The following is a 56643-nucleotide window of genomic DNA, read 5'->3' as shown; positions in this document are numbered from 1 at the left end:
ACCGGGATCCACTCGGCGCCGTACTCTTCGTCGGGCAGCGTGAAGGTCAGCGGCTCCTGGTGGGCGTTGAACATCACGAGGAACGAGTCGTCGAGGATCTGCTGGCCGCGTGGGTCCGGCTCGGGGATGGCCGAGCCGTTGAGGAAGATCATCAGCGACTTGGCGAGTCCGTTGCTCCAGGCCTCCTCGTCCATGTGCTGCGCCTCGGGCGTGAACCAGGCGATGTCCCCGAGCTCGCTCTCGCCGCCGTGGTCGGCGTTGCCGGCGAAGAACCGGCGGCGGCGGAACACCGGGTGCTCGCGGCGCAGCTTGACCAGCGACTGCGTGAAGACGAGCAGCTTCTGGTCGTCCTCGTCGAGGACCCACTGGATCCACGAGATGTCGTTGTCCTGGCAGTAGCCGTTGTTGTTGCCGCCCTGGGTGCGGCCGAGCTCGTCACCGTGGAGCATCATCGGCACGCCCTGGGAGAAGAGCAGCGTCGTGAGGAAGTTGCGCTGCTGGCGCAGCCGCAGGTCACGGATGACCGGGTCGGTGGTCGGACCCTCGACGCCGCAGTTCCACGACCGGTTGTGGCTCTCGCCGTCGTTGTTGCCCTCGCCGTTGGCCTCGTTGTGCTTGTCGTTGTAGGACACGAGGTCGCGCAGGGTGAAGCCGTCGTGGGCCGTCACGAAGTTGATCGAGGCGATCGGCTTGCGCCCTGAGTGCTCGTAGAGGTCGCTGGATCCCGTGAAACGAGAGGCGAACTCGCCGAGCGCGCCGCCCTCCCCCCGCCAGAAGTCGCGCACCGTGTCGCGGTACTTGCCGTTCCACTCGGTCCAGAGCGGGGGGAAGTTGCCCACCTGGTAGCCGCCCTCACCGACGTCCCACGGCTCGGCGATGAGCTTGACCTGGCTGACGACCGGGTCCTGCTGGATGAGGTCGAAGAAGGCCGAGAGCTTGTCGACCTCGTGGAACTGGCGGGCCAGTGTCGCGGCGAGGTCGAAGCGGAAGCCGTCGACGTGCATCTCGGTGACCCAGTAGCGGAGGGAGTCCATGATCAGCTGCAGCACGTGCGGGCTGCGCATGAGGAGGCTGTTGCCCGTGCCCGTGGTGTCGTAGTAGTGGCTGAGGTCGTTTCCGACGAGGCGGTAGTAGCTGTTGTTGTCGAGCCCGCGGAAGGCCAGCGTCGGGCCCATGTGGTTGCCCTCGGCCGTGTGGTTGTAGACGACGTCGAGGATGACCTCGATGTTGGCCGCGTGCAGCGCCTTGACCATGGCCTTGAACTCGAGCACCTGCTGGCCACGCTGCCCACCGGCGGCGTACTCGTTGTGCGGTGCGAGGAAGCCGATGGTGTTGTAACCCCAGTAGTTGGACAGGCCGCGGTCGACGAGCGGCGCGTCCTGGACGAACTGGTGCACGGGCATGAGCTCGATGGCGGTGATGCCGAGGTCGCTCAGGTGCTTGATCGTCGCCGGGTGCGCGATGCCGGCATACGTGCCGCGGATCTCCTCGGGGATCTCCGGGTGGAGCATCGTCAGCCCCTTGACGTGGGCCTCGTAGATGATGCTCTCGTGGTACTCGTGGCGCGGCGGACGGTCGTCGCCCCAGTCGAAGAACGGGTTGATGACGATGGAGTGCATCGTGTGGCGCACGTTGTCGTCCGTGTTGATCTTCGTCGTCGTCGCAGCCTTCGCGTCGCCGAAGGTGTACGAGTAGAGCGACTGGTCGTTCTCGGCCTGGCCCTCGATCGCCTTGGCGTACGGGTCGAGCAGGAACTTGCTCGGGTTGCAGCGGTGGCCGTTCGCGGGGTCGTAGGGTCCGTGGACGCGGAAGCCGTAGCGCTGCCCGGGCTGCACGTAGGGGACGTAGCCGTGCCACACGAAGCCGTCCGTCTCGGGCAGGTCGAAGCGCGTCTCGTTCAGGTCGTCGTCGAGCAGGCAGAGCTCGATGCGTTCGGCGACCTCGGAGAAGACGGCGAAGTTGACCCCCGAGCCGTCGTACGTCGCTCCGAGTGGGTAGGGCTTGCCCGGCCAGATCTCCATGGACCTTCTTCCGTCGTTCGGTCGCGGCAGTGCCGCGGCGCCACGGCGTGGCGACCTGCGGACGACGGTGGCCGCACAGCGCATTCTCTCCTGCCCGGGCCCGTCGAGCGCAAACGGCCGTATGCCGGTCGGCGCGCCGTGCCGCGACGCGCCCGTCGGGGCGGGTGGGGAAGGCGCTGCTCAGCTGGCGCGTCCCTGCTTCCAGTACCCCATGAAGGCGACCTGCGGACGGGGCATGCCTCCCTCGCCCACGAGGAGGCGTCGACAGGCCTTGACCGTGTCGGAGTCGCCGGCGACCCACGCGTACGTCTCCCTGACGTCCGCCCACCCCGGCTCGTTGCTCACCGTCGTGACGTCGGCGCCCGAGGAGCTGCGGGTCGGGGTCTCCCACACGTCGTCGTCGAGGTCGACGGCAGGGCCGAGGGCCGGCGCGTCCGCGAGGCCACGCTCGTGCGGGCACAGGTCCAGGCATGCGCGCAGCACGGCGAGTGTCTGCTCACCCCGGGGTCGGGCTCCCCGAGCGATCCAGTGAGGCTCGATCCCGGCCGGGAAGCGGACGTCGAGGAAGTCCGTGTCGTCGGGCACCTCCACGACGGCCACACCCCGGGTGCCCGCCGGTAGGGACTCGACGATCGAGGCGAGGGCGGGGAGGGCCGTCTCGTCGGCGACGAGGACGAGACGCCTCGCCGCCCCCGGGTCGAACTCGATCCCTCCGAAGTCGTGTTCGTGACCACGCCGCGGGGCGAGCAGGCCGATCTCGTCGCCGACGGCTGCACCCGCCGCCCACGTGCCGGCGGGACCGACAGCGGCGCCGGCCGCCTCGTGCGGACCGTGACCGTGCAGCACGAAGTCGACGACGAGCCGGCGGTCGGCCCCCTCCCCCTCGACGGCGCGGGCCGTGTAGGTGCGCAGGTGACCACGCTCCGCCTCGGGCAGCGCGAGCCACACGGCATACCACCCGTCGGGGTCGAGGAGCGCGCTCGGCGCGGGCCGCCCCGGCGACGGGATGAGCAGCTTGACGCGTTGGTCGAGCGTGGGCCCCGCGGGCCCGAGGTGCTCGAAACCGTTGCCGCCCAGACTGATTCGGACGAAGGACGGACTGAGTCGCTCGACCCGTCGGACGACGGCAGTGAGGAGCAGGACGGGGCTGACGGCGGTCGTGGTCACGAGGTGGCTCCGCACTGGTGGTGGGTGGAGGTGGGCACGACGAGCGGCGAGCCGGTGACGGGATCGGCGATGACGCGGCTGCCGAGGCCGAAGACCCGCGCCACGAACTCCTCGTCGACGAGGTCCGCCGGCGCGCCGCTGCCGACGAGACGGCCGTCGCGCAGGGCGAGGACGTGGTCGGCGTAGCGGGCCGCGAGGTTGAGGTCGTGCAGGACCATGACGACGGTCGTCCCCCGGCTGCGGTTGAGGTCGCGCAACAGGTCCAGGACGTCGATCTGGTGCGCGAGGTCGAGGTAGGTCGTGGGCTCGTCGAGGAGCACGACGTCGGTCTCCTGGGCCAGCGTCAGGGCGATCCACACGCGCTGTCGCTGGCCGCCGGACAGCTCGTCGACGGGTCGCTCGGCCAGCTCGAGGGTCCCGGTCGCGCGCATGGCCCGGGCGACGGCCTCGTCGTCGGCCTCCGACCACCGGCGGACGAGGGTGTGGTGCGGGTGTCGACCGCGACCGACGAGGTCGACGACGGTGATGCCCTCGGGGACCGGCGGGCTCTGCGGGAGGAGCGCGACGCGGCGGGCGAACTCCTTGGGCCGCAGCGACCAGACGTCGTCGCGGGCGCCGTCGGAGGCGAGGTGGATGCTGCCCTCGATGGGGTGCAACAGACGCGAGAGCCCGCGCAGGAGGGTCGACTTGCCGCAGCCGTTGGGCCCGACGACGACGGTGATCCTGCCGGCCGGCACGTCGAGGTCGAGGTGCTCCACGACCCGCCGACCGTCGTAGGAGAGCGTCAGGCCACGCGCGCGCACGGCGGTGCCGTCAGCGATGGGGGGCGCCAGGGTCGCGGAGGTCATGTCAGGCCTTTCCGGCTCGGTCCGCGGTGACGACGACCGCGAGCATGAGGGGTGCCCCGAGGGCGCCCGTGACGACGCCGACGGGGAGGTTTACGGCGGGGATGAGGTAGTCGCCGGCGAAGTCCGACAGCACGACGACGACGGCCCCGACGAGGGCGGCCGCCCACAGGGAGGGCCGGCCACCGCAGAGCCGGCGCGCGATCGGCCCCGCGAGGAAGGCGACGAACGCGATGGGCCCGGTCGCGCTCGTCGCGACGGCGGCGAGGGCCACCGCGACGACGAGCCCGAGACGAGCCCGACCTGCGGGCGCCCCGAGGGTCGTCGACAGCTCGTCGCCTAGCTCGGCGAGGCGCATCCACCGCGCGCACACGGCGAGCAGGGGCGCGAGCACGAGCACCGCGGCCGAGAGCAGCCCGATGACGGGCCACGTGGCACGCGCGAGGCTCCCGGTGAGCCAGACGAGGGCCGCCTGCGCGTCCTGGATCGAGGTGCGCGTCATGACGAACTGGATGACGCTCGACAGGAGGGCGGCGACGCCGATGCCGACGAGCACCATGCGCTGGCCGGCGAGCGTCGTCCCGCGGCCCACGGCATACATGAGCAGGCTGACGGCCACCGCCCCGAGCAGGGCTGCGGCCGGCAGCCAGAGGCCCTGCGCGTCGAGCAAGGTCAGGGCGATGACCGCTGCGGCGGACGCCCCGAGGCTGATGCCGATGATGTCGGGGCTCGCCAGCGGATTGCGCAAGGTGGTCTGGAACATCGCCCCTGCCGCCCCGAACGCCAGACCCGCGAGGAGCCCCAGCAGGGCACGCGGCAGCTTGGCCTCCATGACGATGAAGGAGGCGCCCGGCGCGTCGGGCGGCGTCTCGCCCCGGAGGATCAGCAGCAGGTCGGTGAGCGCGACGACGTAGTCGCCGAGGAGCACGCGGACGAGCACGGCGGCGAGCGCAGCCACCGCGAGGGCCGCGATGACGAGGTGCACCCGACGCGCCGGACGTCGCCGGGCCCGCACGACGCGGGCGAGGTCGTCGGACTCTTCCGCCGCCACGGCGCGCGGGTCGGCGACGGCACCGCTCGGGGTGAGCACGTCGGCGTTCACAGGCTCGCCATCCGTCCGCGGCGCACGAGCACGACGAAGAAGGGCACGCCGATGACGGCGGTCATGATGCCGGCCTGCACCTCGCTCGGCTGGGCCACGAGGCGCCCGACGGTGTCTGCGGCGAGCAGCAGCGTCGGCCCGGCCACGAGGCACACCGGGACGATCCGCCGGTGGTCGGGGCCGACGACGAAGCGGGCCACATGGGGCACGACGAGGCCGAGGAAGCCGATCGGCCCTGCGAGCGCCGTCGACGCGCCGCAGAGGACGGCGACACCGAGGGCGACGGCGGCGCGGGCGAGGACGACGTTCTCTCCGAGGCTGCGGGCGAGGTCGTCACCGAGGGCGAGGGCATTGAGCCGACGCACGGCGAGGAGGACGACGACGAGCCCCACGGCGAAGAAGGGCAGCACGGTGACGACGAGGTCGAGGCCACGCCCCCCGATGGTGCCGACCTGCCAGAAGCGGAAGGAGTCGAAGGACTGTCGGCTCGAGACGAGGACCCCCGACGACCAGCTCGCGAGGCCGGCCGAGACGGCTGCACCCGCGAGCGTGAGGCGCAGGGGCATCACGCCACCCCTGGCGAGCCCGGCGAGCGCGTGGACGAGGACGGCCGCGAGGCCTGCACCTGCCATCGCCCACCAGACGTAGCCGCTGAGCGAGCCGACGCCGAAGACCGAGATCGCCACGACGACGGCGAGTCCGGCGCCGGCGTTGACGCCGAGCAGGCCGGGGTCCGCGAGCGGGTTGCGGGTGAGCCCCTGCATCGCCGCGCCCGCGACGGCGAGGCCGGCGCCGACGAGGACGCCCACGACCGTCCTGGCGACCCTGGCCTCGACGATGCCGCGGTCGGCCATGCCGTCTCCGTCCCCCGTGAGCACCTGCAGGAGGTCGCCGAGAGGAATCGCCTTGGATCCGAGCGCGATCGACGTGACGACGGCCACGACGAGCAGGGCGAGCAGGAGGACTGCGAGCCCTGGGGGGCGGCGCCGCGCACTCCCGACTCCCCGGGCTCCCCCGGTCTCGCCGCCGGTCGACGACACCGGCCCCTCCCGTTCGAGGGTCGTGGGGGCACTCATCGGGCGGCGTCGGCCTTGTCGGCCGCGGCCGCCACGAGCGGCACGAACAGCTCGGTCATGTACGGGATGGACAGCGGCGTCGGCGAGCTCATCGTCAGGCCCACCTTCTGGTCCTTCGTCGCGACGAGCGCACCCGCCTTGATCGCGGGCACCTGGCCGACGAGCGGGTCCTTCGTCATGACGCCGACCTCGGAGTCCTCGGTGATGTAGGTGAGGAAGACGTCGGCCTCGAGCGTCGACGCCTGCTCGGCACTGACGGTCAGGTAGAACTCCGTGGAGCCTTGGGCCCGCTTCTCGACGAACGGCGCGTTCTTCATGCCGAGCTCGGTCAGCATCTGCGGGCGGAGGTCGCTCGGGGTGTAGAAGCCGATCTGCGAGAGGTCGGTCGGGGCGACGTAGCCGTAGATGAAGGTCTTGCCCGCGAGCTGCGGGTACGTCGCCCGGGCGCCTTCGAGCGCCCCGACGGTCTTCGCCTCGACGGCAGCTGCCTGCGTGGAGCGCCCGAGCGCCTTGCCGATCGTCTCCAGCGAGGTCTGCCACGGCGTGCCGTAGGCGACCTCCGGATAGGCGACGACGGGTGCGAGCTTGCTCAGCGTGTCGTACTCGTCCTTCGTGATGCCGGAGTTCGTCGCGAGGATGAGGTCGGGCGCCAGCCTGGCGATCTCCTCGACGGGGTTGCCGTCGGCGTCGTCGAAGCGGGTCGGCGCGGCGCCACCGAAGGTGGCCAGCTGTGCGTCGAACCAGTCCGTCGAGTGGTTCGCGTTGCCGCCCCAGGTGACCTTGGGGGCACCGACCGGGGCCACCCCGAGCGCTGCCACGTGGTCGGCGTCGGACCAGCCGAGCGTGACGACCCGCTGCGGCTCCTTCGTGATGGTGGCCGTGCCGAAGGCGTCCTTCAGGGTGACGGGGTATGCCGTCGGGTCGGCTCCCGGGGACCCGCCCCCTCCCGCTGCCGCTGCGGCAGGAGCCGGGTCGGAGCTGTCCCCGGGTCCGGTGGTGCAGCCGCCGAGGACGAGGGCCGAGGCGACGGCGGCGAGGAGGGCAGTGCGAAGGCGCGACACGGTGACGGTCTCTCTGTCGGGGACGGGTCCCAAGCCACCTCTGTCGGACACTCCCCGAGACAGCATTAGGTTAGGCTTACCTTAGTAAGCCTCACCTAACTTCTGTCAAACCCGTCCCGGCATGCCACCGGCCCCGTGCAGTCGCACGGGGCCGGACGGCAGATGCAGTCGTCGGATCGGCTTGCGGCGCAAGCGATCTCCTAGAGCGCGCCACCCAGGGTGACGCCACCATCGATCGTCAGCGTCTGACCGGTGACCCACGACGCGTCGCGACTCAGCAGGAAGCTGACGGCGCCGGCTACGTCCTCCGGCAGACCCAGACGCTTCATCGGGTAGGCACGGACGACCTTCTCCTCGCGCCCCTCGTAGAGCGCCTCGGCGAACTTCGTCTTGACGACGGCCGGCGCGACGGCATTGACCCGCACGTCGGGACCGAGCTCGTAGCCGAGCTCGGTCGTCAGGTGGATGAGTGCGGCCTTGGACACGCCGTACCAGCCGATGACGCCGCTCGCGCCCTGACCGGCGACGGAGGCGAGGTTGACGACGGACCCGGGGTGGGCCTCGTCGCCGAGCCCCGCCGCGACCGCCTTCTTGATCCACGAGAACGCCGCCACGACGTTGACGTCGAGCACCTTGCGCGCGATGTCGAGCCCGGAGTCGAGCATCGGCCCGTAGACGGGGTTGATACCGGTGTTGTTGACGAGCAGGTGGAGCCCGCCGAACGTCTCGCGCGCCGCTGCGATGACCTCGTCCTGGTGGGACTCGTCGGCCGCGTTGCCCGCGACGCCGAGGGCGTGATCCGGACCGCCGAGCCGCTCCACGGCCTCAGCGAGCGCCTCGGGCTTGCGCGCCGTGATGACCACCTTGGCCCCCTCGGCGACGAGGCGCTCGGCGATGCCGAGCCCGATCCCCCGACTGGCACCGGTGATGATCGCGACGGCGCCCTCGTGGCGCCTGCGGCCCACGTCGGCCGCCATCAGAAGCCGAGGTCCCGGCCGATGAGCTCCTTCATGATCTCGTTGGAGCCGGCCCAGATCTTCGTGACGCGGGCGTCGCGCCAGGCGCGGGCCACGCGGTACTCGTTCATGAAGCCGTAGCCGCCGTGCAGCTGGACGCAGTGGTCCAGCACGTCGTTCTGGACCTCGGAGCTCCACCACTTCGCCTTGGCGGCGTCGACGGCCGAGAGCTTGCCCTCGGCGTGGGCTGCGACGCAGTCGTCGACGTAGGCCTCGGCGACCTCGATCTTGGTCACCAGCTCGGCCATGAGGAACTTGTTGTGCTGGAAGGCGCCGATGGGCTGGCCGAAGGCCTTGCGGTCCTTGGCGTACTGGATCGTCTCCTCGAGGATCGCCTTGGCGTGGGCGACGTTGGAGACGGCGGCGCCGACGCGCTCCTGAGGGAGGCGCTGCATCATCGAGATGAAGCCCATGCCCTCGGGGCCGAGGCGGTTCTCGTCGGGGACGCGGACGTTCTCGAAGAAGAGCTCGGCCGTGTCGGACTCGTCCATGCCGACCTTGTCGAGCTTGCGGCCGTTCTCGAAGCCCTCCATGCCGCGCTCGACCATGAGCAGCGTGATGCCCTTGGCGCCCTTGGACGGGTCGGTACGCGCCGCCACGATGACGAGGTCGGCCTGGTAGCCGTTGGTGATGAACGTCTTGGAGCCGTTGAGGATCCACGAGTCACCGTCGCGGACGGCGGTCGTCTTGAGCGCGGCCAGGTCGGAGCCGCCGGAGGGCTCCGTCATGGCGATGGCGCAGATGAGCTCACCGCTCGCCATGCCGGGCAGCCAGCGCTGCTTCTGCTCCTCGGTGCCGAGGTCGACGATGTAGGGCGGGCACACGTCGGAGTGGATGCCGAAGCACGAGCTCGTCGCGGCGTTGAAGCGCGACATCTCCTCGGCCACCACGGCGTTGAAGCGGTAGTCGTCGACGCCGGCGCCGCCGAACTCCTCGGGGATGTCGAGGCCGAAGAAGCCCTGCTTGCCGGCCTCGAGCCAGATGTCGCGCGGGATCGACTTCCCCTCGATCATCTCCTCGGCGCGCGGGGCGAGCGTGCGGGCGACGAACTCGCGCGCGGAGGCGCGCATCGCCTCGTGGTCCTCGTCGTAGATGTTGCGGGGCATAACGTCCTCCATCGGGCGTGCTCACGGGTGCGACGCGCCGGTACCCGTCGGTAACTAAGCGCTTGCTTAGTTTCCCTCCCCTGCGGCATGCTGTCAACGTGCCGCAGCCCACCACGACCCCGCCGTCCCTCGGCGCCCGGACGACCGACCCCGATGCCTCGACGGTCGAGCGGCTGCTGCAGGCCGCGGCCCACGCGTTCGCCGACACAGGCTTCCACGCCACGACGACGCGCGACATCGCGTCCGGGGCCGGGCTCTCGCCCGCCGGGGTCTACGTCCACTTCGGCTCCAAGGAGGAGCTGCTCTTCGCCCTGAGCCGCAGCGGCCACGAGTCCGCGCTGCGCCTCATGCGCTCGGCCATCGCCGAGGGCTCGACGCCCTCCGAGCAGCTCGTCACGGTCATGGCACGCTTCACGGAGTGGCACGTCGAGCAGTACCAGGTGGCCCGCGTCGTGCAGTACGAACACCACCACCTGACCCCCGAGCACCACGCCGAGGTCCTCAAGCTGCGCAAGGAGATGGACTCGCTCGTGCGCGACGTCCTCGACCGCGGCGTCGCCGACGGCACGTTCTCCGTCGACGACAGCGCCGACACGGCTCTGGCGCTGCTCTCGATCGTCGTCGACGTGGCCCGCTGGTACTCCCCGACGATCCGACGCAGCCCCGCCGAGATCGGTGCGACGAACGCCGCCCTCGCGCTGCGGCTCGTGGGCGCCGGGCACTGAGCGCGTCCCCACCGTGACCTCGACGGTCGCCGGTCACTCGGTGCTCCAGGTCCCCGTGCCTGCGCTCGAGCCGTTCGTCCTGTCCCGCACGGCGCACTACGGCACCGACTACGTCTCCGCAGACCCGGACTTCGTCCACGCACACGTCACGGCGCTCGCGCCGTTCCTCGACCTCGGCGCCCTGACGCAGACAGCCCTCGACGTCATCGCCGAGATCGCAGCGAGGACGAAGCCGTTCGCGTTCACGCTCGAGACCGTCGACACGTTCCCCAACGGCATCGTCCACCTTCTGCCCGAGCCGTCGGCGCCCTTCGCCACCCTCACCTCACGGCTGTGGGACGCCTTCCCCCAGCACCCGCCGTATGCCGGTCGCTTCGGTGACGTGGGGCCGCACCTGACGCTCGACGCCCTCTCCGACGTGGTCACCGAGGACTCGACCCGGAGGCTCGCCGGGCCCCACCTCCCGGCTCGGTGCCGGGCCGAACGGCTCGACCTCGCATGGTACGAGCCGGGCGCCTGCAGGGTGCTCCGGTCCTGGCGCCTCGCGGGCGCCTGACCCCTCAGCTCGTCGTCGAGCCCAGCGCCGACGTCGGCGTCACGGGGACGGCGCCCTCCTCGGGTGCGGACGCGGGCGCTCCCGCATGGCCGAGGTCGATGGTCAGGCGGGGCAGGAAGAACTGGACCAACGGTCCGATCGTCACGGCATACAGCACGGTGCCGAGGCCCACGGGTCCGCCGAGCAGCCAGCCCACCGCGAGCACGACGAGCTCGATGGTGGTGCGGACGAGCCGGATCGACAGCCCGGTGCGCCGCGCGAAGCCCGTCATGAGCCCGTCGCGGGGGCCGGGACCGAGCTGGCTGCCGATGTAGAGGCCGCCGGCGACGCCGTTGAGCACGATGCCGGAGGTGAGGAGCAGCACCCGGGCCCACATCGCCTCCGGCGGCGCGATGAGGGCGAGGCCCGCGTCCGCGGCGATGCCGATGACGACGACGTTGGCCACGGTGCCGAGACCGGGCCACTGCCGCAGCGGAACCCAGAGCAGCAGGACGAGCGCACCGACGATGATCGTCACCTGCCCGAAGGTCAGCGACACGTGCGTGGCGATCCCGGCATGGAAGACGTCCCACGGGTCGAGGCCCAGCGTCGAGCGGATCATCATCGCCATGGAGACGCCGTAGAGCACGAGCCCCACGAGGAGCTGGATGATGCGGCGCGGGAGGCGACCGGCGCGCAGCTGCTGGCGCGGCGTGAGGTTGGCGAGGGGGACGTGACGTCTCATACCGTTCATGATGCCGCCCAGTGGACTGCCTTTTAAGGGCCAGTCATGCGACAGTGGACCGGTGCGCACCATCTCGGCCCGGTCACTGGCCTTGCTTCTCGGGTCCGGTCCTCTCCCCCGGCCGGCCTATCGCGGCCTCGCCGACGGCATCCGCCGGCTCGTCTCCGACGGTCGCCTCCTGGTCGGGACCCGGCTGCCGAGCGAGCGCACGCTGACCACCGAGCTGGGCCTGAGCCGCACCACCGTCGGTGCCGCCCTCGACGCCCTGCGCGACGAGGGCTTCGTCGCGACGCGCCGGGGGTCCGGGAGCGTCGTCTGCCTGCCGACCGGCCCCTCGGGCCTCGCGCTGTCGCAGGCGGGCCTCATCCCCACCGACGTCCCGCCGGACGTCATCGACCTCACGTATGCCGCCCTCCCGGCCGCGGCCGGCGTCACCGCGGCCTACGAGCGGGCCATCCTGGAGCTCCCGCGGTTCCTCGCGACGGCGGGCTACGACCCACGCGGGCTGCCCGAGACCCGCGCCGCCGTGGCTGACTGGTTCGAGGGCCGAGGGCTGCCCACCTCACCGGACCAGGTCGTCATCACCTCGGGCGCCCACGGCGGGCTGTCGGCCGTGCTGCGCTCAGAGCTCGAGATCGGTGACCGGATCCTCGTCGAGAGCCCCACCTACCCCAACGCCCTGGTGGGAGTGAGGCGTTCGGCATACCGCGCGGTGCCGGCCCAGCTGACGGCGACGGGGTGGGACGTCGAGGCGATCGAGGTCGGGCTGCGTCAGAGCGGCGCCCGGGCGGCATACCTCATCCCCGACCACCAGAACCCGACCGGGCTCGTCATGGACGCCCCGACGCGACAGGCGCTGGGCGGCGTGCTGGCCCGCGCGAACACGGTCCCGGTCATCGACGAGACGTTCGTCGAGCTCGGCCTCGAGGACCGGACGACCACGAGCCGACCGTCGCCGTTCGCGGCCTCCTCCCCCGCCGCCCACACCCTCGGCAGCGCCGGCAAGACGTGGTGGGGCGGCCTGCGGGTCGGCTGGGTCCGAGCACCGCGCGGCAGTGCCGAGGCCGTCATCGAGGCCCGTCACAGCCTCGACCTCGGCACCGCGATCCTCGAGCAGCTCGTCGTCACCGACCTGCTCCGGCAGGGCGAGTCCCTGCTGACCGAGCGCCGAGGCGAGGCGCGCTCCCGGCGCGACGCCCTCGTGACGGCCCTGCGTCAGCACGTCCCCGACTGGCGCCTCACGGTCCCCTCGGGCGGCCTCAACCTCTGGTGCGAGCTGCCGGAGGCCCGGGGCGACGAGCTCGCCCGGGTCGCCGAGTCCGCCGGAGTCCGACTGGCCCGCGGTGGACAGTTCGGGGTGGAGGGCGGCTTCACCCGCTGGGTCCGGGTGCCCTTCTGCGTCGCACCTGACGAGGCCGACGAGGTCGGTCGACGGCTCGCCGCCGCCTGGCAGCTCGCGCTCGGCGAACGCCCCACGACCCGCGAGGTCACTCCCCTCATCGCCTGACCGTGCCAGAGCCTCGGGGCTGCGAGACTGGCCGCGTGAGCAACGACGGAACCGGGCGCATCACCTCCTGCCGGTGGGAGCACGGCAAGGTCGTCGACGAGGGCTTCCCGCTCGAGGACGTGTCGGAGCTGCTGGATCGCGAGGACTCCCTCATCTGGGTCGACCTGTGCGAGCCGGACCACGCCGGTCTGCGCGCGCTGGCCGCCGAGCTCGGGCTCGACCCCCACGCCGTCGAGGACGCCGTCTCCGCCGGCGAGCGACCGAAGGCGACCCGGCACGCCAAGCACACCTTCCTCACCGTCTACGCCACCCGTCTCGAGCCCGGCCGCGCCTTGACGGGCGCCGACGGCCGTGACCCCTTGGGGCCGGAGTCCCGCCTGAGCACGGCACGGATCTCGGCGTTCGTGCTGCCCGGCGGCATCATCACCGTCCGCGGCAGCGACGAGGTCGACATGCAGCAGGTGCTCGACCGGTGGAACGACGACCCCGAGCTGCTCGCGGTCGGCGTCGGAGCACTCGTGCACGGGCTGCTCGACACCGTCGTCGACGGGCACTTCGAGGCGATCCAGCAGCTCGACGACGCGATAGAGGACCTCGAGGACGTCCTCTTCGACGAGAGCGGACGCACGCACGCCGTCCAGGTGCGCACCTACCGCCTGCGCAAGGAGCTCGTCGAGCTGCGACGTGTCGTGCTGCCGATGCGCGACGTCGTCAACGCGGTGCTGCGGCACCGCGGCGAGCTCGACCAGCGGCACACCGAGCTCGACGGCTTCTACGACGACCTCTACGACCACGTCCTTCGGGCCGCCGAGTGGACCGAGTCGCTGCGCGACATGGTGACGACGATCTTCGAGACCAACCTGTCGCTGCAGGACGCCCGGCTCAACACGGTGATGAAGAAGCTCACCGGCTGGGCCGCGATCATCGCCGTACCAACCGCCGTGACGGGATGGTTCGGCCAGAACGTGCCCTACCCCGGTTTCGGACGACCTTGGGGCGTGCTCCTCAGCGCGGTCGTCATCGCCGGAGTGGCCGTCACGCTCTACGGCGTCTTCCGGCGCAAGGGCTGGATCTGACGCGAGAGGGCCGGGATGCATGCATCCCAGCCCTCTAGTCCACGGCGTCGCCGTCGCTCGCGGTCAGTCGCGCGTCAACTTGCGGTAGGTGACGCGGTGCGGACGGGCAGCCTCCGGTCCGAGACGCTCGACCTTGTTGGCCTCGTAGGACTCGAAGTTGCCCTCGAACCAGTACCAGCTGGCGGGGTTCTCCTCGGTGCCCTCGTAGGCGAGGATGTGCGTCGCGACGCGGTCGAGGAACCACCGGTCGTGGGTGATGACGACAGCGCAGCCGGAGAACTCGAGCAGCGCGTTCTCCAGGGAGCCGAGGGTCTCGACGTCGAGGTCGTTGGTCGGCTCGTCGAGGAGCAGCAGGTTGCCGCCCTGCTTGAGCGTGAGCGCGAGGTTGAGGCGGTTGCGCTCACCACCGGAGAGGACGCCCGAGAGCTTCTGCTGGTCGGGGCCCTTGAAGCCGAACTGCGACACGTAGGCGCGCGAGGGGATCTCGACGTTGCCGACCTTCATGTGGTCGAGGCCGTCGGACACGATCTCCCAGAGGTTCTTCTTCGGGTCGAGACCCTCGCGGCCCTGGTCGACGTAGGAGATCTTGACGGTCTCCCCGATCTTGACCTCGCCGCCGTCCGGCTCCTCGAAGCCGACGATCGTCTTGAAGAGGGTCGACTTGCCGACGCCGTTGGGTCCGATGACGCCGACGATGCCGTTGCGCGGCAGGGAGAAGGAGAGGTTGTCGATGAGGACGCGCTCGCCGAAGCCCTTCTTGAGGTTCTTCACCTCGATGACCGTCGAGCCGAGGCGCGGGCCCGGCGGGATCTGGAGCTCCTCGAAGTCGAGCTTGCGGGTGCGCTCGGCCTCGGCCGCCATCTCCTCGTAACGGGCCAGACGTGCCTTGCTCTTGACCTGACGGCCCTTGGCGTTGCTACGGACCCACTCGAGCTCGGTCTTGAGCCGCTTGGCCAGCTTGGCGTCCTTCTTGCCCTGGATCGTCAGTCGCTCGGACTTCTTCTCGAGGTAGGTCGAGTAGTTGCCCTCGTAGGGGTAGAGGCGACCACGGTCGACCTCCGCGATCCACTGCGCGACGTTGTCGAGGAAGTAGCGGTCGTGGGTGACCGCGATGACGGCGCCGGGGTAGCCCTCGAGGTGCTGCTCGAGCCAGAGGACCGACTCGGCGTCGAGGTGGTTGGTGGGCTCGTCGAGCAGCAGCAGATCAGGCTTCTGCAGGAGCAGCTTGCACAGGGCGACGCGGCGGCGCTCACCACCGGAGAGGTTGGTGACGGGCGAGTCCGGCGGCGGGCAGCGCAGGGCGTCCATCGCCTGCTCGAGCTGGCTGTCGAGGTCCCACGCGTCGGCGTGGTCGATGTCCTCCTGCAGCTTGCCCATCTCGGCGAGCAACGCGTCGTAGTCGGCGTCGGGGTCGGCCATCTCGACCGAGATCTCGTTGTAGCGGTCGAGCTTCGCCTTGATCTCGCCGGCGCCCTCCTCGACGTTGCCGAGGACCGTCTTGTCCTCGTTGAGGGGCGGCTCCTGCAGCAGGATGCCGACGGTCGCCCCTGGGGCCAGACGCGCCTCGCCGTTGCTCGGCTGGTCGAGTCCGGCCATGATCTTGAGGATCGTCGACTTGCCGGCGCCGTTGGGGCCGACCATGCCGATCTTCGCGCCGGGGTAGAAGGACATCGAGACGTCATCGAGGATGACCTTCTCGTTGTGTGCCTTGCGCGCACGGGTCATGGTGTAGATGTACTCGGCCATGCGCAGAAGGCTATCTGTCAGCGAGCGCGGCACCGAATCGGTGTCCGCGCTCGCGGACCCTCGTCGACGTCAGGCCGTGAGCCGCTCGACGACGTCGTAGTCGTCGGTCTCGGGATCACCCGTGGCGAGCACCCCGCCGGCGTCGTCGCGCGCATCGTCGGCCGAGTCCGCGCCGGGGTCGTAGTCGTCGTCGACGACCCCGTCCGCGTCGACGTGGGCGGGGCGCTGGTCGGCGACCGCCGACTCGCCCTCGGCCAGGGCGCGCACGGACGCCTGCACGTCGGGGTCGGCCGTGCGGTCCTGGCCGAGCGCGGCCGCGCGGCTGACCCGCTCGAAGCTCGCGCGACCCCACGACAGGTCGTGACCGACGTGGTCGGCGTCGATCTCGGGCGACGTGCGCGGCTGGCCGTCGTTGCCGACGTACTGCTTGATCGACAGGTTGCCCTCGACGATGACCGGCTGGCCCTTGCGCAGCGCCGAGGCGGCGTTGGCCGCGAGCGCGTTGAACGCGATGACGCTGTAGAAGCTCGTGTCGCCGTCGACGAAGCGACCGTCGGCCGTGCGGCGGTAGGGCGTCGTGGCGACGCGGAAGGTCGTGAAGATGCTGCCGTTGCGGCCATGTCGTTCGACAGGCTCGCTCACGACGTTGCCGTGCACGGTGATGCGGGTCTCGTTCATCGCTGCTCCTCGGAGGGTTCCAGGGGCGGCCTCGCGCCGCCTGCACCCACCCTCGGACGCGCCGGGTCCGGACGACAGTGGGCCGTCAGCTGCCTGTGGACACCAGGGCACCGGCCCGAGGGGATGTGGACGGAGCCTGTGCCCCGCGCGCGCGTCAGCCGGCCGCGGCCTCGAGGTGCTCCCGGGTCTCGCGGTGACGCAGCAGGACCTCGTCGACGGGGATGAGGATGTGCTCGTCGGCCACGGCCGCGACGGACTCGGTCAGCCGCTTGCCGACGACGGTCCGCCGGTGCCGGGCACCGACGCGCGCCCACCACCGGGACAGGATCCCGAGCCCGACCCCGAGGAGCACGCCGACGATGAGCATGACGAGCGGGAGCGGCAGGATGCCGACGGCGGGGGTCTCGGGGCGTGGGAGCTGCAGCAGCGCGAAGATCCACAGCACGGCATACCAGATGAGCCCGGCGAGGGCGACGAGTCCCAGCACCCACTGGAGGATGTTGACGACGAACCACCAGACCGGGCGGCGCGCGCGCAGTGACGTGCCGATGACAGCGCGGTCGAGCGAGTCGCTCAGCCCGCCGTCGCCGCCGTCGACGGCGTCCTCGACGGCCTGGGCCCAGCGGACCGGCAGCCCTTCGGACGCGTCGCGCACGAAGCTGCGCGTGGCGAGGTCGACGGCAGAGACGGTCGACACGGTCGGGGCCGGGATCGACGACCGGCCGAGCACGGCGCGCACGTCAGCGCCGTCGATCTCGACGGGGATCGGCGGCCGTCCACCGGTGCGGTCGAGACGGAGACGACGGAGGGGGTCCGAGGCGAAGCCCTTCGTCCATCGGGCGAAGAGCCAGCCGGTGTGCGCGAACGCCTCGCGACGGTAGTCGCGCGCGACGGCATCGAGGACGATGGGGACACCGGCCGCGCGACCCAGCGAGGCGTCGAGGGTCTCGCGCGGCACACGTCCCACATCCGCCTCGGAGTCGGCGACCCCCGGACGCAGCTTCGTCGCGGCACCGACGACATCAGCCTTGAGTCGCTGACGCGAAGCGGCATGTCCGGCAACGGCATTCGCCAGTCGCTGCTTGAGCTCGGGAATCCCCTGAGCGGTCACGGCGGAGGTCGCAAGCACCTTGGCGTCGGCGACTCCGTCGGCCACGAGGAGCTTCGTCAGGTCCTGGGTGAGGACCTTGACACCCTCGGGCGTCAGACGGCCGGCCTGGTTGAGCACGCCGAGGGTGACTGCGTCGTGGTGCGACAGGACCCTCACGAACTCGTCGTGCAGCCGGGCGTCGGCGTACTTCTGCGGGTCGGTCACCCAGACGAAGACGTCGACGAGCTCGAGGACGCGCTCGGCCTCGCGACGGTGCTCGAGCTCGCGCGAGTCGAAGTCGGGCAGGTCGAGGAGCACGAGCCCGTCGAGGGACCCGGCCACCTGGGCGACCTCGGCCCCCGCACCGGCAGCCGGGTCGACGACGTGACGGGAGGCCACACCCAGCCAGTCGAGCAGCTCGGACGCGTCGGCGTCTCCCCAGATTCCGGCCGTCGGGCGGGACGTCGTCGGGCGACGGGCGCCGATCGTGGCGACGTCGGCGCCGACGAGGGCGTTGAAGAGCGAGGACTTGCCGCTGCCCGTCGCCCCGGCGAGCGCGACCACCGTGTGGTCACCGGCGATGCCGGACCGCTCTACAGCCCTGTCGACGACTCGTCGCGCGACCTCGACGGCCGAGGGGTCGAGCTCGTCGGCACCCGACACGAGCGCCATCGACAGCTCGGTCGTGCGCGTGCCCAGGTCGGCCGCGGACACCGTCGCCACCCGGGCGCGGCCCATCCTGATCGGGCTCATCGCGCAGCCTTGACCGCTGATGCGGCCGCGGTCAGGTGCTGGGTCTGGTCGGTGTCGACGTGCAACGTCGTGACAGCTCCTTCGTAGCGGGCGAGCTCGGCGGCATACAGCTCGTCGACGCGCGCGGTCAACTGCTCGCGGGCCTGACGTGCGAGCTCTCGGACGGCCTGGTCGCCGAAGACGGCCTCGAGCAGCTTCTGGCCGACGACGGCGGTGCCGCCCGCGATGCCGACCTCGGCGCCCGTGATCCCAGCCGTGCTCGCGAAGGTCACGAGCATGAGGACCACGCCGAGACCGTTGACGCCGTAGGCCATGATCCGGGCCGTCGTGCGGCGGTCGCGACCCTCGGCACGGACCATCTGGAGGATGTCGCCCTGCCAGTCGCGCACGAGGCGCTGGATGCGCGTGTCCACGTCCGTGCCGGAGCGCGCCAGGGTCGGGTCGGCCGTGAGCAGCTGGTCACCACCGGGCAGGGTGCGCCACGAACGCGCGATGGCGCCGGCCGCGAGCTCGGCGCGGTTGACGACGAGGGACTCGACGCCCGACTGGAGCGCTTCGCCGAGGTGGTCGGCCCGGGCCGGCTCGCCCTTGAGGAACGCCGTGAACCGGTCGCGCACCCTCGAGACGGTCGACTCGACCTGCCGGAAGAACTCTCCCGTGCCGACGAACTCCTGCCACCGAGCGAGCACCTCGCCGCGGAGCAGCGTGCCGTCGAGCATGCCCTGGTGGACCTGCGCCCTGGCCTCGTCGTAGGCCGCTGCGGCCGCCTCGACGAGCGCCTGGCCCGCCGCGGTCTGGTCCTCGGAGGCGGCCACGAGAGACTGGGTGCGGGTGTCGAGCGAGACGAGCGCCCCCTGCAACGTCTGGCGCACGACGTCGGCGCGAGCCTGCGCATCACCAGCCAGAGCGGCGAGCCAGCCCCGCAGGCGTTCGGTCTGGTCCGCAGGCAGCAGTCCGTCGGCGAGCTCGGACTCGACGACGGTGAAGATCGGCGCCTGGTCGAGCCCTTGCTCGCGCAGCATCGACGCGAAGTGCGTGCGGATCTCGTCGACGGCGCCACCGGGCACGCGGTCGAGGACGACGGCGACGGCGGTGCCACGCTCGGAGGCCTCGCGCAGCAGCTCCCACGGGACGGCGTCGGCGTAGCGGGCGGCCGTCGTGACGAAGACCCAGAGGTCGGCCGCCGCGAGCAGCTGCGTCGCCAGGTCACGGTTGGCCTCGACCACGCTGTCGATGTCGGGCGCGTCGAGCAGGGCCAGCCCGGCGGGGACCTCGTCCGTCGAGACGAGGCGCACCGCGCCCGGGCCGTCCGACGACGAGTGGCGACCGGTGATGCGGGCCAGAGTCGGCAGGATGCGCGGACCCGAGAACCACGCGGCGTCGGAGGGGTGGTGGATGAGCACCGGCGAGCGGGTGGTCGGCCGCAGGACGCCGGGCAGGGTCACCTCGCGCCCGACGACCGAGTTGACGAGGGTCGACTTGCCGGCGCCGGTCGAGCCGCCGACGACGGCGAGGAGCGGGGCGTCGAGCGAGGTCAGGCGCGGGATGACGTAGTCGTCGAGCTGGTCGAGCAGACGGGTGCGGGCCAGGCGTGCGGCCGGCGCAGACGAGAGGTCGAGGGGCAGGGAGGCGTCGGCGACGGCAGAGCGAAGTGCCTGAACGCTCGCGAGGAGACGGGCATTGCCCACCCCTGAATCACCTGCCACGCCCGTATCCTTCCGTGTCGCACTGGCACAACCAAACTGAAAGGCGGCGCGCCCCTACGACATACCCCGAGTCGTGACCTGAGAGTGCCAGGCAGGCACCGGATCCGCCCGATGGAGACGGGCGTCCGACCACTCACTCGTCCGGCCGACCGGCCCGTTCCCGGCGCTCGGCCGCCACGGCCCGGGCGATGTTGCCGTGGACGTGGTCGGCACCGAGACGCTCCATGAAGCCGTCGAGCTCGAGCGTCGTCCGCACCGCCGCCTTGAGCCTGGCGAGCCGCAGGACGACCCCGGAGTCCTCCGCGAGGTGGAGCACGTCAGCCATCTTGGCCGACCCCTGGGAGTCGACGAAGTCGATGCCGCCACAGTCCAGCACGATTCCCTTGACAGCCGGGTCCTCGTGGATGACCTCGCGGACGCGGTCCTCGAGGGCGTCCGACGTGGCGAAGAACAGTCCGCCGTCCATCCGGATCACCACGATGCCGGGGACCGTCTCACCGTCGGGGTGGTCGGCGAGGTCGCGGTAGACATCAGTGCCCGGCTCGCGGGCGAGCGTCGGGATGTACGGCCGGGTGGAGACCTTGATGAGCCAGAAGATCGACAGCGCCACCCCGATGATGACGCCGGCCAGCACGCCGAAGACGAGCGCGCCGAGCAGCGCCGCCACGGCCACGGCGAAGTCGAAACGCTTGACGCGCAAGAGGCGTCGCATCTCCGGGAGATCCATCATCCCCATGACGACGGCTTCGATGATGATGGCGGCCAGCACGGGCTTGGGCAGGTCGGAGAAGAGCGGCGCGAGGAGCAGCAGCGTCAGGAGGACGGCGAATCCCGTGGTGAGCGAGGCCAGGCCCGACTTGGCCCCGGAGTGGTCGTTGAGCGAGCTCGCGGACAGGCTGGTCGAGACGGGCATCCCCTGAAGGACTCCCGAGCCGGCGTTGGCGAAACCCTGCGCGACCGACTCCTGGTCGATGTCGATCTGGTAGCGGTGCTTGGCGGCGAAAGCGCGGGCGTCGCCGGCCGTCTGCGAGAAGCCGATCAGCACCAGGGCGAAGGCCGCCACGGCCCCGACCCCGACGTGGTCCCACATCAGCTGCAGGTCGGGCAGGACGACCGTCGGCAGACCTCTCGGCACGTCTCCGACGAGCGCGACGCCGTGGTCACCGAGACCCAGCAGCCACGAGGCGAGCAGACCTCCCACCACGAGAACGAGCGCACCCGGGACCTTCGGCGCGACGACGCGCAGACCGAAGACGACGGCCAGCGAGACGAGGCCCACCACCACGGTCGTGCCGTGCGCGTCGCCGAGCGTCGTGAACCACGACCGCAGCTCCTGGAGCGGGTTGCTCCCGGACACCTTCGTGCCGGTGAGCTTGGGCAGCTCGCCGATGACGACGTCGATCGCGGCCCCGAAGAGGAAACCGGTGACGACGGCACGGGACAGGAACTGGGCGATCCACCCCATCTTCAGCACCGCGACGAGCAGGTAGAGGATCCCGGACGCGAGGGTGATCCCCGCGACGAACGACGCGACGGCCTTCTCGTCGGCGATGCCGGCCGCCAGGACGGCGCTCGCCGCGACGGCCGCGAGTCCCGAGCTGGGCCCGACCGAGATCTGCCGGCTCGTCCCGAAGACCGCGTAGAGGATCGCCCCGGCGGCTGCCGCGTAGAGGCCGTTCTGCACCGGGATCCCTGCGATGCCGGCATAGCCGAGGTTCTTCGGGACGACGAGCGCGAGCACGGTGACGCCTGCGATGAGGTCTCCCCTGAGCCAGCTGCGGTCGTACGAGCGCAGCCAGCTGATGATGGGGACCCTGCCGACTCCAGGGGTTCGATTCGACATGAGCGCGCCACCCTCCCGTCAGGCGCGTGGGCGGCCCCGGGGGCGGTGCGATCCTCACACGCCGGCTGACGCCTCCCAGCATCGCAGCCGCCGAGGGAGCCCGCCCGGATATTCCGGCAGGCTCCGGCACGGTGCCCCCGGCAGGACTCGAACCTGCGACCAAGAGATTAGAAGGCTCTTGCTCTATCCGCTGAGCTACAGGGGCGGGTCGCCCGATCCGGGCGCCGTCCAATGATAGGCACCGCGGGAGGGCACGCCCGCTCAGGTCACGGGCGAGCCGACGAAGTCCCGACGGTGCGACGTGATCGCCTCGAGCAGCACCATCTCGCGTTCCGACGCGCCCTCCTCCGCGGTGCCGTGGACGAGCCGCGAGCGCAGCAGCGCCAGGTCGCTCGCGCTGTCCTGGAAGGCGTCCATCGACCGCTTCGCAGGGCGACCGCCGTTCTGTCGGGCCCAGGCACGCGCCGCACGACGCAGCCGCAGGTGCGAGAGCATCGTGACCTCCGCGTGGGTGAGCCAGCCTGCGTCGGCGTACGGGGAGAGGTAGCGACCGATGAGCCGGCCCTCCCGGCGACGCAGCCAGAGGAGGAAGCCGATGAAGGCGAGGAAGAGCGGCACCTGGTAGGAGACGTATGCGGCGAAGAAGCCGTCCATCCCGGCGAGCGCCGAGAGGTTCCAGAGGCCGTGGAGCAGCATGGCGCAGATCCACCCGGCGAGGATCGAGAGGACGCGCACCGCCGGACGCCGGGCGGACACGGCGATGCCGATCCCGATGCCCGTCAGCGACGTGAAGAGCGGGTGACCGAACGGACCCATGAGTCCACGGACGAGGAAGGTCGACGTCAGGCCCTCACCCCCGTACTCGTTGTAGGCCTGCCCGAGGTAGAGGATGTTCTCGCTGAAGGCGAAGCCCGCCCCGATGAGCCCGGCGTAGACGATGCCGTCGATGATCCCGTCGAACTCGCGCCGACGGAACAGGTAGATGAGCAGGATGCCCAGGCCCTTGAGCGTCTCCTCGGTGATGGGCGCGAGGTAGACGGCACCCGTCTCGAGCGGGTCGGTCCAGCGCGCCTCGACGAGCATCTTGAGGCCGAAGGTGTTGAGGAAGAAGGCACCGACGACGGCGACGAGCGCCCCCCAGAGGAAGGCGAAGACGATGTAGCGCGCCGGCTCCGCCTCGTAGCGGTCGAGCCAGAGGAAGGTCGGCACGATGATGAGCACCGGGATGATCGCCATGAGCGCCGAGGTCACGATCGTCTGGGTCGTGAGCCGCTCGCCGAGGATGCCGAGCAGGATGAGCAGGCAGAGGAGGAAGAGCGACGCCGCGACGCCGATGGCGAGCGCGGTGCGCAACATCGGTCGCCGGGTCGGGTTGTGCGCCGGGCTCCATTGCGGCGCCTGCCCGCCCGGGCTCGCGCCGGTCCCCTGTGTCGTCACGTCCCCTGAGGTCATGAGGGCAGGCTAGTGCAGCGCTGTGGCCGCCGAGCGGGGCTCGTCGCCCTCAGCCTCTATGGTGGACCGGTGAGCGACACCAACCACCGAGCCATCGCCGACCGGATCATCTGGATCGACTGCGAGATGACGGGCCTGTCCCTGAAGTCCGACGCCCTCGTGGAAGTGGCCGCCCTCGTCACGGACTTCGAGCTCAACCAGCTCGGCGACGGCATCGACGTCGTCGTCAAGCCGCCGGACGAGGCCCTCGAGCAGATGGACGACTTCGTCCGCGACATGCACACCAGCTCGGGTCTCATCACCGAGCTGGACTCCGGGGTGACGCTCAAGGAGGCCGAGCACATCGTCCTCGACTACGTCCGCACCTTCGTCCCCGAGCCGCGCAAGGCCCCGCTCGGCGGCAACACCGTGGCCACCGACCGCGGCTTCCTGTCGCGCGACATGCCGGTGCTCGAGTCCTACCTGCACTACCGCATCATCGACGTCAGCTCGATCAAGGAGCTCTCCCGTCGGTGGTACCCCCGCGTCTACTTCAACGCCCCCAAGAAGTCGGGCGGGCACCGGGCGCTCGCCGACATCCGCGAGTCGATCGCCGAGCTGCGCTACTACCGCCAGGCGGTCTTCGTGCCGCAACCCGGCCCCGACAGTGCCACCGCCAAGGCGCTCGCGTCACCTCACGTCATCGAGCACTGAGCGCTCCGACGCAGCCCTTCGGGCGATGGCGTATGCCGTCACCCGTGCCGTCGGTGGGGTGGTCGGTGGGGTGGTCACGAGCACCTCACGAGAGCCTGTAGCATTGTCGACGCCGTGACACGGCGCCGAGCCCTCGGGCCCGGCTCGTGTTGTGCATGGTGGGTGTAGCTCAGCTGGTAGAGCACCTGGTTGTGGTCCAGGTGGCCGCGGGTTCAAGTCCCGTCACTCACCCCACCGTCCTGGTCGTCAGGACGAACGCATGGCCCGGCTCCCGCGTGGAGCCGGGCCGCGCTGCATCTGGCGCCGGTCCCGAACCGAGGCAGTCCGGCGCGACTAGGCTCGTGCCAGCCGCTCACACCGGCCCGCAGCCCGCAACGCTGCTCTGCGGTCGCTTCCCCGACGACCCCGAGGTGACCCCATGAACGACTCCAGCGCGCCCTCGGTGGACGCGCGGTTCTCACCATCTGCCGGTCAGACCCTGGGCGTCGAGTGGGAGATCGGTCTGCTCGACCCGGCCACGCTCGACCTCACCTCGCGTGCCGTGGAGCTGCTCGGCCTCGCCAACGGACCCGAGGACACCGGTCACGCCAGGCCGACGAAGTCCCGGTCGACCGTGACGCAGGAGCTGCTGCGCAACACCGTCGAGATCGTCACCGGCATCTGCGCGAACGCCGAGGAGGCGGCCGCGGACCTCGCCGACGGCCTCGGGCGCGTCCAGCGCGCGGCCTCGGAGCTCGACGTCCTGCTCTACGGCGGCGGGGCGCATCCGTTCGCCCGGTGGGAGGACCAGCAGGTCACCGAGGGCCAGCGTTACGCCACCCTCATCGACCGCACCCAGTGGTGGGGTCGGCAGATGGTGATCTTCGGGGTCCACGTGCACGTCGGCGTCCGGTCCGCCGCGAAGGTGTGGCCCCTCGTCAACGCCCTGTTGACCTACCACCCCCACCTCACGGCCCTCTCGGCGTCATCCCCCTACGGCTCGGGGGCCGACACCGGCTACGCGAGCAACCGCACGATGCTCTTCCAGCAGCTGCCCACGGCCGGCCTGCCCTTCCAGTTCGAGACGTGGGCCCAGTACCGCGCCTACCTCCACGACGTCTTCACGACCGGGGTCGTCACCGACGCGAGCGAGCTGCGCTGGGACGTCCGGCCGTCGCTGCGCCTCGGCACCATCGAGGTCCGGGCCTGCGACGGCTTCTCGCGCCCGCAGGACGTGGCTGCCGTCGCCGCCCTCATCCACTGTCTCGTCGCCCACCTCGAGCACCAGCTCGACGAGGGCGTCCTCGCCCGCCCGCTGCCGCCGTGGCACGTGCAGGAGAACAAGTGGCGGGCGGCCCGCTACGGGCTCGACGCGATCATCATCCGCGACGCCGACAACACCGAGGTCCACGTCGTCGACGACATCCACGACCTCCTCGAACAGCTCCAGCCCGCCGCGCGGCGCCTCGGCTGCACGCGTGAGCTCGCTGGGGTCGAGGACATCCTGCGCGACGGGGCCGGTTACCAGCGGATGCGCGCGGCCGTCACCGGCGACGGCACCGGCGACCTGCGGGCCGCCGTGCGCGCCATGCTCGTCTCCGACGGCCGGTGACACCACCACCGTCGGGCTGACCCGACTCCCCCGAGCGGGGCCACAGGGACACGCGGTCGCCCGCCGGGCGGCATACCGCACAATGGGGTCATGCTCATGGGGAACAAGAAGGCCCAGCGGATCACGGTCGGTGTCATCATCGGCGTCATCGTCGTCAGCCTCGCGCTGTCACTCATCTCGACGGCCAGCGCGACCCCGTAGTCACGCGAATCCGCCCGCAGCACCGGGGCGCCCGGCCCCTGCCGGGGTCCTGACGCGGGGCTCGGGACACCCCGGGCCGACCGATTTTGTCCCGGCCCGGGACGGCTGCTAACGTTTCCCCTCGTTGCGCCGCTAGCTCAATTGGCAGAGCAAGTGACTCTTAATCACTGGGTTCGGGGTTCGAGTCCCTGGCGGCGCACGTCAAGACCCCCGTTCGGAGCGATCCGGACGGGGGTCTTCCCTGTGTACCCGTTGATTCGCGTATCAGGCTGACAGCGCCGCGCCTCCCTTGGACGATGGAGGTTCCATCCGGGGCGCGGGTGACGCGTCGCCGGCTCGAGGGGAGATGCGATGAGCGGCTGGGACGACGAGCTGGACCGAGGCGACCAGGGCGAGCGGGAGGTCACGCCGGACCTGCCGTGGATCGAGGAGCCGCCACCCCCGGGCGGGGGCGACCGCGACGTCACGGTGCGCGGTCCGGGAGCGAGCGTCGGCAAGGCGCGTGCCTTCACGACGTACCTTCCCGTCGGGATGTGCTGCAACTTCGTGTGGAACTGCATCGCCGCTCCGCACACCTTCGGACTGGCCGACGCCAACGCCGCCTGGGCACGCGCGGCGCAGCGCCGCGGCGGCACCGACGCCCCTGCGGGCGCCCCCGTCTACTGGGCGGGCGGCAAGCACGGCCACATCGCCCTGTCCGTCGGCGCGGGCCGGGTCCGTTCGACGGACTGGCCCGCCAAGGGCAAGGTCGGCGAGGTCGACATCGACGTGATCACGAAGGCCTGGGGCATCACCTACCGAGGCTGGTCGGCCGACTTCGCGGGCACCCCGATCCCCGGGCTCGGCGGGGGCCAGACCGCGCTGGCCGGTGGTGGTGTCGCCATCGACGACGAGGCGATCCGGCCGGGCAAGCGCAACCCCTCGGTCCGGCGCTTCAACAAGGCGCTGTGGGACTCGATGCCCGCCGACTACCGCGCCTCCCACCAGAAGGCGTGGATGTCCGAGGCCTCCGATCTCTACGGGCCGGTGTCGCAGCTGGTCTGCTTCGACAAGTACGTCCTGCTCAACCAGAAGGACCCGAAGAAGTGGCCGCTGCCGAGCAAGCCGGTGTGGCCAGGTCCGGGACTGCTGCGCAAGCTCGGGCTGCGGCCCGACTGACGCCCGACGGACCGGGCCGAGCCTCAGAGGTACAGGCCGGTCTGGCCGTCCTCGACGCGACGCGCCGCGACGGCATGGATGTCGCGCTCGCGGAGCAGGACGTAGTCCCTGCCGTGCAGCTCGACCTCGCCGCGGTCCTCCGGGTCGAAGAGGACGCGGTCGCCCAGCTCGACCTGGCGCACGTTGGCGCCGGTGGCCACGACCGCGCCCCACGCGAGGCGCTTGCCCACCGACGCCGTCGCGGGGATGAGGATGCCGCCGCCGGAGCGCCGCTCGCCCTCGTACTCGAGGGAGACGAGAACGCGGTCGTGCAGCATCCGGACGGGCAGTCGGTCCGCCGCGCCGACGGCATCCTTCTTGGCCACGGGAGTGGGTGGGCCGTTCGGCTCAGCGCCGGCGACGCAGCAAGCCGATGGCCACCACCACGACGACGGCTGCCGCCACGACGGCGCCGATGCGCTCGATACGCAGCTCACCGTCCTCGGTGTGGGTGGCCGCGGCGAGGCGCAGCCGCAGGCCCTGCACCTGACGCTGGGCGATGACCTGCGGCTGGGCCCGGTAGGCCAGCTCGTTGACGGTGCCCTCGAGGCGCGCGCGGGCGGTCTGGATGTCCTGCTCGATCCGTGCGGTGTCGCTCATCTGGCTTCCTTTCGGGGGACGGTTGCGACTCTAGTCGGCGATGCCGAGGTCGCGACGGAGCTTGGCCACGTGTCCGGTCGCCTTGACGTTGTAGAACGCGTGGCTGACCGTGCCCTCCTCGTCGACGACGAAGGTCGATCGGATGACGCCCTCGACGGTCTTGCCGTAGAGCTTCTTCTCGCCCCAGGCGCCGTATGCCGTGTGGACCGCGAGGTCCTCGTCGCTGAGCAGCGGGATGGTGAGGTGGTCGCGCTCACGGAACGCCGCGAGCTTGGCCGGCTTGTCCTTGGAGATGCCGACCACGTCGTAGCCGTCCTTCTTCAGGGAGTCGAGCGACTCGCTGAAGTCGCAGGCCTGCTTGGTGCAGCCCGGCGTCATGGCGGCCGGGTAGAAGTAGACGATGACCTTGCGGCCCGCGAAGTCGGCGAGGCTGACGGTCTGGCCGGTGTCATCGGTGAGGCTGAAGGCAGGCGCCTGCTCGCCCGGCTCGAGTCGTGCGGTCACGATCTGCTCCTTCGTCGTCATGTCTGCCGGGCTCGTACCCGATCCGGACACGAGGTCGGTCCGGCTGGTGCGGACGGCGGGACTCGAACCCGCACACCTAGGGCACAGGAACCTAAATCCTGCGTGTCTACCAGTTCCACCACGTCCGCTCGCGCAGTGCGCGGCCCCCACTGTAGTTGGCGGCGCCCGGGTATCAGGAGCCGCCGTCCCGCCCTCCGTCTCCCATGACCCACGGACGAGGAGGTGCCTCATGGACAGGATGAACGCATCGGTCGGAGCCGCGCTCGACACGACGACGTGCCCGGAGTGCGGAGCCCTCGCCGAGGTGACGGAACGCGCGGTGCTGGAGAGCACCGACGGGCCCGTCGAGCACGCGCGGGTGCTCTGCGTGGCCCGGCACTGGTTCCTCCTGCCGGCCGCGTCCCTGTCGAGCCCACCCGCCCGCTCACCGGTCAGGACTAGCCTGCGCTCATGAGGCGCAACATCGGCACGGGCGGTCCGTGGGAGGCCGTCGTCGGCTACTCGCGGGCGGTCCGCGTCGGGGACACCGTGCACGTGGCGGGCACCACGGCGATCCGGGAGGGCCGGGTCGTCTCGCCCGGCGACGCGTACACGCAGGCCAAGGTCGCGCTCGAGATCGTCGTCGAGGCCCTCGCGGAGTGCGGGGCCTCGAGCGCGGACGTCGTGCGGACCCGGATCTTCGTCACCGACATCCGGGACTGGGAGGCGGTGGGACGGGCGCACGGCGAGGTCTTCAGCGACGTGCGTCCCGCCTCGACGATGGTCCAGGTGACCGCCCTCATCGAGCCCGACCTGCTCGTCGAGATCGAGGCCGACGCCGTGGTCGGGTCGGGCGCGACCGGCGTCACTCCACCCTGACGTTGACGACGTGGATGCCCGTGGCGCCGTCGGGTGCGGGCGGCGCCTCGAGGGGTGACTGCACCTGCCCCTTGGCGTCGTACGCGCGCACGCGGATGTCGTGGCTGCCCGGCGTCGCGTCCCACTCGTAGACCCACTGGCGCCAGGTGTCGATGCTCGCGTCGGCGGCGAGGCGAGCCTCGGTCCACGGCTGCTGGTCGACCTGGACCTCGACCTTGGAGATGCCGGTGTGCTGCGCCCACGCCACCCCGGCGACGGCGACGGTGCCGGCCTTGACGCTCGCCCCGGCCTGGGGGACGTCGATGCGCGACGCCGTCTTGATCGGTCCGGTCGCCGACCAGCCGCGCGGCGTCCAGTAGGCCACGTCGGCGGCATACGTCGTCACCTTGAGCTCGGTGACCCACTTCGTCGCCGAGACGAAGCCGTAGAGACCCGGCACGACGACACGCACGGGGAAGCCGTGCTCGAAGGGCAGCGGCTCGCCGTTCATCCGGATCGCGAGCAGGGCGTTGCGGTCGTCGGTGAGGGCGCCGAGCGGGGTCGAGGCGGTGAAGCCGTCGATGCTCGTCTGGAGCACCATGTCGGCACCCGCCCGGGGGCCGGCCATCGCGAGGAGCTCGCGCACGGGCCAGCCGGTCCAGACGGCGTTGCCGATGAGGTCGCCCCCGACCTCGTTGGAGACGCACGTCAGGGTGACCAGCGCCTCCTGCATCTGCTTGCCCTGCAACGTCTGCCAGTCGATCTCGACCTCACGGTCGACCATGCCGGTGACCTTGAGCGTCCAGTCGTTGGCGTCGATGCGGGGCACGACGATCGCCGTGTCGATGCGGTAGAAGTCGGCGTTCGGGACGATGTACGGCGTCAGCCCGGGCACCTTGAGGTCGGCGCCGGCAGGGATGGCGAGCTTCGTGCCCTTGAGCGGCGTGCTCTTGAGCGCGTCACGCGAGACCGTGGCCGCCGCCGAATCGCCGCCGAGGTAGCTGCCGGCGAATGCCGCGACGGCACCGACCGCTCCTCCGATGACCCAGCGTCGGCCGGGACCGGCAGCGCCCGTCGCTGTGGCCGAGGGGGCGGAGGCGCGGCTGAGGAACCAGATGCCGGCTGCGGTGCCGAGGATCGTCGGCAGGACGTCGGCCGGGCCGGCGCCCGGACGGGTGAGCACCGCGGCCGCGCCGATGACGCCGAGGACGGCGAAGGCGACGAGGCCCGCGACGAGGTGGCGGCTCGCGAGCACGCCGACCGCAGCGCAGGCGAGGGCGAGCACGACGACCGTGCCGACGAGCAGAGCCCGCTTGTCGTTCGTGCCGAAGGTCGCGATGGCGAAGTCCTTGAGCCACGGCGGCGTCCGGTCGATGAAGGCCCCGCTGACCGCCGCGATGGGGGCCGGCTGGCCCGAGGACTGGCCGACGGCCGTGAGCAGCGCCGCGGCGAGGGTCGCGAGCCCGACCGTGAGCAGCCCGGCCACCAGCCCGTCGACGGCGCCCCACCAGAGCGGACGGGCCGGCTGCTGCGGGGCGGTCTCGGGACGGGTGGCCGGGCTGGTGGTGGTCATGGCCTCAGGTGCTCCTTCAGGTGTGGCACGAGTGCACGGAAGGCGAGCGCCCGGTGCGAGACGTGGTTCTTCTCGTCGGCGTCGTACTCCGCCAGTGTGCGTTCGTTGCCGTCCGGCTGGTCGGATGGCAGGAAGATCGGGTCGTAGCCGAAGCCGTTGGTGCCCCGCGGCTCGCGGCCCACGGTCCCGGGAAAGCGACCGAGCTCCGCGGCCGAGCGACCGTCCGGCAGCACGAGGGCGGCGGCGCAGACGAAGGCTGCGGCGCGGTGCTCGTCCCGGACGTCGCCGAGCTGCGCGAGGAGCAGCTCGAGGTTGGCCCGGTCGCCGCCCCCACCGGACCAGCGGGCGCTGAAGATGCCGGGTGAGCCGCCGAGCACGTCGACGGCCAGGCCCGAGTCGTCGGCCAGCGCAGGCAGGCCCGTCACGTGGGCGGCCGACGCGGCCTTGAGGATGGCGTTCTGCTCGAAGGTGACGCCGTCCTCCACCACGTCCGGCGCGTCGGGGAAGCCGTCGAGACCGACGATCTCGAGGCTGAGGTCGGCGCTGACGTCGGCGAGGATCTCGCGCAGCTCCTCGACCTTGTGGGCGTTGCGCGTGGCGAGGACGACCTGCGTCACGGGGCGACCTCCCCGGCCAGGGCGGCGTGCTGCCGGTCGGTGAGGTCGGCGCAGCCCTTCGTGGCGAGATCGAGCAGCTGGCCGAGCAGGTCACGGTCGAAGGGCGCACCCTCGGCGGTGCCCTGGACCTCGATGAAGCGGCCGTCGCCGGTCATGACGACGTTCATGTCGGTCTCGGCCGTCGAGTCCTCGGGGTAGTCGAGGTCGAGCACGGCACGGCCCTGGACGATGCCGACGGAGACGGCGGCGACCGAGCCGGTCAGCGGCTGGGCCTTCGTGCCGATGAGGCCCTGGGAGCGGGCGTGCTCGACGGCGTCGGCCAGGGCCACGTAGGCGCCGGTGATGGCCGCGGTGCGGGTGCCACCGTCGGCCTGCAGGACGTCGCAGTCGAGGACGATGGTGTTCTCGCCCAGGGCCTTGGTGTCGATGACGGCGCGCAGGCTGCGCCCGATGAGGCGGCTGATCTCGTGGGTGCGGCCGCCGATGCGGCCCTTGACGCTCTCGCGGTCGGAACGGGTGTTGGTGGCGCGGGGCAGCATGGCGTACTCGGCGGTGACCCAGCCGGCGCCCTTGCCCTTGAGCCAGCGCGGGACGCCCTCGGTGAAGGACGCCGCGCACAGCACGCGCGTGCGCCCGAACTCGACGAGGACGCTGCCCTCCGCGTGGTCGAGCCAGTTGCGGGTGATCCGCACCTCGCGGGTCTGGTCGGGGGCACGGCCGTCATGTCGGTCAGTCATGCCCACGAGGCTAGCCATGACTCCACGCTAGGCCTCAATCGCGGGTGCGGGGACGCGCCTGGACGGCTCGTTCGTGAACCGTAAGGACACGTCCCCGCAACGCGTTGACGGGCTGGTCAGTCGAGCGTCTCGGCCGAGAGTCGCTCGACCTCGTCGGCCGACAGCTCCAGGTCGACGGCCTGCACCGAGTCCTCGATGCTCTCCGGACGGGAGGCGCCCGGAATCGGCACGACGGTCGGCGCGAGCGCGAGCTCCCAGGCGAGGGCTACGCGCTGCGGGCTCACGTCGTGCGCCGTCGCCACCTCGGCGAACGCGTCGTGCCGGCTCCCGAGGTCACCCGCCCTGCTGATGCCGCCCAGCGGGCTCCACGGCAGGAAGGCGATGCCGAGCTCGGCGCACAGGTCGAGCTCCGTGCGGCTGCTGCGGAAGGCCGGCGAGAACTGGTTCTGCACCGAGACGAGCCGACCTCCGAGCACGTCCTGCGCCTCGCGGATCTGGGCCGGGTCGGCGTTGGAGATGCCGGCCATCTCGATGACGCCCTCGTCGAGCAGCTCGACGAGGGCACCGACGGACTCGGCGTAGGGCACCTCGGGGTCGGGCCGGTGGAACTGGTAGAGCCCGATGGCGTCGCCGCCGAGCCTGTGGAGCGAGGCCTTGGCGGCCTCCTTGAGGTGGTCGGGCCGGCCGTTCTGCGTCCACGAGCCGTCGCCGGGGCGCAGGTGGCCGCCCTTCGTGGCGACGAGGACGTCGGCGGCACGGCCCGACCACGACGAGAGCGCCTTGGCGATGAGGGACTCGTTGTGGCCCACCTCGCCGGCGTCACGGTGGTAGGCGTCGGCCGTGTCGATGAGGGTCACGCCGGCGTCAAGGGCGGCGTGGATGGTCCGGATCGAGCGGTCCTCGTCGGGCCGCCCCTCGATGGACATCGGCATGCCGCCGAGACCGATCGCGCTGACCTTCCTCGATCCGATGGTTCGTTGCTGCAACGGGGCCTCCTGGGTTCGGTCGTTCCGGTCGTCGGCGGACGTCCGGCGACTGCCGGGCGCGCGACGCACCGTCACGGTCCATACCCGGCTTCGGGGTCCGTCACCCGCAGCCGGGTCCGTCAGAGGCGGTAGGTGGCGTCCGGCTCGGCGAGCTCGACGCAGCCCGGCCACACCGCGGCAGCCTCCGCCCGACACACCTCGGCGTCGTTCCAGGCCGGGATGTGGGTCAGCATGAGGCGACGCACTCCCCCGGCCCGGACGGCCGCCTCGGCGGCGCGGCGACCGGAGAGATGGATGTCGGGCACCGTGTCTCGGCCCTCGACGAAGGCCGAGTCGGCGAGCACGAGGTCGGCGCCGGCCATGAGCTCGTCGAGCTCGTCGCACGTGTCGGTGTCGCCGGTGTAGGCGAGCACCCGTCCGTCGGCCTCGACCCGGAAGCCGTAGGCCTCGACCGGGTGGTTGACGTGCACCGGCGTGATCGTGAACGGCCCGACCGTCACCGGCTCGCGGTGGCGCAGGTCGTGGAAGTCGAAGACGGACAGGACGCCCTCGGCCTCGCCACCGCCGTAGGCGCGGGCGAGGTGAACTCCGGTGCCCGCGGGACCCCAGACCGGCATCGTCGCGCGCCCGGGCCCGCCGGGTAGGTAGCGCATCATGACGTAGAGCCCGCACATGTCGATGCAGTGGTCGACGTGCAGGTGGCTGAGCAGCACCGCGTCGACGGCATACGGCTCGATGTGGCGCTGCAGGGCGCCGAGGGCGCCGTTGCCGAGGTCGAGCACGATGCTCCACGTGCGGCCCTCGTGCTCGGTGCGGACGAGGTAGGACGAGGCGGGCGAGCGTGGACCCGCGAAGGATCCCGAGCACCCGACGATCGTGACGTCCACGTGACGAGCCTAGGTCCCGGCACCGACTCCGGCCCGACGGCGAGGCGTCGGGTGCGTCACACCGTGCCGTCCGGCCGCCGGCCGTCGTCGTCGAGGTCGTCGTCGAGGTCGTCGTCGTATGCCGCCACGACGTCACGCAGGTCGGTGCCCATGAGCGCCTGGGTGAGGGTCTCCTGCAGCCAGGTGAGGAAGTCGTACCACGCCATGGCGTAGCCGAGCGGGTCGTCGTCGTCGATGTCGTCCATCGCGGCGTGCAGCGCCTCGGCGTCCTCCTCGGTGCGCATGCCCATGCGTTCCCCGAGCAGCAGGCGCACGTCGGTGAGCGCCATGAGGAAGGCCGGCGCCTGCGACTCGTCGAGCACGACCCGGTTGCCGACGGCCCCGTCGACGCACGCGAGGGCGACGTCGAGGTTGCCGCTCTTGCGCTGGCGCAATCCCTCCTCGGTGAGGCGACGGAACTCGGCCGCGATCTCGTCGTCACCACGGTGGGCCGTCGGCAGGAGCCGGTCGAGGGCCGGGTCTCGGTCGTCGAGCGACGCGGAGTCGGTCTGCTGGTCGGCAGGGCTCAGCGACAGGCCCATCGACGCCACGAGGTCGTCGAACGCGTCACCCGTCGGTTCGATCTCGGGCGAGAGCAGCAGACGCGTCTGCTGCATGAGGCCGAGGAGCACCGTCCGCTCGGTGGGCTCGAGGAGCGCGACGTAGTGGCCCTTCTCGCGCAGGAAGGCGCGGGCCATCAGCTGTCCTTCTCGAACGTGGCCCAGAGGCCGTAGCCCTGCAACGCCTCGGCGTCACGCTCCATCGACTCCCGAGGACCGTTGGAGACGACCGCGCGGCCCTTGACGTGCACGTCCATCATCAGCTTCTCCGCCTTCGGACGGGCGTAGCCGAAGTACGTCTCGAAGACCCACGTCACGTACGTCATGAGGTTGACGGGGTCGTTCCAGACGATCGTCACCCACGGCACGTCGGGTGCGACGACCTCGTCCGTGGAGGTCTCCTCCTGCTCGACGGGAGCGAGGGAGAGGGTGGCTGGACTCACAGGGCCACCCTAGGTCCACCGAGGGCGCGAGGCGGACGGTCCCCGGCGGCCGGTGACACCTAGGGTGGGCACGTGAGCCCGACGAGCCCCCGCGCCGCGAGCACGGCGCTGCTGACCGACCACTACGAGCTGACGATGCTCCAGGCCGCCCTCGCCTCGGGCGAGGCGCACCGGCGGTGCGTCTTCGAGGCGTTCGCCCGCCGGCTGCCGGACGGACGCCGCTACGGGGTCATCGCGGGAACGGGGCGGGTGCTCGAGGCGCTGGAGCAGTTCCGTTTCGGCGACGACGAGCTGCGTTTCCTCTCCGACCGCCAGGTCGTCGACCGGGCCACCGTCGCGTGGCTCGCCGACTACCGCTTCTCCGGAGACGTCAGCGGCTACGCCGAGGGCGAGTGCTACTTCCCGCAGTCACCGGTGCTCGTCGTCGAGTCCACCTTCGCCGAGGGCGTCATCCTCGAGACGCTCGTGCTCTCGATCCTCAACCACGACACAGCGATCGCGTCCGCGGCCTCGCGCATGACGACCGCCGCCATGGGCAGGCCCTGCATCGAGATGGGCTCACGACGCACCCACGAGGAGTCGGCCGTCGCAGCCGCTCGGGCGGCCTACGTCGCCGGGTTCGAGGCGACGAGCAACCTCGAGGCCGGGCGGCGCTACGGCGTGCCGACGACGGGCACGGCCGCGCACGCCTTCACTCTGCTCTACGACTCGGAGAAGGAAGCCTTCACCGCCCAGGTCGAGTCGCTCGGCAAGGGCACCACCCTCCTCGTCGACACCTATGACGTCCGGACGGCCGTCGCCCTCGCCATGGAGATCGCCGGGCCCGAGCTGGGGTCGGTCCGGCTCGACTCGGGCGACCTGCTCATCCAGGCCACCGAGGTGCGCGCCCAGCTCGACGCCGCGGGCAACACCGACACCCGGATCATCGTCACCTCCGACCTCGACGAGTACGCCATCGCCGGCCTCGCGGCTGGACCCGTCAGCGGCTACGGCGTCGGCACGGCTCTCGTGACCGGGTCCGGAGCCCCCACGGCATCCATGGTCTACAAGCTCGTCCAGCGAGAGGACGCATCGGGGCAGATGCAGGGCGTCGAGAAGAAGAGCAAGGACAAGACGTCGGTCGGCGGCCGCAAGTGGGCCATGCGGCGCCGCGGCGACGACGGGATCGCCCAGGCCGAGGTCATCGGCATCGGCGAGCAGCCGCGCGACGACGGCGACGACCGCCGGCTCATGATCGACCTCGTCCGCGCCGGCGAGGTCGTCGACCACCAGGACATCCACGAGGCCCGCGCCCGCCACGAGGCCTCGCGCGCCGAGCTGCCCCGGGCGGCGGCCCAGCTCTCGCGAGGCGAGCCCGTGATCCCCACCGTCTACGAGAAGGACTGAGCCATGGCCGGACCCACGCATGTCGACGCCGCACGGGCACTGATCATCGTCGACGTCCAGAACGACTTCTGCGAGGGCGGGTCCCTGGCCGTCACCGGCGGCGCGGAGGTCGCCCGCGAGGTGAGCGAGCACGTGGGCCGGCACGCCGCGGACTACGACCACGTCGTCGCGACCGCCGACTGGCACGTCGACCCCGGAGCGCACTTCTCGTCGACCCCCGACTTCGTCGACTCGTGGCCGGTGCACTGCGTCGCAGGCAGCGAGGGAGCCGAGTTCCACCCGAGGCTCGCCGGGGCCCTCGGTCACGTCGAGGCGGTCTTCCGCAAGGGCGAGCATGCCGCCGCCTACAGCGGATTCGAGGGACGGTCGGACGACGACCTGCACAGCACCCTTGCTGCGTGGCTCACCGAACGCGGCGTCTCCCGCGTCGACGTCGTCGGCATCGCCACCGACCACTGCGTGCGGGCCACCGCGGCCGACGCGCAGCGTGAGGGCTTCGAGACCACGGTGCTCCTCGACCTCACCGCGGGCGTGTCCCGGACCACGACCGACGCGGCCCTCGCAGAGCTGCGCGAGGCCGGCGTGCACCTGCTCGGCTCACCCCGAGTCGGCAGCTGACCCTGCCCCTCTCCCCGGCTAAGTCGAGTGAGGGCCCCGTCACGGGCGTTGCGCCTCACTCGACGAGAGGTGGGCGACGAGGGCGCGGGAGGTCAGCGGAGGACGGCTCGGAGGGCGCGAGCGGCGTGCTCGAGCCGCGGGCCGACGGTGCGCACGTCGAGCGGCTCGAGGGAGACGACACCGACCGAGGCCTCGACGCCCCCCGGGACCGGGTCGGTGCGGGTCGACAGCGACACCGCGAGCCCGTGCGCCCCCGCCTGCAGCTCGCCGTCGGTGCCGACGACCCCGCGCTGTCCCGCCCGACCCGCGAGGATCGCGCGTCCCGCAGCGCCTTGGTCGAGCCGGTGCCGGGCGCCCGAGCGGTAGGCCACGTGGACGTCGGTCCACGACGGCTCGACGACGACGAGGGCCAGGGCCTCGTCGCCTTCGGCGATCGTCAGGTGCGCCGTCGCCCCCACGGCGTCGGCGAGGTCGCGCAGCACAGGGCGAGCCTCGCTGCGGACGACGGGAGTGACGGCAGAGGCGAGTCGGCTGATGCCCAGCGCGAGACGCACCCGCCCGTCGGATGCCCGGGAGACGAGGTGGTGGTCCTCGAGCGTCGTCACGAGGCGGTAGACGACCGGTCGTCCGACGCCGAGGCCTGCTGCGAGCTCGGTGATCGTCAGACCGGCCGACCCCTCGGTGCCCGCGAGCGTCTCGAGCACACGGATGCCGCGGTCGAGGGTCTGGGAGGACTCACCTCGTGCGGCGGCCGGACCGGGCACGGGGTCAGCCCTCGGAGTGGGCGCCGTCGGGCGTCCTCCCACGGCCCGCCCCCTTGGACCACGACATCGCGTAGAGGCCGTCGTCGACGGCCACACCGCCCTCGCCGAGCTCGAGCGGACGGAACGTGTCGACCATGACCGCGAGCTCGTCGAAGCTCTCGACACCGATGGAGCCCTCGGTCGCACCGGGCTGTGGGCCGTGCGGGTGGCCGCCCGGGTGCACGGAGATCGACCCCTTGCCGATGCCCGACCCCTTGCGGGCCTCGTAGTCGCCGTCGACGTAGAACATGATCTCGTCGCTGTCGACGTTCGAGTGGTAGTAGGGAACGGGGATCGCGAGCGGGTGGTAGTCGACCTTGCGGGGCACGAAGTTGCAGATGACGAAGTTCGCGCCCTCGAAGACCTGGTGCACGGGCGGCGGCTGGTGGATGCGGCCGGTGATCGGCTCGAAGTCGCGCACGTTGAGGACGTACGGGTAGAGGCAGCCGTCCCAGCCGACGACGTCGAGCGGGTGGAACGGCAGCGTGTGGATCGTGCCGACGACGCCACCCGGGCCGTTGCCACGGTGCTTGATGTAGACCTCGGTCTCCTCGTCGGGGCTCGCGCCGACGTCCTCGGCGAGGAGCGGACCGTCCGGCTGGCGCAGGTCGCGCTCGCAGTAGGGGGCGTGCTCGAGGAGCTGGCCGTACTTGCTGAGATAGCGCTTGGGCGGCGCGATGTGGCTGTTCGCCTCGATGCAGTACGCCCGGAGCGGCTCGTCGCCGGAGACCTCGGGGAGCCACCGGTGCGTCGTCGCCCTCGGGATGATGACGTAGTCGCCCTCGCCGACGTCGAAGGCGCCGAAGACCGTCTCGACGCGGGCTCGGCCGCGCTCGACGTAGACGCACTCGTCGCCGATCCCGTTGCGGTACCAGGGGCTCGGCGCGCCCGCGACGGCATACGAGATGCGCACGTCACCGTTGCCGAGGACGAGTCGGCGACCGGTGACGACGTCGGTGCCCTCGACCGAGGCGGCGGCGAAGAGGTCATGGAGCTTGAGGTGCCGGGGCGTCAGCGGATGGTTCGGCGTCGTCGACTGGTCAGGGACCCCCCACACGGCGGCGCCGACCGTCGTCGACGGGATGTTGCGGTGGTAGAGCAGGGAGCTGTCGGAGCTGAAGCCCTCCTCGCCCATCAGCTCCTCGTAGTAGAGCTCGCCCGGGGCGCTCCCGGCGCCGGGTCGGCGGTGCTGGGTGTGCCGCTTGGGCGGGATGCTGCCGACCGACTGGTAGTGCGCCATGGGCGAGGGCCTCTCCGTCGAGCGCGTCCGATGAGCGGACGCTGATGTATCGCTATTGCAACAGTGGAGTACGCTCCCGGTCATGTCAAGGACGCCGTTCGCGCCACTCTTCGACCGCCTCGTCGACGACGCCGCGGTCTTCCCGCCGGGACTGGCGCCCCTCGACGTCGCCGTCCGCGAGCATCTCGACCGTCGCGCGGGGCCGTACGCCGCCCACATCGGTCCGCTGCTCGTGCCGGCCACCGCGGGGGCCGAGCTCGCCGGCCTTGCCGCGAGGGACGACCGGGCCGTCGCGGAGCCGCTCGCGGTCTCGCTCGTCGTCCGTCCGGGCGCTCCCCTCGAACCGCTCCTCGATGCGGTCGACCTGCTGCGCGACGACCCCCGGGTCCTCGTGTCCGGCGCCGAGCTCGGCTGGACCGAAGGGACCGACGGCTGGCGCCGCACCCTCGACCTGGCCATCCCCCTCGTCGTGGAGGTCGGCCTCGGTTCAGACCAGGAGTCAGGCCTCGACGACATCGCTCACGCCGTCGACGAGGAGCACGACGTCACGGCCAAGTTCCGCACCGGCGCCACCCCCGCGTGGCCCTGGCCCGACGAGGCGACGCTCGCCGGCTTCCTCGACGCCGTCGTGCTGCGCGGCCTGCCCTTCAAGCTGACGGGCGGGCTGCACCACGTCGTCCGCGGCACGCGCCAGGACAAGCCGATGCACGGCCTGCTCAACGTCCTTCTCGCCACACACGAGGCGCTGGCCGGGGCCGAGGCCCGCGAGCTGTCCGGCGAGCTCGCCCGCCGCGACACCGAGGTGCTCGTGACCGCGGTCTCCAGCCTGGGCACCGACGACGCGGAACGCGTCCGCGAGAGCTTCACCGCCTACGGCTGCTGCGGTGTGCTCGACCCGTTGACCGAGCTCGAGGCGCTCGGGCTGATCACCACCGAGGAGTCCCACGCATGACGACGACCACCCGGCCGACCACCTGGCTCGACGTCCCCGCCGACCACCCCTTCGGCATCGAGACCCTCCCCTACGGCGTCTTCAGCACGGCCGGCGACCCGGTGCGACGCGTCGGGGTGCGCATCGGTGACCTCGTGCTCGATGCAGGCGCCGTGGCCGCGATCGGCCGTGACGCCGGGCTCGTCGGTGACGGGCCCGACCTCGCGACGGCGTGGCAGACCCCCAGCCTCAACGCCTTCCTCGCCCTCGGCCATCCGGCGTGGACCGTCGCCCGGGAGTGGTTGACCGAGGTGCTTCGCGACGAGGTGCACCGCGACGGCGTCTCGCCGCACCTGCACCCCCTCGCGGAGGTCACGCTCCACCTGCCCGTGGAGGTGGCCGACTACGTCGACTTCTATGCGAGCGAGGACCACGCGAGCAACGTGGGCCAGATCTTCCGCCCGGACAACGCCGCGCTCCCCCCGAACTGGAAGCACCTGCCGATCGGCTATCACGGCCGCGCCGGCACGGTCGTCGTGTCGGGCACCGACGTCGTCCGCCCGACGGGCCAACGCAAGGGCCCGAACGACCCCACCCCCGTCTTCGGGCCGAGCATCCGCCTCGACATCGAGGCGGAGCTCGGCTACGTCGTCGGCGGCGCGACCGACCTCGGGTCGCGCGTCTCGGTCGACGAGGCGCCCGACCACCTCTTCGGCGTCGTGGTCCTCAACGACTGGAGCGCCCGTGACATCCAGGCCTGGGAGTACGTTCCGCTCGGCCCCTTCCTCGGCAAGTCCTTCGCCACGTCGGTCTCGGCGTGGGTCACGCCGCTGGAGGCGCTCGCCGCGGCCCGCGTTTCCCTTCCGGGACAGTCGGACCCGGAGGTGCTGCCCTATCTTCGCGGTGACGCCTTCGGCCTCGACGTGCACATCGAGGTCAGCCTCAACGGCACGGTCGTCTCGCGCCCCGAGCACGCCGGGATGTACTGGTCGCCGGCCCAGATGCTCGCGCACCTCACCGTCAACGGCGCCTCTCTGCGCGACGGCGACCTCTTCGGCTCGGGGACGGTCAGCGGCCCGACGCGCGACAGCCGGGGCAGCCTGCTCGAGCTGACGTGGAACGGCGCCGAGCCGCTGACGCTCGCGGACGGCTCGACCCGCGGCTTCCTCGAGGACGGCGACACGGTCACCATGACGGCCTGGGCGCCGGGACCCGACGGCTCGCGCATCGGACTCGGCGAGGTCACCGGCACCGTCCGACCCGCCCGCTGAGGCCCCCGGGCCGCCCTCAGTGGATGACGACCGGCGCCGCCTCGGTCTGGTCGTCGAGGAAGTGCGACGTCTCGTGCTTGCGGGGCAGGAACGACGCCGGGATCAGCGTCAGCGCCACGAGGATCGCGGCGACGAGGAAGGTGGCGCCGAACGCGTCGGCGGCCTCGGCCAGGCCCTGTTGGACCGCCGCCGGCCCACCGACGTCGTCGACGAGGGTCGGGTCGTGCAGCGCCGCGATGGCCGGGCCGGCCAGCGCCGAGGCGCTGAGGTAGTTCGTGAAGACCACGGAGATGACGGCGACACCGACGGAGCTCGCGATCTGCTGGCTGATGTTGAGCAGCGTCGAGCCGCGCGCCACCTGGTGGCTCTGCAGCGTCTTGAGCGCCGAGGTCATGAGCGGCATCATCGTGCCGCCCATGCCGAGACCCATGACGAAGAGCACCGGGACCATGAAGCCCCAGTACGGGGTGTCGACACCCACCTGAGTCAGGGCGAACATCCCGCCGGTGATGGCCAGCAGCCCGAAGGGCACGATGCGGCCCACCGGGATGCGGTCCGAGAGGGCGCCGGCGATCGGCATCGTCACCATCGCGCCGACGCCTTGGGGCACCATGAGGAACGCCGCGTGGAGCGTGTCGAGCCCCCGCACCTGCTGGAGGTACGTCGGCACGAGCAGCAGGCCACCGAAGAAGGCCGCGGCGAAGAGGAACATCGTGATCGTCGCGACGCTGAGGCGGCGGTTGCGGAAGAGTCGCAGGTCGAGCAGCGGGTGCTCGGGCCGGAAGCTGTAGAAGACGAAGCCGACGAGCATGGCGAGCCCGATGCCGAGCGGGACGAGCACCTTCGTGGACATGACCGTGCCCTCGCCGGGGATCGAGCTGATGCCGTAGAGGAAGAGCGCCAGGCCCGGGGACATGAGCAGCATGCCGACCACGTCGAAGGACTCGGAGGGTTCCGGGGCGTCGGAGGGCAGCGCCCACCAGGCGTAGAGCGCCGCGACGATGCCGATCGGCACGTTGATGAGGAAGATCCAGTGCCAGCTCGCGACCTCGATGAGCCAGCCCCCGAGGATGGGTCCGAAGATCGGTCCGAGCAGCATCGGGACACCGAGGATCGCCATCAGCCGGCCCATCCGGGCCGGACCCGCGGCGCGCGTCATGATCGTCATGCCGAGCGGCATGAGCATCCCGCCGCCGAGGCCTTGCAGGACGCGGAAGCCGATGAGGAACTCGATCGACCCGGCCGTGGCACACAGGGCCGAGCCGGCGGTGAAGAGCGCCACGGCGAGGACGTAGAGCCGCTTCGTGCCGAACCGGTCGGCGGCCCAGCCGGTGAGCGGGATGACCGTGGCGAGCGCGAGGGTGTAGGCCGTCACCGTCCACGCGACGGTGGAGTAGGGCAGTGGCTGCTCGGGGCTCTCGGCGAAGACGGTCTGGAAGGTCGGCAACGCGATGTTGACGACCGTGATGTCGAGGATCGACATGATCGCCCCGAGCACGACGACACCGGCGATCTTGAGGACCGGCCCGTCGATCTTGTCGGGATAGCTGGGCTGGCTGGTGGCACTGGGAGCAGACACGATGACTCCGGGGGACGAGGGGTGCGCGACGGCATCGGCGCCGTGGGCGCGGGACTGCCCGCGCACTGTCCATTCTCGCGCCGACCCCCGACAGCGGGGCAAGGGAGTTATGCCGCCGGCCGAGCCGTCAGGGCGTCAGCCCTGCTTGCGCGGCTGCTTCCCCTCGACGACCTGGGTGCTCGCGACCTTGTCGTGCAGGGCCTGGCGCTTGTCGTCCCACAGTGGCCAGAGTCCGTCGAGCAGGGACAGGAAGGGGACGAACTGCCCGGCCAGGGGGACGAGTCGACGCATGACGGCGGTGCCCAGGGGCAGCGGGCCGGGCTCGGCGGCACGCCGGACGCTGATGCCGAGCGCCATCTTGCCGGGCGTCTGGGCGACCGTCGTCCAGAACACGAGGCAGTAGGCCGTCGCCACGAGCCACAGGAAGAGCGAGAACTGCACCGCGGGTCCCGTGAGCTCGTTCTGGATCTCGACGAGGCGCGCCTGGTCGCCGGCCTGGGCAGCCGTCACCATCTGGGAGAAGAGCTCGGACAGGCGTGGTGTCGCGGCCCACGAGATGATCCCGCCGACGACGGCGAGGATGAGCCCGTCGATGACCCACGCCGCGAAGCGCTTGCCCCACGAGGCGAGGGGGACGCCGTCAGCGGTGCTCTTGATGTTGTGCATCCACTGCGTGTTGGCGGGGGCCTGCTGGTAGTAGCCCTGCGGCGCCTGCTGCTGCGCCGGCGACTGAGTCTGCCAGCCGCTGCCCTGGGGCATCGGCGTCGTCGGCGTGGGGACACCGGTGCGGTCCGGCGGGACCTGTCCCTGCGGGTTCTGGTGCGGCAGGCCGATGGTGCTCTGCGCGATGGTCGGCGACTTCTTCGGGGCGGTGTGGTTGGTCCACGACACGCCGTCCCAGTAGCGGAGCATGTCGGTGTTGCTGGGGTCGTCGTACCACCCGGAGGGCTGCTGGCTCATGCCCCAACTGTGCCACGGCATCGGCGTTCCCAGACCCGCGGCGCCCGGACTGGTGGCGGGTACGCCTCGGCCCCGGCCCGTTCCCGCCCGAGGGCAGGGACCGGACCGGGGCCAAGGTCACCCCGGTGCGACTCAGAGGTTGCCGCGCTTGTCCTGCTCGCGCTCGATGGCCTCGAAGAGCGCCTTGAAGTTGCCCTTGCCAAAACCGAGCGAGCCGTGCCGCTCGATGAGCTCGAAGAAGACCGTCGGGCGGTCGCCGAGCGGCTTGGTGAAGATCTGCAGCAGGTAGCCGTCCTCGTCGCGGTCCACGAGGATCTTGCGCTTCTGCAGCTCCTCGATCGGGACCCGGACGTTGCCGATGCGCTCGCGCAGCTCGGCGTCCTCGTAGTAGGAGTCAGGCGTGTCGAGGAACTCGACACCGTTGGCGCGCAGGGCGTCCACCGAGGCGAGGATGTCGTTCGTCGCGACGGCTAGGTGCTGGGCACCGGCGCCGCGGTAGAACTCGAGGTACTCGTCGATCTGGCTCTTCTTCTTGGCGATGGCCGGCTCGTTGAGCGGGAACTTGACCCGGTGGTTGCCGTTGGCCACGACCTTGCTCATGAGGGCGGAGTAGTCGGTGGCGATGTCGTCACCGATGAACTCGGCCATGTTCACGAAGCCCATGACGCGGTTGTAGAAGGCGACCCACTCGTCCATGTGCCCGAGCTCGACGTTGCCGACGATGTGGTCGAGGGCCTGGAAGAGCCGCTTCGGCTGGCCCTCGCGGCGGACGATCGACGACGCGGTCGGGACGTAGCCGGGAAGGTACGGGCCGGCATACCTCTGCCCGTTGACGGCGCGCTGGACGAGGGTGTGGCGGGTCTCGCCGTACGTCGCGATGGCGGCCGTGCGCACCGTGCCGTGCTCGTCGGTGTGGTCGGTGGCCTGCTCGAGGACCGTGGCGCCCGCCTTGACGGCCTGGGCCACGCACTTGTCGACGTCGGGTACCTCGAGGGCGATGTCGACGACTCCGTCGCCGTGCCGGCGGTGGTGGTCGGCGAGCGGGCTGTCGGGGTCGACGGCGCCCTTGATGACGAAGCGGATCGAGCCGCTCTTGAGGACGAAGGCCTTGTGGTCGCGGTTGCCGTTCTCGGGGCCCGAGTAGGCGACGAGCTCCATGCCCCAGGCGCTCTGGTAGTAGTGCGCGCTCTGCGTGGCGTTGCCGGCGACGAAGACGATCGCGTCCCATCCGGTGACGGGGAAGACGTCGGTGTTCTCGTCGTACTCGACGAGACCGACGAGCTGCTTGAGCTGCTCGAGGTCGAGGTCGGCCTCGCGCTCCTGGTCGGTGAGGTCGGCGGCCGGAGACGGCATCGTGTCGGTCATGGAGCGAGACTGACCGAGTGGGCCTGAGTGTGCAAGAGCCACGGGCCAGGCTGGGCACAGTGCACAAAGTGTTGTCCGTATGCCGTCTGGTGCTGGACACTGTGTCCATGACCGCTGCAACCGGACCGTCCGCCCGCGCACCGGTCGACGCGCTCGACTGCCGCATCCTGCTCCTGCTGCTCACCGAGCCGGGCATCGGCGTGCTCGGCGCCTCGCGGCGGCTCGGGGTGGCCCGCGGCACCGTGCAGGCCCGGCTCGACCGGCTGCAGCGCACCGGCGTGCTGCGGTCGATGGCCCCCGACGTCGACCCCGCCGCGCTCGGCTACCCCGTGACGGCGTTCTGCACCCTCGAGATCCGGCAGGGACGCGGTGGGCACTCCCCCGTCGTCGAGCACCTCGCCGCCATTCCCGAGGTGCTCGAGGCCCACACGATCACCGGTTCCGGTGACGTGCTCATCCGCATCGTCGGTCGCGACAACGCCGATCTCCAACGGGTCATCGACCGCGTCGTCGACGACGCGCACGTGACGCGGGCCTCGACCGTCATCTCGCTCGCCACGCGCCTCGACCACCGAACGATCCCGCTCGTCGAGCACCTCCTCGACCCGTCGTCCTGACGTGCGACGCTCGCAGCACCCGCAGCACCCGCAGCACCCGCAGCACCCGCAGCACCCGCAGCACCCGCAGCACCCGAACGACGAACCACACCACTCACCCCACCGATCCGGACCAGGAGCCACCCGTGACCGCCAACCCCTACGCCCCGCGGCCCGACGTCGAGCTGACCCACCCGGAGTGGAGCCACAGCGCGACGATCTACCAGATCAACCAGCGCCACCTCACGCCCGAGGGCACGTTCCGGGCCGCCGAGGCGCACCTGCCCCGCATCCGCGACCTCGGCATCGACATCGTGTGGCTCATGCCGGTGCACCCGATCGGGGAGCTGAACCGCAAGGGCGTGCTCGGCAGCCCGTACGCCGTCAAGGACTACCTCGGCGTCAACCCGGAGTTCGGGACGCTGGAGGACCTGCGCCACTTCGTCGACACGGCCCACGGCCTCGGTCTGCGCGTCATCCTCGACTGGGTCGCCAACCACACCGCGTGGGACAACTCGCTCGTCGAGGCGCACCCCGAGTGGTACGCCCGTGACTGGAAGGGCGACCTGCGCCCCACGCCCTGGTGGGACTGGGACGACATCATCGACCTCGACTACGACAACCCCGAGCTGCGTCGCTACATGACCGAGGCGATGAAGTTCTGGGTCCGCGACGTCGATGTCGACGGGTTCCGTTGCGACGTGGCGGGATTCGTGCCCGTCGACTTCTGGGACAACGTCCGCCGCGAGCTCGACGAGATCAAGCCGGTCTTCATGCTCGCCGAGTGGGAGTCGCGCGACCTGCACGTCCGCGCCTTCGACATGACGTACGGCTGGAGCTGGAACGAGACGCTCCACAAGATCGCCCACGGTAAGGCCGACGTCGAGGCCCTCAAGGTCTACTACGCATGGAACGACCGCTTCTACCAGCGCGACGCCTACCGGATGCTCTTCGTCAGCAACCACGACAAGAACGCGTGGGAGGGCACCGAGTACGAGCAGTTCGGCGACGCGCTGCTGCCGGCGATCGTCCTGTCCGTCGTCAGCGAGGGCATGCCGCTCGTCTACAACGGTCAGGAGGCGGGCAGCGACAAGCGGCTCATCTTCTTCGACAAGGACGAGATCGAGTGGCGCGAGGACGAGCAGGGCGAGCTCTACCGGCAGCTCTTCGCCCTCAAGAAGGCCCACCCCGCGCTGTGGAACGGTGCCGCGGGCGGGCGCATGGTGCGCGTCCCCAACTCGGCCGAGGCCGCGGTGCTGAGCTTCGTGCGAGCCGTGGGCGACGACCGGGTCTTCGCGGCGTTCAACTTCAGCGACGAGGACCGGACCGTGACCCTCGGAGCCGGCCCGCAGGCGGGCTCGTGGCGCGACGCCTTCAGCGGCGAGACCCTCGAGCTGGCGCAGGGCCAGCCGTACACCTTGCCGGCCTGGGGCTACCAGGTGCTCGTTGGCGCCTGACGCGACGCAGCAGGGCCCCGGGCCGCTCCTCCACGGGCGGCCCGAGGCCCCGGACGGCACAGGGGTCGTGTCCCGTCGACTGATAGACGATCGAGCGCCCAGATCATGACGTGATCCCGTCGAAACCGTTCACGCAGAGGCCCTCGATCCGCGAGAATGGAGCTGCGTACCCGTCGGTGCTCCCCTGTCCCGGCGGGTACGCCTCTGCCGTGCCGACGTCCCACCAACCGGTCGGCCGGGACGGGGCGTCCCGCTGAACTCCCAAGCGGCGGGACGCCCCCGGTGGGCCGTGTCACCGACGGCGCTGCGCCTCGATGAGGTGCCGCGTCGAGTGGGCGACGAACGGCCGGCCCGTCCGCATCCCGGCGTCGAGACGCTCGAGGGTCTCGCGGTAGGTCTCCACGGTGAAGTCACGGACCCACCAGACGCACTTGCGCAGGAGCCACGCGACGGCACCCACGTCGTACAGCTCCATCCGGCAGCGCGCGGTCTGCAGGTCGACGACCTCGAGGCCCGCCGCGCGGGCCTCCCGAACCTCGGCCTGCGGGTCGCGACCGAGCCGCTCCCGCGGGAGCGGGCCGAGGAACTGCTCGATGAGCTCGAACGCCGAGGCCGGCCCGACGTGCTGGGCGAGGTAGGTGCCGCCGTCGACGAGCACCCGGGCGATCTCGTCCCAGTCCGGTCGCACGGGGTGACGGCTCGTCACGAGGTCGAAGGTCGCGTCCGGGAAGGGCAGCTCGTCACCCGGCACGACGGGCACCACCTCGACGCCTCGGTCCGCGAGCAGGGCTCGCGCGCGCTCCGCGTTGGGCGCCCAGCCCTCGGTGACGACCATCCGCTCCGGCAGCGCCGGCATCTGCGCGACGATCTCACCGCCACCGGTGTCGACGTCCAGGGCGGCCGTGGCCATCGGCAGCCGAGCGGCGAGGAGCCGGGCGTAGCCCCAGGCCGGCCGCTCCTCCGTGGCCCGGCCGTCGAGCCAGCCGAACCCCCAACCGGTCACGTCGGCGTCGGCCGCCTCCTCCACGAGCTCCTCGAACGCACGCATCCGCCCATCCAACCGGCCCGTCGGCCCGGCCTCCACCGGATAACCGCGCAGAGCGCCCGGCCCGACCGGGTAGCCCGGCCCGACCGGGTAGCCCGGCCCGGCCGGGTAGCCCGGCCGGGCCCGCGACCTCAGGCGGTGACGGTGATCGGGCTCCCGTTGCTGACGAGCTTCCAGTCGATGCTGGAGAAGGCCGCCGGGTCGATGACCTTGTTGGCCGTCGCCCAGTCGATGAGCAGCTGGCGGATCTCGATCTGTCGGTTGTAGACGACCGGGGCCGCCACGACGCCCGGGAAGTTGCCGCCTCCCGACTGGCGGTAGTTGTTGATCGCGACGACGAACCGCGCGTCCGGCGCCACGGGGCTGCCGGCATACGCGAGGTTGACGATCCGCGACCCGACCGCCTGGGCGAGGTCGATGTCGTAGGTGAGGTCGGCGTCGAGCCCACCCATGACGTCGTAGTTGTAGTCGGGCGTGGCGTTGGCGTTGGTGATCGTGTCGGCGGCGACCGGGCCCGTCGTCGTGCACGGCTTGAAGTACTCCGCGCTCTTCTCGAGGTACGCCTTGACCTGGGCCCCGGTCAGGACGATGCCGAGCAGGGTGTTGTCGTAGATGTAGAGGCCCGCCACGTCGCGGATCGTCACGTCGCCGGCCGGGATCGCGGCGAGCTTGTTGAAGGGTGCGGCGATCGACAGCACGGGGAGCGAGGCCTCGGGCGTGCCGGCGAGCGCCTTCTTGACGGCGTCGGCCTGGACGTAGTTGATGAAGTCGATCGCGGCAGTGTCCTCGTAACGCGACGTCGCGGCCGACATGGCCTGCGTGCACGTGCCGATGACGCCGTTGACGTAGGTCAGGACCTTCTGGTGGGCGGCCGCGACGGCGCCGGTGACGGCAGGGTCCTCGGGGGCGACGTTGGAGTTGTAGAGCGTCGCCTCGGAGTGGACGACCTCCCACTGACCGCGCACCTTCTGGAGGTCGATCGACATCCGGGTGACTCGCATGCCCCAGTAGTAGGGCTCGGAGAGGAGGACCTGCTTGCCCGTCTGCGCGTTCGTGACGTAGCGCTGCGGGATCTCGAGGTGCGCGTGGCCGACGAGGACCGCGTCGATGCCGGGGACCTGCTCGGCGAGCAGCGCGCTCGCGTTCTCGACGTAGGGCAGCGCGTCGCCCCACGACGACTTGCCGTTGTCGCCGGAGTGGCACGCGACGATGACCACGTCGGCGCCGGCGGCCTTGAGGCGGGGCACCATGACCTTCGCCTGCTCGATGATGCCGGGGAACTTGACCTTGCCCTCGACGTTGGCCTTGTCCCAGATCGCGACCCCGGGCGTGACGAGCCCGAGGATGCCGACCTTGACCGGCTTGCTCCCCTTCACCTTGACCGTCTTGATGACCCACGGCTTGAAGACGGGGGCGCCGGTGTTCCAGTCGACGGAGTTGGCCGACAGGAGCGGAAAGTTCAGCTGCTTCTCGAAGGCGCGCAACGTGTCGAGGCCGTAGTTGTACTCGTGGTTGCCGAGCGCGGCGGCGTCGTAGCCGACCTGGTTCATCGCCGCGGCCATGGGGTGCGTCGAGCCGCCGGTGATGGGGTCGATCTTCGCGTAGTAGTACGCGAGCGGCGTGCCCTGGATCGTGTCGCCGGCGTCGATCGTCAGGGTGCGATCGGCGCCGACCTCGGCGCGGATCGCCTTGATGATCGAGGAGGCCTTGGCCACGCCGATGTCGTTGGCCTTGGCGTCGGTGTACTCGGCGTTCTTGAAGTAGTCCCAGTTGTAGACGTTGCCGTGCAGGTCGGTCGTGCCGAGCACGGTCAGCCGGACGACCTCGCCATTCGTGCCCTTGCCGGCCGCCGCAGCGGCGTCGGCGGGCGCGGCCGAACGCACGGCCGCGAGGCCCGCGCCGCCGACGGCAGCGAGGGCCAGCAGCTGGCGACGGGTGGTGGAGGATCCGAGGAGGTCAGGGGTGGGGTCGGTGCTCATGTCGTCCTTCGCTGTCAGGTGCTCGATCGGAGCAGTCCCGGTACACGGTGCGCGGCTCGCCCCCGAGGCGCAGGGCACGACCATAGCCGGACACTTCCGCCCATAGGCCGACAGCACGGGTCGGTTTCGTGAACCCTCAGCGTCGGCCGACGAGCCAGAGCCGGATCTTGTCGATGCGCTCGGTGACCTGCTCGGTCGAGGCGGCCGCGAGGTCGGGTCCGCCACAGACGCGCCGCAGGTCCATGTGGACGTTGGCGTGCGGCAGCCCCTTCTGACGGGCGTACGTCGAGACGAGCGTGTTGAGCTCCTTGCGCTGGGCGGCGAGGGCCCGGTGGGCGGCGACGGGCATGGGGGCGGTGGTGCCCTGGGGCGCCTTCTTGACCTGGCGGCTCTGCCGCTCGCGGAGCAGCGCCGACACCTGGTCGGGCTCGAGCAGGCCGGGCAGGCCGAGGTACTCCTCCTCGTCCGCCGACCCGATCTGGGCGTGCATGCCCCACTGCTGCTTGTCGAAGAGCACGTGGTCGAAGTGGGCGTCGGACTCGAGCGCCTCGAACGCGCCCTCGTCGAGGGCCCCGCTCGCCTTGTCGGCGCGGTTGGCCTCGTCGAGCAGGGTCTGCTCCTCGGCCCACATCTGGCCGATGTCATCGGGGTTGGGCTTGCGGTCGAGGGCGTGGTCGCGCTGCTCCTCGAGCCGGGCCGCGTGGTCGAGGACCACGGGCACCGAGGGCAGGAAGACCGACGCGGTCTCACCCCGCCGGCGAGCACGCACGAAGCGTCCGACGGCCTGGGCGAAGAAGAGCGGCGTCGACGTGGAGGTCGCGTAGACCCCGACCGCGAGCCGCGGCACGTCGACCCCCTCGGACACCATGCGGACGGCGACCATCCAGCGCTCGTCGCTCGCCCCGAAGTCCTCGATGCGCTTGCTCGCGCCGAGGTCGTCGGACAGGACGACCGTGGGAGCCTCGCCGGTCAGCGAGCGGAGGATGGCGGCATACGCCCTCGCCTGGGTCTGGTTGGAGGCGATGACGAGGCCGCCGGCGTCCTCGACGTGGCGGCGCACCTCGGTGAGGCGCCGGTCGGCCGCGGCGAGGACGGCGGGGATCCACTCCCCCTTGGGGTCGAGGGCCGTGCGCCACGCGTGGGCGACGAAGTCCTTCGTCATCGGCTCGCCGAGGCGCGCCTCGAGCTCGTCGCCGGCCTTGGTGCGCCAACGCATGCTGCCGCCGTAGGCCATGAAGAGGACGGGTCGCACGACCCCGTCGCGCAGCGCCTCCGCGTAGCCGTACGTGTAGTCGCTCGAGCTGACGAGGGTGCCCTCGGCGTCGAGCTCGTAGGTGACGAAGGGGATCGGCGAGGTGTCGGAGCGGAAGGGCGTGCCGGTCAGCGACAGCCGGCGGGTCGCGGGCTCGAAGGCCTCGCGGATGCCGTCACCCCAGCTCTTCGCGTCGCCACCGTGGTGCACCTCGTCGAGGATGACGAGGGTCGATCGTGACGTCGTCAGCTCACGGTGCAGTGACGGGCGTGAGGCCACCTGGGCGTAGGTCACGGCGACGCCGTGGTAGTCGTCGCTGTGCCGGCCGATGCTGTTGCTGAACTTCGGGTCGAGACTGATGCCGACGCGGGCGGCGGCGTCGGCCCACTGGGTCTTGAGGTGCTCCGTGGGAGCGACGACCGTGACGCGCGAGACGATGCCCGCGCTCAGCAGCTCGGTGGCCACCCGCAGGGCGTACGTCGTCTTGCCGGCCCCCGGGGTCGCGACCGCGAGGAAGTCGCGCGGCGACTTGTCGAGGTAGAGGTCCAGGGCCTCCTGCTGCCACGCGCGCAGCTTGCTGGCGGTACCCCACGCAGCCCGCTCTGGGAAGGCGGGTGGGAGGTGGAAGGCGGCCCCTGAACTCATAGAGAGGCCACCGTAACGAATCCCCGAGGCCGACATGCCGAGGCCCCGTCCTGCGGGCGGGGCCTCGGCCTGGATGGTATGCCGCTCAGTCGGTTTCGTGACGCCGAGCAGCAGTCGCGCTGGTGGTCACCGGCCGGCGCGGTACGCCGTCCACTGAGCCTGCATGCGCGAGACCTGGCCGGTCGTGAAGGTGTTCATGCAGGCGTCGTACGTGTAGTCCATGAAGTTCTTGATCGGGTCGAGGCCGGGGCTCGTGCACGTGTCGCGGCCGGTCGGGCACTCGTAGGCGGCACTGGCCTCGGCGGGCGTGTCGCCGACGTAGTCGCCGTTGCCCTTACAGCCGCCCTGGAACGTGTGGTACAGCCCGACCCAGTGACCGACCTCGTGGGTGGCCGTGTCGCCCTGGTTGTAGTTCGTCGCGCTGCCCCCGGGCAGGGAGGCCGTGAGGATGACGACGCCGTCCATGGCGTCGTACGTGCTCTTCGGGAAGGTCGCCCAGCCGAGCAGCCCCTGGCCGATGTTGGCCGAGTAGAGGTTGAGGTCGGCCATCGTGCCCTTGCGGAGCGTCGTCTTCATGCTCTTCTCGGCCGCTGAGCCGGGCGTCACGGTGTACCAGGACGAGTTGCTCGTCGAGTCGGAGCCGGCGAGGCTGAAGCTGAGTCCGGTCCCCGAGTAGGCGTTGTTGAGGACGCTGATCTGGCTGCTGATCGCGCTGCCGCCGACGGTGCCCTGGGTGCCGTTGGTGATGGTGTGCCAGTAGACCTTGACCGTCGTGGGGGCGAAGGTGCCGCCCGTGCCCGGATTGCCCTTCTGGCCCTCCCTGACGACCTTGCCCGACGAGTCCCGGGTCAGGCCCTTGGCCTCGAGCGCCTTCGTCAGGGCGGCCTCGTTGGCCCGCACCTGTGCGTCGGTCAGCTCGTGCGGGTCCTTGGCCGTGCCATGGGTGCCACGGGCTCCGACCGCGCCCACGGCCGCCGGGTCGAGACACGCGGCGCTGCCGTGCCCCTCCATCACGGGCGCGGCCTGCGCCGGTGCGCCGAGGGACGCTGCGGCGAGTGCGAGCGGTGCCGCGAGCACCAGGGAGCGAAGCTTCATGGGGTGACCTTTCTCGTCCGACACGACGCCCGATCGGGCGACGATCCCAGCGACTGTAGGTACGCGACAGTCAGTGGCGGAGCCGGGGCGAGTAAAGAACCCTTAAGGAAAGCCCCTCGGTCGGGCGGTGGTGAGGACGCGCGCGGACGCGTGGCTCAGGACTGTCCGCCGCCGCCCTGGTCGCCGTCGCCGCCGTCCTGCGGGTCGCGAAGGCCTTCGTAGATCTCCTTGCAGACCGGACAGACCGGGAACTTCTGGGGGTCGCGCCCCGGGACCCAGATCTTGCCGCAGAGGGCCACGACGGGCTCGCCCGACAGCGCGCTCTCGAGGATCTTCTCCTTGCGCACGTAGTGCGAGAAGCGCTCGTGGTCACCGGGCTCCTGGAGCTCCTCGCGGACCTCCTCGCGCTCGATCGTGGCCGTGCTCGTGCCGCGCAGCGGCTCGGGCTCGAACGGGTCGGGAGGCATGGTGCTCATGACGAGAGTGTATGCCGCCCTGCCGCGCCCCGGAGGAGCCGCTCCCCGGCCGGGTAGACCCCCCACGAAGCGGGAAGGGCGCCGGGGCGGCCGCTGAGGAGGACCGCCTCGACACCGGCCTCGGGGGCGTCCGGTGCGGGCTCGAGACCGAGGCGCCGCAACGTCTGGCGGGCCACGGCGACGGGTGAGTCGTGGATCGTCACCCCGTCACCGAGGGCAGCGACGATCCGGTCGACGACGAGTCCGTAGTGGGTGCACCCGAGGACGAGCGAGCGTACGCCCGCAGGGGTCTGCGACGCGGCATACGCGATGCCGGCGTCGACCGCGTCAGGGTCACCGGACTCGATGGCCTCTGCCAGCCCCAGGGCTGCGACGGCATACGTCTCGACGTCGGCGGCGAAGGCATCGACGAGGCCCCGGAGGTAGTCGCTCGACGTCGTGGCAGCCGTGGCCCACACGGCGACCGGTCCTCCCCCGGCGGCCGCCGGGCGGATGGCCGGCACCGTGCCGATGACCGGGACGGCCGGCTCGAGCTCGGCGCGGAGGGCACCGAGCCCGTGCACCGAGGCGGTGTTGCAGGCCACGACGATCGCGGCCGGCTCGTGGGGCAGGGTGGCGCGCGCCGAGGCGAGGATGAGTCGCTGGACCTCCGCGGGCGTGCGGGGGCCATACGGCATGTTGTCCGGGTCCAGCGACAGCACGAGCCCGAGGTCGGGCCGCAGCGCGTGGAGGGCGTCGGCATACCCGAGGAGCCCGAGACCGCTGTCGACGAAGGCAACTCGCCTGGTCGACCTCGGCATCCCGGGATGCTCGTCTGTGTCGGGCCGCACGGACCCTGTGACGCCCACGTCAGTTCATCGACGGGTCGTCGGGGAAGTTCGCGACGTACGCGAGGCTGTCGCGCTGGCGACGGAGCACCTCACGCCACAGGCCCTCCGGCCGGGGCGTGAAGGCGTCGCGCACCTCGGCGTCGACGACGTACCAGTCGCCGCGCAGCACCTCGTTCTCGAGCTGGCCGGACTCCCACCCCGAGTAGCCGGCGAAGATCCGCAGCCCCGCCAGGTCCGCGGCGACGACGGGGGTCGGCACGTCGAGGTCGACGAGGCCGATCGAGCCGAAGAGGCGCTTGACCCCGAGCGGCTCCGGCTCGTCGCCCGGCACCGTGACGAGTCCCAGCGCCGACGACGTCGACACGGGGCCACCCTGGAAGAGGACGTGCGGAGCGGTCACGACACGCTGCCAGCCCGGCAGCACCGAGTCCACCTCGGCCGACAGTGGCTTGTTGAGCACGACGCCCTGGGCGCCGCCGTCGTCGTGGTGGAGCATGAGGATGACGGACCGATGGAACACGTCACCCCCGACGGACGGCGTCGCCACGAGGAGGCGGCCGGTGTGGAACGTCGAGCTCACGGGCCCAGCCTTCCACACCGGCGACTGCTCAGAAGCGCGCGCCCCGCTGGCCGCGGCGCTCGTCGTCGCCCCAGCGGGACACGAGACCGTCGCCGCGGTCGGTTCGACGGCCACGGTGGTCGTCGGAACGACCGCCACCGTGATGCGGACGCGATCCGCTGCGCTGGCCCTGGCGCGGACCACGCGGACCGGCAGGCCCACGACGGTGGGCCTTCGGACCGGCGATGAGGCGCTGGAACTCGTCCTCGGCGATCGCGACGCCGCTCGGGGTCGTCGCACCGGTCGCCGCGATGATCGCGTCGCCCGGCGTGGCCCGCACGGGCGAGATCTCGAGACCGGCGTCCTTGAGCTGGCGCTCCATGGTCCGACGCTGGTGCGGCAGGGCGAGGGTCACCACGGTGCCCTTGTCACCGGCGCGAGCCGTGCGGCCCGATCGGTGGAGGTAGTCCTTGTGGTCGGCCGGCGGGTCGACCTGCAGGACGACGGAGACGTCGTCGACGTGGATCCCGCGGGCGGCCACGTCGGTCGCCACGAGCACCGGGAGGGTGCCGTCACGGAACGCGCCGAGCACGCGGTTGCGCTGGCCCTGGTTGAGGCCACCGTGGAGCGCGGCCGCCATGACGCCCTGCTCGCGCAGCTGGAGCGCGATGCGGTCGGCGCCGAGCTTGGTGCGACAGAAGACGACGGTGCGGCCCTCGCGGTTGGCGACCTCGGCCGTGATGACCTTCTTGTGCTGCGGGTCGATGAGCAGGACGTGGTGGTCCATGCCCTCGACCGACGCGGTCGCGTCGTTCGTCGAGTGCGTCACCGGGTCGGTGAGGTACTTCTCGACGAGGGCATCGATGCCACGGTCGAGCGTCGCCGAGAAGAGGAGGCGCTGGCCGTCGGACGGGATCGTGTCGAGGCTCGTCGTGATCTCGGCCATGAAGCCCATCTCGGCCATGTGGTCGGCCTCGTCGAGCACGGTGATCGCGATCTCGTCCATCTCGACCGCACCGCGCTCGAGCAGGTCGTTGAGGCGACCCGGCGTGGCGATGAGGATGTCGACGCCCTTGTTGAGCGCGTTGATCTGGGTCGTGTAGCTGAGGCCACCGGCCACGAGCTTGTGGCGCAGGCCGGCGACGTGCACGAGCGGCTCGAGCGCGTCGGAGATCTGCATCGCGAGCTCGCGCGTCGGCGTCAGGATCAGGGCATGCGGCTTGCGCGGGCGACGCTTGAGGTCGGCCTCGAGCAGCCGGGCGATGAGCGGCAGACCGAAGGCGAGGGTCTTGCCCGAGCCGGTCTGGCCGCGGCCGAGGACGTCCTTGCCGAGCAGCGCATCGGGGATCGTCGCGGTCTGGATCGGGAACGGCGAGGTGATGCCCTCCCGGGCGAGGCGCTCGACGAGCCGCTCGGGTAGGCCGAGGGCGGCGAATCCGTTGTCGGCAGCGACGTCGACAGGCCCCTCCGACACGTCGGCACGGGTCGACTTCGTCCAGGTGTCGGCGTCCATGCGCTCGGCCTCGGCGTCGTCGAAGCTCACGGGAGCACGGTCGGCGAAGCGGTCCGCGCCACGGTCGTCTCGGCGCTGGAAGCCGCGGTCACCGCGGTCGTCCCGACGCTGGTACCCACCACGGTCGTCGCGGTCGCCACGGGGGCGGTCGAACGACGGGCGGTCGCCACGGGGGCGGTCGAACGACGGGCGGTCGTCCCGACGCTGGTACCCACCACGGTCGTCGCGGTCGCCACGGGGGCGGTCGAACGACGGGCGGTCGTCACGGCGCTGGAAGCCGCGGTCACCGCGGTCGTCACGGCGCTGG

53 protein-coding genes and 4 tRNA genes (1 of these 57 only partly in view) are annotated in these 56643 nt (G+C 71.3%); 17 read left to right on the top strand and 40 right to left on the bottom strand.

From position 1 onward, the window contains the following. The 8 genes from glgX to NR112_RS21620 form a co-directional block, all read right to left on the bottom strand. A protein-coding gene (gene glgX, locus NR112_RS21655) for a glycogen debranching protein GlgX (protein ID WP_256796348.1) crosses the window boundary here: on the bottom strand, nucleotides 1-2021 show its 5' portion. The gene continues 151 nt to the left of window position 1, outside the view; only the first 2021 of its 2172 coding nucleotides appear in the window; the start codon lies at nucleotides 2019-2021; its stop codon lies beyond the left edge, outside the window. 180 nt (nucleotides 2022-2201) lie between these two features. Further along, nucleotides 2202-3188, bottom strand: a complete 987-nt coding sequence (locus tag NR112_RS21650) for a siderophore-interacting protein (RefSeq protein ID WP_256796347.1) — start codon at nucleotides 3186-3188, stop codon at nucleotides 2202-2204. After that, a complete protein-coding gene (locus NR112_RS21645) occupies nucleotides 3185-4036 on the bottom strand; it encodes an ABC transporter ATP-binding protein (RefSeq protein WP_256796346.1) in 852 nt (283 codons plus the stop codon). Before NR112_RS21645 ends, NR112_RS21650 begins: the two co-directional genes overlap by 4 nt. Before the next feature lies 1 nt (nucleotide 4037). Further along, nucleotides 4038-5135, bottom strand: a complete 1098-nt coding sequence (locus tag NR112_RS21640; protein ID WP_256796344.1) for an iron ABC transporter permease — start codon at nucleotides 5133-5135, stop codon at nucleotides 4038-4040. Beyond that, nucleotides 5132-6211, bottom strand: coding sequence for an iron ABC transporter permease (locus NR112_RS21635; RefSeq protein ID WP_256796343.1), 1080 nt, complete (start codon nucleotides 6209-6211; stop codon nucleotides 5132-5134). The genes NR112_RS21640 and NR112_RS21635 overlap by 4 nt, the downstream gene beginning before the upstream one ends. Beyond that, nucleotides 6208-7272 (bottom strand): iron-siderophore ABC transporter substrate-binding protein, encoded by a 1065-nt coding sequence (locus tag NR112_RS21630; RefSeq protein WP_256796342.1) that lies wholly within the window; start codon nucleotides 7270-7272, stop codon nucleotides 6208-6210. Before NR112_RS21630 ends, NR112_RS21635 begins: the two co-directional genes overlap by 4 nt. A 200-nt stretch (nucleotides 7273-7472) precedes the next feature. Beyond that, nucleotides 7473-8249 carry an SDR family oxidoreductase gene (locus NR112_RS21625; RefSeq protein WP_256796340.1) on the bottom strand — a complete coding sequence of 259 codons (777 nt, stop codon included), beginning with the start codon at nucleotides 8247-8249 and terminating at the stop codon, nucleotides 7473-7475. Then, nucleotides 8249-9394, bottom strand: a complete 1146-nt coding sequence (locus NR112_RS21620; RefSeq protein ID WP_256796339.1) for an acyl-CoA dehydrogenase family protein — start codon at nucleotides 9392-9394, stop codon at nucleotides 8249-8251. Before NR112_RS21620 ends, NR112_RS21625 begins: the two co-directional genes overlap by 1 nt. Before the next feature lie 98 nt (nucleotides 9395-9492). Between NR112_RS21620 and NR112_RS21615 the strand changes: the two genes are divergently transcribed. Further along, the gene (locus NR112_RS21615) at nucleotides 9493-10119 is read left to right on the top strand and encodes a TetR/AcrR family transcriptional regulator (RefSeq protein WP_256796338.1); all 627 of its coding nucleotides are present in this window, start codon (nucleotides 9493-9495) and stop codon (nucleotides 10117-10119) included. A 13-nt stretch (nucleotides 10120-10132) separates the two neighbouring features. Further along, the gene (locus NR112_RS21610) at nucleotides 10133-10675 is read left to right on the top strand and encodes a 2'-5' RNA ligase family protein (RefSeq protein WP_256796337.1); all 543 of its coding nucleotides are present in this window, start codon (nucleotides 10133-10135) and stop codon (nucleotides 10673-10675) included. Nucleotides 10676-10679: 4 nt separating this feature from the next. Here the strand turns inward: NR112_RS21610 and NR112_RS21605 are convergent, their stop codons facing one another. Beyond that, complete coding sequence (locus NR112_RS21605) at nucleotides 10680-11399, bottom strand: YitT family protein (protein WP_256796336.1); 720 nt, start codon at nucleotides 11397-11399, stop codon at nucleotides 10680-10682. 61 nt (nucleotides 11400-11460) lie between these two features. Between NR112_RS21605 and NR112_RS21600 the strand changes: the two genes are divergently transcribed. After that, nucleotides 11461-12906 (top strand): PLP-dependent aminotransferase family protein, encoded by a 1446-nt coding sequence (locus NR112_RS21600; RefSeq protein WP_256796335.1) that lies wholly within the window; start codon nucleotides 11461-11463, stop codon nucleotides 12904-12906. 35 nt (nucleotides 12907-12941) lie between these two features. Next, nucleotides 12942-13982 carry a magnesium transporter CorA family protein gene (locus NR112_RS21595; protein WP_256796333.1) on the top strand — a complete coding sequence of 347 codons (1041 nt, stop codon included), beginning with the start codon at nucleotides 12942-12944 and terminating at the stop codon, nucleotides 13980-13982. A gap of 63 nt (nucleotides 13983-14045) precedes the next feature. Here NR112_RS21595 and ettA read toward each other — a convergent pair whose 3' ends face one another. The 7 genes from ettA to NR112_RS21560 all read right to left on the bottom strand — a co-directional run bounded on the left by ettA (nucleotide 14046) and on the right by NR112_RS21560 (nucleotide 23250). Next, nucleotides 14046-15728, bottom strand: a complete 1683-nt coding sequence (gene ettA / locus NR112_RS21590; protein ID WP_256796332.1) for an energy-dependent translational throttle protein EttA — start codon at nucleotides 15726-15728, stop codon at nucleotides 14046-14048. A gap of 69 nt (nucleotides 15729-15797) precedes the next feature. After that, nucleotides 15798-16406, bottom strand: coding sequence for a single-stranded DNA-binding protein (locus NR112_RS21585; RefSeq protein WP_256796331.1), 609 nt, complete (start codon nucleotides 16404-16406; stop codon nucleotides 15798-15800). Nucleotides 16407-16560: 154 nt separating this feature from the next. Then, complete coding sequence (locus NR112_RS21580; RefSeq protein WP_256796330.1) at nucleotides 16561-18249, bottom strand: GTPase; 1689 nt, start codon at nucleotides 18247-18249, stop codon at nucleotides 16561-16563. Then, nucleotides 18246-19955, bottom strand: a complete 1710-nt coding sequence (locus tag NR112_RS21575; RefSeq protein WP_256796329.1) for a dynamin family protein — start codon at nucleotides 19953-19955, stop codon at nucleotides 18246-18248. The genes NR112_RS21580 and NR112_RS21575 overlap by 4 nt, the downstream gene beginning before the upstream one ends. A gap of 133 nt (nucleotides 19956-20088) precedes the next feature. After that, nucleotides 20089-21798, bottom strand: coding sequence for a SulP family inorganic anion transporter (locus tag NR112_RS21570; RefSeq protein WP_256796328.1), 1710 nt, complete (start codon nucleotides 21796-21798; stop codon nucleotides 20089-20091). 132 nt (nucleotides 21799-21930) lie between these two features. Further along, nucleotides 21931-22003 (bottom strand) — tRNA-Arg (locus tag NR112_RS21565). Between the two features lie 56 nt (nucleotides 22004-22059). Then, on the bottom strand, nucleotides 22060-23250 hold the full coding sequence (locus NR112_RS21560) for a PrsW family intramembrane metalloprotease (protein ID WP_256796327.1): 1191 nt from the start codon (nucleotides 23248-23250) through the stop codon (nucleotides 22060-22062). Between the two features lie 69 nt (nucleotides 23251-23319). Between NR112_RS21560 and orn the strand changes: the two genes are divergently transcribed. From orn to NR112_RS21535, 5 genes are all read left to right on the top strand, one after another. Continuing rightward, nucleotides 23320-23943, top strand: coding sequence for an oligoribonuclease (orn, locus tag NR112_RS21555; RefSeq protein WP_200959189.1), 624 nt, complete (start codon nucleotides 23320-23322; stop codon nucleotides 23941-23943). Nucleotides 23944-24101: 158 nt separating this feature from the next. Then, a tRNA-His gene (locus NR112_RS21550) sits at nucleotides 24102-24177 on the top strand. A 184-nt stretch (nucleotides 24178-24361) separates the two neighbouring features. Further along, complete coding sequence (locus NR112_RS21545; RefSeq protein WP_256796326.1) at nucleotides 24362-25534, top strand: glutamate--cysteine ligase; 1173 nt, start codon at nucleotides 24362-24364, stop codon at nucleotides 25532-25534. 327 nt (nucleotides 25535-25861) lie between these two features. Further along, nucleotides 25862-25934: transfer RNA gene (locus tag NR112_RS21540), tRNA-Lys, on the top strand. 152 nt (nucleotides 25935-26086) lie between these two features. Next, nucleotides 26087-26893 carry a hypothetical protein gene (locus tag NR112_RS21535; RefSeq protein ID WP_256796325.1) on the top strand — a complete coding sequence of 269 codons (807 nt, stop codon included), beginning with the start codon at nucleotides 26087-26089 and terminating at the stop codon, nucleotides 26891-26893. Nucleotides 26894-26916: 23 nt separating this feature from the next. On the opposite strand, the gene NR112_RS21530 is transcribed toward NR112_RS21535, so the two are convergent. From NR112_RS21530 to NR112_RS21515, 4 genes are all read right to left on the bottom strand, one after another. Then, a complete protein-coding gene (locus NR112_RS21530) occupies nucleotides 26917-27210 on the bottom strand; it encodes a co-chaperone GroES (RefSeq protein WP_256796374.1) in 294 nt (97 codons plus the stop codon). Nucleotides 27211-27280: 70 nt separating this feature from the next. Further along, on the bottom strand, nucleotides 27281-27532 hold the full coding sequence (locus NR112_RS21525) for a DUF3618 domain-containing protein (protein WP_256796324.1): 252 nt from the start codon (nucleotides 27530-27532) through the stop codon (nucleotides 27281-27283). A 30-nt stretch (nucleotides 27533-27562) separates the two neighbouring features. Next, nucleotides 27563-28036, bottom strand: a complete 474-nt coding sequence (bcp, locus tag NR112_RS21520) for a thioredoxin-dependent thiol peroxidase (RefSeq protein WP_256796323.1) — start codon at nucleotides 28034-28036, stop codon at nucleotides 27563-27565. A 65-nt stretch (nucleotides 28037-28101) separates the two neighbouring features. Next, nucleotides 28102-28185: transfer RNA gene (locus tag NR112_RS21515), tRNA-Leu, on the bottom strand. 101 nt (nucleotides 28186-28286) lie between these two features. Here NR112_RS21515 and NR112_RS21510 point away from each other — a divergent pair. Both NR112_RS21510 and NR112_RS21505 read left to right on the top strand, forming a co-directional pair. Next, complete coding sequence (locus NR112_RS21510) at nucleotides 28287-28511, top strand: hypothetical protein (RefSeq protein WP_256796322.1); 225 nt, start codon at nucleotides 28287-28289, stop codon at nucleotides 28509-28511. Beyond that, the gene (locus tag NR112_RS21505; RefSeq protein WP_256796320.1) at nucleotides 28508-28915 is read left to right on the top strand and encodes a RidA family protein; all 408 of its coding nucleotides are present in this window, start codon (nucleotides 28508-28510) and stop codon (nucleotides 28913-28915) included. Before NR112_RS21510 ends, NR112_RS21505 begins: the two co-directional genes overlap by 4 nt. Here the strand turns inward: NR112_RS21505 and NR112_RS21500 are convergent. The 7 genes from NR112_RS21500 to clpS all read right to left on the bottom strand — a co-directional run bounded on the left by NR112_RS21500 (nucleotide 28902) and on the right by clpS (nucleotide 34736). Then, complete coding sequence (locus NR112_RS21500) at nucleotides 28902-30467, bottom strand: molybdopterin-dependent oxidoreductase (protein ID WP_256796319.1); 1566 nt, start codon at nucleotides 30465-30467, stop codon at nucleotides 28902-28904. The two genes, NR112_RS21505 and NR112_RS21500, sit on opposite strands and share 14 nt — an antisense overlap. Then, the gene (gene rdgB / locus NR112_RS21495) at nucleotides 30464-31084 is read right to left on the bottom strand and encodes an RdgB/HAM1 family non-canonical purine NTP pyrophosphatase (protein ID WP_256796318.1); all 621 of its coding nucleotides are present in this window, start codon (nucleotides 31082-31084) and stop codon (nucleotides 30464-30466) included. The genes NR112_RS21500 and rdgB overlap by 4 nt, the downstream gene beginning before the upstream one ends. Beyond that, nucleotides 31081-31821: a ribonuclease PH gene (gene rph / locus NR112_RS21490; protein ID WP_256796317.1), complete on the bottom strand. Its 741-nt coding sequence runs from the start codon at nucleotides 31819-31821 to the stop codon at nucleotides 31081-31083. Before rph ends, rdgB begins: the two co-directional genes overlap by 4 nt. A gap of 116 nt (nucleotides 31822-31937) precedes the next feature. Next, the gene (locus tag NR112_RS21485; protein WP_256796316.1) at nucleotides 31938-32807 is read right to left on the bottom strand and encodes an aldo/keto reductase; all 870 of its coding nucleotides are present in this window, start codon (nucleotides 32805-32807) and stop codon (nucleotides 31938-31940) included. 119 nt (nucleotides 32808-32926) lie between these two features. Then, the gene (locus NR112_RS21480; RefSeq protein ID WP_256796315.1) at nucleotides 32927-33694 is read right to left on the bottom strand and encodes an MBL fold metallo-hydrolase; all 768 of its coding nucleotides are present in this window, start codon (nucleotides 33692-33694) and stop codon (nucleotides 32927-32929) included. A 56-nt stretch (nucleotides 33695-33750) separates the two neighbouring features. Further along, complete coding sequence (locus NR112_RS21475; RefSeq protein ID WP_256796314.1) at nucleotides 33751-34431, bottom strand: DUF2017 domain-containing protein; 681 nt, start codon at nucleotides 34429-34431, stop codon at nucleotides 33751-33753. Next, a complete protein-coding gene (gene clpS / locus NR112_RS21470; RefSeq protein WP_256796313.1) occupies nucleotides 34431-34736 on the bottom strand; it encodes an ATP-dependent Clp protease adapter ClpS in 306 nt (101 codons plus the stop codon). The genes NR112_RS21475 and clpS overlap by 1 nt, the downstream gene beginning before the upstream one ends. A gap of 72 nt (nucleotides 34737-34808) precedes the next feature. Between clpS and NR112_RS21465 the strand changes: the two genes are divergently transcribed. Further along, the gene (locus NR112_RS21465) at nucleotides 34809-36122 is read left to right on the top strand and encodes a nicotinate phosphoribosyltransferase (RefSeq protein WP_256796312.1); all 1314 of its coding nucleotides are present in this window, start codon (nucleotides 34809-34811) and stop codon (nucleotides 36120-36122) included. A gap of 3 nt (nucleotides 36123-36125) precedes the next feature. Then, complete coding sequence (locus NR112_RS21460; RefSeq protein WP_256796311.1) at nucleotides 36126-36740, top strand: nicotinamidase; 615 nt, start codon at nucleotides 36126-36128, stop codon at nucleotides 36738-36740. 92 nt (nucleotides 36741-36832) lie between these two features. On the opposite strand, the gene NR112_RS21455 is transcribed toward NR112_RS21460, so the two are convergent. Both NR112_RS21455 and NR112_RS21450 read right to left on the bottom strand, forming a co-directional pair. Further along, nucleotides 36833-37504 carry an IclR family transcriptional regulator gene (locus NR112_RS21455; RefSeq protein WP_256796310.1) on the bottom strand — a complete coding sequence of 224 codons (672 nt, stop codon included), beginning with the start codon at nucleotides 37502-37504 and terminating at the stop codon, nucleotides 36833-36835. A 4-nt stretch (nucleotides 37505-37508) separates the two neighbouring features. Continuing rightward, on the bottom strand, nucleotides 37509-38783 hold the full coding sequence (locus NR112_RS21450; protein ID WP_256796309.1) for a homogentisate 1,2-dioxygenase: 1275 nt from the start codon (nucleotides 38781-38783) through the stop codon (nucleotides 37509-37511). An 82-nt stretch (nucleotides 38784-38865) separates the two neighbouring features. Between NR112_RS21450 and NR112_RS21445 the strand changes: the two genes are divergently transcribed. Then, nucleotides 38866-39735 (top strand): hypothetical protein, encoded by an 870-nt coding sequence (locus tag NR112_RS21445; protein ID WP_256796308.1) that lies wholly within the window; start codon nucleotides 38866-38868, stop codon nucleotides 39733-39735. Continuing rightward, on the top strand, nucleotides 39732-40985 hold the full coding sequence (gene fahA / locus NR112_RS21440; protein WP_256796307.1) for a fumarylacetoacetase: 1254 nt from the start codon (nucleotides 39732-39734) through the stop codon (nucleotides 40983-40985). The genes NR112_RS21445 and fahA overlap by 4 nt, the downstream gene beginning before the upstream one ends. A 16-nt stretch (nucleotides 40986-41001) precedes the next feature. Here fahA and NR112_RS21435 read toward each other — a convergent pair whose 3' ends face one another. The 3 genes from NR112_RS21435 to hppD form a co-directional block, all read right to left on the bottom strand. Next, nucleotides 41002-42564 (bottom strand): DHA2 family efflux MFS transporter permease subunit, encoded by a 1563-nt coding sequence (locus NR112_RS21435; protein WP_256796373.1) that lies wholly within the window; start codon nucleotides 42562-42564, stop codon nucleotides 41002-41004. A gap of 135 nt (nucleotides 42565-42699) precedes the next feature. Beyond that, complete coding sequence (locus NR112_RS21430) at nucleotides 42700-43524, bottom strand: RDD family protein (protein ID WP_256796306.1); 825 nt, start codon at nucleotides 43522-43524, stop codon at nucleotides 42700-42702. A 132-nt stretch (nucleotides 43525-43656) separates the two neighbouring features. Further along, entirely contained in the window at nucleotides 43657-44889 is a 1233-nt protein-coding gene (gene hppD / locus NR112_RS21425; RefSeq protein ID WP_256796305.1) for a 4-hydroxyphenylpyruvate dioxygenase, read from the bottom strand. Nucleotides 44890-44996: 107 nt separating this feature from the next. Here hppD and NR112_RS21420 point away from each other — a divergent pair, with 107 nt between their 5' ends. Both NR112_RS21420 and NR112_RS21415 read left to right on the top strand, forming a co-directional pair. After that, complete coding sequence (locus tag NR112_RS21420) at nucleotides 44997-45506, top strand: Lrp/AsnC family transcriptional regulator (RefSeq protein ID WP_256796304.1); 510 nt, start codon at nucleotides 44997-44999, stop codon at nucleotides 45504-45506. A 125-nt stretch (nucleotides 45507-45631) separates the two neighbouring features. Continuing rightward, the gene (locus tag NR112_RS21415; protein ID WP_256796303.1) at nucleotides 45632-46942 is read left to right on the top strand and encodes an alpha-amylase family glycosyl hydrolase; all 1311 of its coding nucleotides are present in this window, start codon (nucleotides 45632-45634) and stop codon (nucleotides 46940-46942) included. A 292-nt stretch (nucleotides 46943-47234) separates the two neighbouring features. Here the strand turns inward: NR112_RS21415 and NR112_RS21410 are convergent, their stop codons facing one another. The 8 genes from NR112_RS21410 to NR112_RS21375 form a co-directional block, all read right to left on the bottom strand. Next, on the bottom strand, nucleotides 47235-47990 hold the full coding sequence (locus tag NR112_RS21410) for a class I SAM-dependent methyltransferase (RefSeq protein WP_256796302.1): 756 nt from the start codon (nucleotides 47988-47990) through the stop codon (nucleotides 47235-47237). A gap of 128 nt (nucleotides 47991-48118) precedes the next feature. Continuing rightward, nucleotides 48119-49966, bottom strand: a complete 1848-nt coding sequence (locus tag NR112_RS21405) for a bifunctional UDP-sugar hydrolase/5'-nucleotidase (RefSeq protein WP_256796301.1) — start codon at nucleotides 49964-49966, stop codon at nucleotides 48119-48121. A 136-nt stretch (nucleotides 49967-50102) separates the two neighbouring features. Then, nucleotides 50103-51863: a DEAD/DEAH box helicase gene (locus NR112_RS21400; RefSeq protein ID WP_256796300.1), complete on the bottom strand. Its 1761-nt coding sequence runs from the start codon at nucleotides 51861-51863 to the stop codon at nucleotides 50103-50105. Between the two features lie 126 nt (nucleotides 51864-51989). Beyond that, entirely contained in the window at nucleotides 51990-52958 is a 969-nt protein-coding gene (locus NR112_RS21395; protein WP_256796299.1) for a zinc metalloprotease, read from the bottom strand. 155 nt (nucleotides 52959-53113) lie between these two features. After that, a complete protein-coding gene (locus NR112_RS21390; RefSeq protein WP_056759497.1) occupies nucleotides 53114-53434 on the bottom strand; it encodes a DUF3039 domain-containing protein in 321 nt (106 codons plus the stop codon). After that, the gene (locus NR112_RS21385) at nucleotides 53431-54234 is read right to left on the bottom strand and encodes a glutamate racemase (RefSeq protein ID WP_256796298.1); all 804 of its coding nucleotides are present in this window, start codon (nucleotides 54232-54234) and stop codon (nucleotides 53431-53433) included. Before NR112_RS21385 ends, NR112_RS21390 begins: the two co-directional genes overlap by 4 nt. A gap of 49 nt (nucleotides 54235-54283) precedes the next feature. Further along, entirely contained in the window at nucleotides 54284-54844 is a 561-nt protein-coding gene (locus NR112_RS21380; RefSeq protein WP_256796297.1) for a YqgE/AlgH family protein, read from the bottom strand. A 28-nt stretch (nucleotides 54845-54872) separates the two neighbouring features. After that, the coding region (locus NR112_RS21375) for a DEAD/DEAH box helicase (RefSeq protein WP_256796296.1) at nucleotides 54873-56643 on the bottom strand (1771 nt) is incomplete at its 5' end.

This window comes from Terrabacter sp. Ter38 (assembly GCF_024519435.1).
Classification (GTDB): Bacteria; Actinomycetota; Actinomycetes; order Actinomycetales; family Dermatophilaceae; genus Terrabacter.
Note: the sequence above shows the minus strand (reverse complement) of the source record. Positions and strands in the feature narration are given on the sequence as shown.

What these genes read in the sequence shown, in the direction of transcription:
- NR112_RS21645 (WP_256796346.1), bottom strand. Translation starts at nt 4,036, where the DNA reads ATGACCTCCGCGACCCTGGCGCCCCCCATCGCTGACGGCACCGCCGTG.
- NR112_RS21635 (WP_256796343.1), bottom strand. Translation starts at nt 6,211, where the DNA reads ATGAGTGCCCCCACGACCCTCGAACGGGAGGGGCCGGTGTCGTCGACC.
- NR112_RS21625 (WP_256796340.1), bottom strand. Translation starts at nt 8,249, where the DNA reads ATGGCGGCCGACGTGGGCCGCAGGCGCCACGAGGGCGCCGTCGCGATC.
- NR112_RS21620 (WP_256796339.1), bottom strand. Translation starts at nt 9,394, where the DNA reads ATGCCCCGCAACATCTACGACGAGGACCACGAGGCGATGCGCGCCTCC.
- NR112_RS21605 (WP_256796336.1), bottom strand. Translation starts at nt 11,399, where the DNA reads ATGAGACGTCACGTCCCCCTCGCCAACCTCACGCCGCGCCAGCAGCTG.
- ettA (WP_256796332.1), bottom strand. Translation starts at nt 15,728, where the DNA reads ATGGCCGAGTACATCTACACCATGACCCGTGCGCGCAAGGCACACAAC.
- NR112_RS21585 (WP_256796331.1), bottom strand. Translation starts at nt 16,406, where the DNA reads ATGAACGAGACCCGCATCACCGTGCACGGCAACGTCGTGAGCGAGCCT.
- NR112_RS21580 (WP_256796330.1), bottom strand. Translation starts at nt 18,249, where the DNA reads ATGAGCCCGATCAGGATGGGCCGCGCCCGGGTGGCGACGGTGTCCGCG.
- NR112_RS21570 (WP_256796328.1), bottom strand. Translation starts at nt 21,798, where the DNA reads ATGTCGAATCGAACCCCTGGAGTCGGCAGGGTCCCCATCATCAGCTGG.
- NR112_RS21560 (WP_256796327.1), bottom strand. Translation starts at nt 23,250, where the DNA reads ATGACCTCAGGGGACGTGACGACACAGGGGACCGGCGCGAGCCCGGGC.
- NR112_RS21545 (WP_256796326.1), top strand. Translation starts at nt 24,362, where the DNA reads ATGAACGACTCCAGCGCGCCCTCGGTGGACGCGCGGTTCTCACCATCT.
- NR112_RS21535 (WP_256796325.1), top strand. Translation starts at nt 26,087, where the DNA reads ATGAGCGGCTGGGACGACGAGCTGGACCGAGGCGACCAGGGCGAGCGG.
- NR112_RS21530 (WP_256796374.1), bottom strand. Translation starts at nt 27,210, where the DNA reads ATGCTGCACGACCGCGTTCTCGTCTCCCTCGAGTACGAGGGCGAGCGG.
- NR112_RS21525 (WP_256796324.1), bottom strand. Translation starts at nt 27,532, where the DNA reads ATGAGCGACACCGCACGGATCGAGCAGGACATCCAGACCGCCCGCGCG.
- NR112_RS21510 (WP_256796322.1), top strand. Translation starts at nt 28,287, where the DNA reads ATGGACAGGATGAACGCATCGGTCGGAGCCGCGCTCGACACGACGACG.
- NR112_RS21505 (WP_256796320.1), top strand. Translation starts at nt 28,508, where the DNA reads ATGAGGCGCAACATCGGCACGGGCGGTCCGTGGGAGGCCGTCGTCGGC.
- NR112_RS21500 (WP_256796319.1), bottom strand. Translation starts at nt 30,467, where the DNA reads ATGACCACCACCAGCCCGGCCACCCGTCCCGAGACCGCCCCGCAGCAG.
- rph (WP_256796317.1), bottom strand. Translation starts at nt 31,821, where the DNA reads ATGACTGACCGACATGACGGCCGTGCCCCCGACCAGACCCGCGAGGTG.
- NR112_RS21475 (WP_256796314.1), bottom strand. Translation starts at nt 34,431, where the DNA reads ATGGCCCGCGCCTTCCTGCGCGAGAAGGGCCACTACGTCGCGCTCCTC.
- NR112_RS21460 (WP_256796311.1), top strand. Translation starts at nt 36,126, where the DNA reads ATGGCCGGACCCACGCATGTCGACGCCGCACGGGCACTGATCATCGTC.
- NR112_RS21450 (WP_256796309.1), bottom strand. Translation starts at nt 38,783, where the DNA reads ATGGCGCACTACCAGTCGGTCGGCAGCATCCCGCCCAAGCGGCACACC.
- NR112_RS21445 (WP_256796308.1), top strand. Translation starts at nt 38,866, where the DNA reads ATGTCAAGGACGCCGTTCGCGCCACTCTTCGACCGCCTCGTCGACGAC.
- fahA (WP_256796307.1), top strand. Translation starts at nt 39,732, where the DNA reads ATGACGACGACCACCCGGCCGACCACCTGGCTCGACGTCCCCGCCGAC.
- NR112_RS21430 (WP_256796306.1), bottom strand. Translation starts at nt 43,524, where the DNA reads ATGAGCCAGCAGCCCTCCGGGTGGTACGACGACCCCAGCAACACCGAC.
- hppD (WP_256796305.1), bottom strand. Translation starts at nt 44,889, where the DNA reads ATGACCGACACGATGCCGTCTCCGGCCGCCGACCTCACCGACCAGGAG.
- NR112_RS21420 (WP_256796304.1), top strand. Translation starts at nt 44,997, where the DNA reads ATGACCGCTGCAACCGGACCGTCCGCCCGCGCACCGGTCGACGCGCTC.
- NR112_RS21410 (WP_256796302.1), bottom strand. Translation starts at nt 47,990, where the DNA reads ATGCGTGCGTTCGAGGAGCTCGTGGAGGAGGCGGCCGACGCCGACGTG.
- NR112_RS21405 (WP_256796301.1), bottom strand. Translation starts at nt 49,966, where the DNA reads ATGAGCACCGACCCCACCCCTGACCTCCTCGGATCCTCCACCACCCGT.
- NR112_RS21400 (WP_256796300.1), bottom strand. Translation starts at nt 51,863, where the DNA reads ATGAGTTCAGGGGCCGCCTTCCACCTCCCACCCGCCTTCCCAGAGCGG.
- NR112_RS21395 (WP_256796299.1), bottom strand. Translation starts at nt 52,958, where the DNA reads ATGAAGCTTCGCTCCCTGGTGCTCGCGGCACCGCTCGCACTCGCCGCA.
- NR112_RS21390 (WP_056759497.1), bottom strand. Translation starts at nt 53,434, where the DNA reads ATGAGCACCATGCCTCCCGACCCGTTCGAGCCCGAGCCGCTGCGCGGC.
- NR112_RS21385 (WP_256796298.1), bottom strand. Translation starts at nt 54,234, where the DNA reads ATGCCGAGGTCGACCAGGCGAGTTGCCTTCGTCGACAGCGGTCTCGGG.